The 57406-nt window shown below is 51.7% G+C and carries 58 protein-coding genes (2 of these 58 running past the window's edge); 42 read left to right on the top strand and 16 right to left on the bottom strand.

Annotated elements, in window-relative coordinates; translation table 11 throughout:
* The 4 genes from KNV97_RS07590 to KNV97_RS07605 form a co-directional block, all read left to right on the top strand.
* On the top strand, window positions 1–759 hold the 3' portion of the coding sequence (locus KNV97_RS07590; protein ID WP_218562833.1) for a helix-turn-helix transcriptional regulator. 381 nt of this gene lie to the left of the window's left edge; only the last 759 of its 1140 coding nucleotides appear in the window; the start codon falls outside the window, past its left edge; the stop codon is at window positions 757–759.
* Between the two features lie 525 nt (window positions 760–1284).
* Complete coding sequence (locus KNV97_RS07595; protein WP_218562834.1) at window positions 1285–1515, top strand: FeoA family protein; 231 nt, start codon at window positions 1285–1287, stop codon at window positions 1513–1515.
* The gene (gene feoB / locus KNV97_RS07600) at window positions 1512–3782 is read left to right on the top strand and encodes a Fe(2+) transporter permease subunit FeoB (protein ID WP_218562835.1); all 2271 of its coding nucleotides are present in this window, start codon (window positions 1512–1514) and stop codon (window positions 3780–3782) included. Before KNV97_RS07595 ends, feoB begins: the two co-directional genes overlap by 4 nt.
* Entirely contained in the window at window positions 3779–4009 is a 231-nt protein-coding gene (locus KNV97_RS07605; RefSeq protein ID WP_136482574.1) for a FeoC-like transcriptional regulator, read from the top strand. The genes feoB and KNV97_RS07605 overlap by 4 nt, the downstream gene beginning before the upstream one ends.
* 170 nt (window positions 4010–4179) lie before the next feature.
* Here the strand turns inward: KNV97_RS07605 and KNV97_RS07610 are convergent, their stop codons facing one another.
* A complete protein-coding gene (locus KNV97_RS07610; RefSeq protein ID WP_136482576.1) occupies window positions 4180–4608 on the bottom strand; it encodes an HIT family protein in 429 nt (142 codons plus the stop codon).
* Window positions 4609–4949: 341 nt separating this feature from the next.
* Entirely contained in the window at window positions 4950–6683 is a 1734-nt protein-coding gene (gene argS, locus KNV97_RS07615) for an arginine--tRNA ligase (protein ID WP_136482578.1), read from the bottom strand.
* Between the two features lie 205 nt (window positions 6684–6888).
* Here argS and KNV97_RS07620 point away from each other — a divergent pair, with 205 nt between their 5' ends.
* Entirely contained in the window at window positions 6889–7506 is a 618-nt protein-coding gene (locus KNV97_RS07620) for a VOC family protein (protein WP_136482580.1), read from the top strand.
* A gap of 1 nt (window position 7507) precedes the next feature.
* Here the strand turns inward: KNV97_RS07620 and KNV97_RS07625 are convergent, their stop codons facing one another.
* Window positions 7508–10285, bottom strand: a complete 2778-nt coding sequence (locus tag KNV97_RS07625; RefSeq protein ID WP_136482582.1) for an insulinase family protein — start codon at window positions 10283–10285, stop codon at window positions 7508–7510.
* A 215-nt stretch (window positions 10286–10500) separates the two neighbouring features.
* On the opposite strand from KNV97_RS07625, the gene sixA reads away from it, so the two are divergent.
* The 23 genes from sixA to KNV97_RS07740 all read left to right on the top strand — a co-directional run bounded on the left by sixA (window position 10501) and on the right by KNV97_RS07740 (window position 32209).
* Window positions 10501–10968 (top strand): phosphohistidine phosphatase SixA, encoded by a 468-nt coding sequence (gene sixA, locus KNV97_RS07630; RefSeq protein WP_136482584.1) that lies wholly within the window; start codon window positions 10501–10503, stop codon window positions 10966–10968.
* A 354-nt stretch (window positions 10969–11322) separates the two neighbouring features.
* The gene (gene flhA / locus KNV97_RS07635; protein ID WP_136482587.1) at window positions 11323–13416 is read left to right on the top strand and encodes a flagellar biosynthesis protein FlhA; all 2094 of its coding nucleotides are present in this window, start codon (window positions 11323–11325) and stop codon (window positions 13414–13416) included.
* Between the two features lie 78 nt (window positions 13417–13494).
* Window positions 13495–14988 (top strand): flagellar biosynthesis protein FlhF, encoded by a 1494-nt coding sequence (gene flhF / locus KNV97_RS07640; protein ID WP_136482589.1) that lies wholly within the window; start codon window positions 13495–13497, stop codon window positions 14986–14988.
* A gap of 13 nt (window positions 14989–15001) precedes the next feature.
* Window positions 15002–15889 (top strand): MinD/ParA family protein, encoded by an 888-nt coding sequence (locus tag KNV97_RS07645; protein ID WP_168796923.1) that lies wholly within the window; start codon window positions 15002–15004, stop codon window positions 15887–15889.
* A complete protein-coding gene (locus tag KNV97_RS07650) occupies window positions 15882–16616 on the top strand; it encodes an RNA polymerase sigma factor FliA (protein ID WP_136482593.1) in 735 nt (244 codons plus the stop codon). Before KNV97_RS07645 ends, KNV97_RS07650 begins: the two co-directional genes overlap by 8 nt.
* Window positions 16617–16661: 45 nt before the next feature.
* Window positions 16662–17030, top strand: coding sequence for a chemotaxis response regulator CheY (cheY, locus tag KNV97_RS07655; protein WP_168796924.1), 369 nt, complete (start codon window positions 16662–16664; stop codon window positions 17028–17030).
* A 57-nt stretch (window positions 17031–17087) separates the two neighbouring features.
* A complete protein-coding gene (locus KNV97_RS07660) occupies window positions 17088–17804 on the top strand; it encodes a protein phosphatase CheZ (RefSeq protein WP_136482597.1) in 717 nt (238 codons plus the stop codon).
* A 9-nt stretch (window positions 17805–17813) separates the two neighbouring features.
* On the top strand, window positions 17814–20087 hold the full coding sequence (locus KNV97_RS07665; protein ID WP_136482598.1) for a chemotaxis protein CheA: 2274 nt from the start codon (window positions 17814–17816) through the stop codon (window positions 20085–20087).
* A gap of 25 nt (window positions 20088–20112) precedes the next feature.
* The gene (locus KNV97_RS07670) at window positions 20113–21246 is read left to right on the top strand and encodes a protein-glutamate methylesterase/protein-glutamine glutaminase (RefSeq protein WP_136482600.1); all 1134 of its coding nucleotides are present in this window, start codon (window positions 20113–20115) and stop codon (window positions 21244–21246) included.
* 9 nt (window positions 21247–21255) lie between these two features.
* Window positions 21256–22032 carry a ParA family protein gene (locus KNV97_RS07675; protein WP_136482602.1) on the top strand — a complete coding sequence of 259 codons (777 nt, stop codon included), beginning with the start codon at window positions 21256–21258 and terminating at the stop codon, window positions 22030–22032.
* Window positions 22025–23032, top strand: a complete 1008-nt coding sequence (locus tag KNV97_RS07680; protein ID WP_218562836.1) for a chemotaxis protein CheW — start codon at window positions 22025–22027, stop codon at window positions 23030–23032. Before KNV97_RS07675 ends, KNV97_RS07680 begins: the two co-directional genes overlap by 8 nt.
* 37 nt (window positions 23033–23069) lie before the next feature.
* Complete coding sequence (locus KNV97_RS07685) at window positions 23070–23564, top strand: chemotaxis protein CheW (protein ID WP_218562837.1); 495 nt, start codon at window positions 23070–23072, stop codon at window positions 23562–23564.
* Window positions 23564–24076, top strand: coding sequence for a DUF2802 domain-containing protein (locus tag KNV97_RS07690; protein WP_136482606.1), 513 nt, complete (start codon window positions 23564–23566; stop codon window positions 24074–24076). The genes KNV97_RS07685 and KNV97_RS07690 overlap by 1 nt, the downstream gene beginning before the upstream one ends.
* A gap of 257 nt (window positions 24077–24333) precedes the next feature.
* Window positions 24334–24954, top strand: coding sequence for a cytochrome c biogenesis heme-transporting ATPase CcmA (gene ccmA, locus KNV97_RS07695; RefSeq protein WP_136482608.1), 621 nt, complete (start codon window positions 24334–24336; stop codon window positions 24952–24954).
* Complete coding sequence (gene ccmB, locus KNV97_RS07700; RefSeq protein WP_136482610.1) at window positions 24954–25622, top strand: heme exporter protein CcmB; 669 nt, start codon at window positions 24954–24956, stop codon at window positions 25620–25622. Before ccmA ends, ccmB begins: the two co-directional genes overlap by 1 nt.
* Window positions 25623–25705: 83 nt before the next feature.
* Complete coding sequence (locus tag KNV97_RS07705; protein ID WP_136482611.1) at window positions 25706–26458, top strand: heme ABC transporter permease; 753 nt, start codon at window positions 25706–25708, stop codon at window positions 26456–26458.
* A 1-nt stretch (window position 26459) separates the two neighbouring features.
* On the top strand, window positions 26460–26666 hold the full coding sequence (gene ccmD, locus KNV97_RS07710) for a heme exporter protein CcmD (protein ID WP_136482613.1): 207 nt from the start codon (window positions 26460–26462) through the stop codon (window positions 26664–26666).
* Window positions 26663–27145 carry a cytochrome c maturation protein CcmE gene (ccmE, locus tag KNV97_RS07715; protein ID WP_136482615.1) on the top strand — a complete coding sequence of 161 codons (483 nt, stop codon included), beginning with the start codon at window positions 26663–26665 and terminating at the stop codon, window positions 27143–27145. The genes ccmD and ccmE overlap by 4 nt, the downstream gene beginning before the upstream one ends.
* On the top strand, window positions 27142–29097 hold the full coding sequence (locus KNV97_RS07720) for a heme lyase CcmF/NrfE family subunit (protein ID WP_136482617.1): 1956 nt from the start codon (window positions 27142–27144) through the stop codon (window positions 29095–29097). Before ccmE ends, KNV97_RS07720 begins: the two co-directional genes overlap by 4 nt.
* Window positions 29098–29100: 3 nt before the next feature.
* The gene (locus tag KNV97_RS07725) at window positions 29101–29655 is read left to right on the top strand and encodes a DsbE family thiol:disulfide interchange protein (protein WP_136482619.1); all 555 of its coding nucleotides are present in this window, start codon (window positions 29101–29103) and stop codon (window positions 29653–29655) included.
* A complete protein-coding gene (locus KNV97_RS07730) occupies window positions 29652–30131 on the top strand; it encodes a cytochrome c-type biogenesis protein (protein WP_136482622.1) in 480 nt (159 codons plus the stop codon). Before KNV97_RS07725 ends, KNV97_RS07730 begins: the two co-directional genes overlap by 4 nt.
* Window positions 30128–31351 (top strand): c-type cytochrome biogenesis protein CcmI, encoded by a 1224-nt coding sequence (ccmI, locus tag KNV97_RS07735; protein ID WP_218562838.1) that lies wholly within the window; start codon window positions 30128–30130, stop codon window positions 31349–31351. Before KNV97_RS07730 ends, ccmI begins: the two co-directional genes overlap by 4 nt.
* A 102-nt stretch (window positions 31352–31453) precedes the next feature.
* Window positions 31454–32209 (top strand): MlaA family lipoprotein, encoded by a 756-nt coding sequence (locus tag KNV97_RS07740; protein ID WP_136482627.1) that lies wholly within the window; start codon window positions 31454–31456, stop codon window positions 32207–32209.
* An 89-nt stretch (window positions 32210–32298) separates the two neighbouring features.
* On the opposite strand, the gene KNV97_RS07745 is transcribed toward KNV97_RS07740, so the two are convergent.
* From KNV97_RS07745 to sodB, 3 genes are all read right to left on the bottom strand, one after another.
* The gene (locus tag KNV97_RS07745; RefSeq protein ID WP_136482629.1) at window positions 32299–32967 is read right to left on the bottom strand and encodes an SDR family oxidoreductase; all 669 of its coding nucleotides are present in this window, start codon (window positions 32965–32967) and stop codon (window positions 32299–32301) included.
* A 262-nt stretch (window positions 32968–33229) separates the two neighbouring features.
* Window positions 33230–33733, bottom strand: a complete 504-nt coding sequence (locus KNV97_RS07750) for a VC2046/SO_2500 family protein (protein WP_136482631.1) — start codon at window positions 33731–33733, stop codon at window positions 33230–33232.
* 153 nt (window positions 33734–33886) lie between these two features.
* A complete protein-coding gene (gene sodB / locus KNV97_RS07755) occupies window positions 33887–34471 on the bottom strand; it encodes a superoxide dismutase [Fe] (RefSeq protein ID WP_136482633.1) in 585 nt (194 codons plus the stop codon).
* A gap of 377 nt (window positions 34472–34848) precedes the next feature.
* Between sodB and KNV97_RS07760 the strand changes: the two genes are divergently transcribed.
* Together KNV97_RS07760 and KNV97_RS07765 are read left to right on the top strand one after the other, a co-directional pair.
* Entirely contained in the window at window positions 34849–35184 is a 336-nt protein-coding gene (locus tag KNV97_RS07760; RefSeq protein ID WP_136482635.1) for a Grx4 family monothiol glutaredoxin, read from the top strand.
* Window positions 35185–35283: 99 nt separating this feature from the next.
* Window positions 35284–37224, top strand: a complete 1941-nt coding sequence (locus KNV97_RS07765) for a DNA topoisomerase III (protein WP_136482637.1) — start codon at window positions 35284–35286, stop codon at window positions 37222–37224.
* 123 nt (window positions 37225–37347) lie between these two features.
* Here KNV97_RS07765 and pobA read toward each other — a convergent pair whose 3' ends face one another.
* The 10 genes from pobA to KNV97_RS07805 form a co-directional block, all read right to left on the bottom strand.
* Complete coding sequence (gene pobA, locus KNV97_RS07770; protein ID WP_136482639.1) at window positions 37348–38598, bottom strand: 4-hydroxybenzoate 3-monooxygenase; 1251 nt, start codon at window positions 38596–38598, stop codon at window positions 37348–37350.
* Window positions 38599–38615: 17 nt separating this feature from the next.
* The gene (locus KNV97_RS21935; RefSeq protein WP_256612609.1) at window positions 38616–39305 is read right to left on the bottom strand and encodes a TRAP transporter large permease subunit; all 690 of its coding nucleotides are present in this window, start codon (window positions 39303–39305) and stop codon (window positions 38616–38618) included.
* A complete protein-coding gene (locus KNV97_RS21940; RefSeq protein ID WP_256612611.1) occupies window positions 39260–39901 on the bottom strand; it encodes a TRAP transporter large permease subunit in 642 nt (213 codons plus the stop codon). The genes KNV97_RS21935 and KNV97_RS21940 overlap by 46 nt, the downstream gene beginning before the upstream one ends.
* Window positions 39901–40476, bottom strand: coding sequence for a TRAP transporter small permease (locus tag KNV97_RS07780; RefSeq protein ID WP_240798099.1), 576 nt, complete (start codon window positions 40474–40476; stop codon window positions 39901–39903). Before KNV97_RS07780 ends, KNV97_RS21940 begins: the two co-directional genes overlap by 1 nt.
* A 24-nt stretch (window positions 40477–40500) precedes the next feature.
* Window positions 40501–40968 (bottom strand): type 2 periplasmic-binding domain-containing protein, encoded by a 468-nt coding sequence (locus KNV97_RS21945; RefSeq protein ID WP_256612612.1) that lies wholly within the window; start codon window positions 40966–40968, stop codon window positions 40501–40503.
* Window positions 40922–41536 (bottom strand): type 2 periplasmic-binding domain-containing protein, encoded by a 615-nt coding sequence (locus KNV97_RS21950; RefSeq protein WP_256612613.1) that lies wholly within the window; start codon window positions 41534–41536, stop codon window positions 40922–40924. Before KNV97_RS21950 ends, KNV97_RS21945 begins: the two co-directional genes overlap by 47 nt.
* 125 nt (window positions 41537–41661) lie before the next feature.
* Window positions 41662–42663, bottom strand: coding sequence for an aldo/keto reductase (locus KNV97_RS07790; protein WP_218562839.1), 1002 nt, complete (start codon window positions 42661–42663; stop codon window positions 41662–41664).
* A 4-nt stretch (window positions 42664–42667) separates the two neighbouring features.
* Window positions 42668–43621: a Gfo/Idh/MocA family oxidoreductase gene (locus KNV97_RS07795; RefSeq protein WP_136482644.1), complete on the bottom strand. Its 954-nt coding sequence runs from the start codon at window positions 43619–43621 to the stop codon at window positions 42668–42670.
* Window positions 43622–43737: 116 nt separating this feature from the next.
* Window positions 43738–44232: an NAD(P)-binding domain-containing protein gene (locus KNV97_RS07800; RefSeq protein ID WP_218562840.1), complete on the bottom strand. Its 495-nt coding sequence runs from the start codon at window positions 44230–44232 to the stop codon at window positions 43738–43740.
* Window positions 44233–44395: 163 nt separating this feature from the next.
* Window positions 44396–45613 carry a LysR family transcriptional regulator gene (locus tag KNV97_RS07805; protein ID WP_136482647.1) on the bottom strand — a complete coding sequence of 406 codons (1218 nt, stop codon included), beginning with the start codon at window positions 45611–45613 and terminating at the stop codon, window positions 44396–44398.
* 156 nt (window positions 45614–45769) lie between these two features.
* Between KNV97_RS07805 and KNV97_RS07810 the strand changes: the two genes are divergently transcribed.
* The 12 genes from KNV97_RS07810 to KNV97_RS07865 form a co-directional block, all read left to right on the top strand.
* Complete coding sequence (locus tag KNV97_RS07810) at window positions 45770–46795, top strand: amidohydrolase family protein (protein WP_218562841.1); 1026 nt, start codon at window positions 45770–45772, stop codon at window positions 46793–46795.
* Window positions 46796–46809: 14 nt separating this feature from the next.
* Window positions 46810–47487 carry a 4-carboxy-4-hydroxy-2-oxoadipate aldolase/oxaloacetate decarboxylase gene (locus KNV97_RS07815; protein ID WP_218562842.1) on the top strand — a complete coding sequence of 226 codons (678 nt, stop codon included), beginning with the start codon at window positions 46810–46812 and terminating at the stop codon, window positions 47485–47487.
* Window positions 47480–48544 (top strand): 4-oxalomesaconate tautomerase, encoded by a 1065-nt coding sequence (locus tag KNV97_RS07820; protein ID WP_218562843.1) that lies wholly within the window; start codon window positions 47480–47482, stop codon window positions 48542–48544. The genes KNV97_RS07815 and KNV97_RS07820 overlap by 8 nt, the downstream gene beginning before the upstream one ends.
* Before the next feature lie 53 nt (window positions 48545–48597).
* Window positions 48598–49467, top strand: a complete 870-nt coding sequence (locus KNV97_RS07825) for an amidohydrolase family protein (RefSeq protein ID WP_136482654.1) — start codon at window positions 48598–48600, stop codon at window positions 49465–49467.
* A 13-nt stretch (window positions 49468–49480) separates the two neighbouring features.
* Window positions 49481–49834, top strand: a complete 354-nt coding sequence (locus KNV97_RS07830; RefSeq protein ID WP_136482656.1) for a protocatechuate 4,5-dioxygenase subunit alpha — start codon at window positions 49481–49483, stop codon at window positions 49832–49834.
* Between the two features lie 4 nt (window positions 49835–49838).
* The gene (locus KNV97_RS07835; RefSeq protein ID WP_218562844.1) at window positions 49839–50672 is read left to right on the top strand and encodes a class III extradiol dioxygenase family protein; all 834 of its coding nucleotides are present in this window, start codon (window positions 49839–49841) and stop codon (window positions 50670–50672) included.
* A gap of 42 nt (window positions 50673–50714) precedes the next feature.
* On the top strand, window positions 50715–51722 hold the full coding sequence (locus tag KNV97_RS07840; RefSeq protein WP_218562845.1) for a tripartite tricarboxylate transporter substrate binding protein: 1008 nt from the start codon (window positions 50715–50717) through the stop codon (window positions 51720–51722).
* Between the two features lie 77 nt (window positions 51723–51799).
* On the top strand, window positions 51800–52315 hold the full coding sequence (locus KNV97_RS07845; RefSeq protein ID WP_136482662.1) for a tripartite tricarboxylate transporter TctB family protein: 516 nt from the start codon (window positions 51800–51802) through the stop codon (window positions 52313–52315).
* A gap of 1 nt (window position 52316) precedes the next feature.
* Window positions 52317–53837, top strand: a complete 1521-nt coding sequence (locus KNV97_RS07850) for a tripartite tricarboxylate transporter permease (RefSeq protein WP_218562846.1) — start codon at window positions 52317–52319, stop codon at window positions 53835–53837.
* 93 nt (window positions 53838–53930) lie between these two features.
* Complete coding sequence (locus KNV97_RS07855) at window positions 53931–54755, top strand: shikimate dehydrogenase family protein (protein ID WP_218562847.1); 825 nt, start codon at window positions 53931–53933, stop codon at window positions 54753–54755.
* Between the two features lie 46 nt (window positions 54756–54801).
* Complete coding sequence (locus tag KNV97_RS07860) at window positions 54802–56643, top strand: bifunctional sugar phosphate isomerase/epimerase/4-hydroxyphenylpyruvate dioxygenase family protein (protein WP_136482668.1); 1842 nt, start codon at window positions 54802–54804, stop codon at window positions 56641–56643.
* 96 nt (window positions 56644–56739) lie between these two features.
* Window positions 56740–57406 carry the 5' portion of an AEC family transporter gene (locus KNV97_RS07865; RefSeq protein ID WP_240798117.1) on the top strand. 278 nt of this gene lie beyond the right edge of the window, so only the first 667 of its 945 coding nucleotides appear in the window; its start codon is at window positions 56740–56742; the stop codon falls past the right edge of the window.

A 57406-nucleotide genomic window follows, 5' to 3' on the forward strand; every position in this document is an offset into this window, starting at 1 on the left:
AGAGCCTGCTGGCAGGACGAGTTACAGCATGCCGGAATTAAGGTTGAACGTGATATCCGTATCTCAGATGAGATGATTGAGTTGCGCCAGTGGGGCGCGGATATCATTTTCAATGCTATTTTCTCGCATACCCTGCAGCGACTGACGCCTGGTCAGATCCTGTCAATTGAATGCCAGTCTGTTGCAGGGAAGGCGGTTATCCGTTTTTCAGACCACGGTTTATCTTGCGCTTACCTGGCGCAAGTAATGCTGTTTGATCGCGAAGGCCATCTGTTATCTCTGCCTACTCTGACCAGAGATACCGGTGGTGAGCTGATTATATGCAGTGGGGAGCAGGGCAATCTGGTCGAGCTGTCTTGGTCTTTAGCGTGCCAGGGCGCCGGTAAAATCCTTGATGATTGTGAAGGGGCGTCTACGACAGCACTCACGGCGCAAGGTGACTGGTTATCCAAACTTGAACAACTGGTCTGTGTCCATTTTTCTGAACCGGATTTTTCTACCGCCCGGGCGGCCCGTTTATTATTGTTGTCTGAACGCAGTTTACAGCGCCGTCTCAAGCAGCTTACCAACCGAACGTTCACTGAGTATCTGACCCATTACCGATTGGAACAAGCCTGTTTACAGTTGCGTAGTGGCGCCAGAGTATCCGATGTCGCATTCGAATGTGGTTTTAATGACCCGTCTTATTTCAGCCAACGTTTCAAACAGTATTATGGTCTGTCTCCTAGTCAATATATTGCCAACGGTTATCGGCTGTAAATCAACAATCATTATATGATCTTAAGATGTTTCATGTCGGGGGCAGGATGCCCGCGCGGTATAAATGGGGTTGAACGACTGAGAGAAGAAAAGCGTGACACACAAGGCTGGGCTTTGTGTGTCACGGCGCTAAGGGCGCAGCGTGTCTGATGACTGAGCAATGCCAACCTGCGATATTCTCTAGTTGCTCGGGAATGTCGACTCGGTTGATGTCACTGACTTTACCAGCTGGCATACTGCGGCCTGTAGCAGATTTACGCCAACTGCTGTGAGGAAAACGCCAGCCATATGTTTTGATATAAATCCGCGTTTTATTTTGGTGTTTTTAGGTTTTTTGTCCCCGTTTCTCCACACACAGCAGTGGCCGGTCCGGCACTTGACCATCCGGCTGCATTGAATCTGGAATCTTTGATTTCGCGCAAGCCTTAACCCCTGGCATAGCGTTATTATTGTGCTCATCAGTAATGAAAATCCTTATCATTAGCAATAGTGCTTTATCGTTCAGGCGGAGTTACGGGCGTGGCAATGAAATTATCCGATTTACAACCAGGCCAATCCGGTCAGGTCGTCGCATTGAACGGACTGTCTGTGGAAGTCAGAAAAAAACTGATGGTCATGGGCGTGCTGCCTGCGACCAGAGTGACAGTGATTCGTCATGCTCCGATGGGCGATCCTTTGCAAATCGAGGTGCGAGGTGTTTCGATTGCGGTGCGTGAGAGCATTGCGGCGGCAATAGAGGTGGAGTGCGGGCAATGAAATATCAGATTCTGACGGTCGGTAATCCAAACAGCGGTAAAACGACCTTATTTAATGGTTTGACCGGCGCCCGGCAGCAAGTCGGTAACTGGGCCGGAGTCACGGTTGAGAAGAAAACCGGCCGCTACCTGTATGCCGGTGATGAATTGCTGCTGACTGACCTGCCGGGTATTTATGCTCTGGACAGTGGCAATGATGCTAATAGCCTTGATGAGTCGATAGCATCCAGAGCGGTACTGACTCACCCGGCAGACGTCATCATTAATGTGGTGGATGTGACTTGTCTGGAACGCAGCTTATATATGACCTTGCAGCTGCGTGAGCTGGGCCGCCCTATGGTGGTGGTACTCAACAAAATGGATGCTCTGAAGCGCGAACGTCAGACCATTGATGTCAAAAAGCTGCAACAGGCGCTGGCCTGTCCGGTGTTTACCTTGTCCGCCCACAACAAACAGCAGGTGGCTCGCTTCAAAGATAAGCTGCATAACGTTTTGGTGCAGGGGATGGCGCTTGAGCCGTTGCAACTCGATTATGGTCAGCGCTTTGAATCAGCGATTGCTGCCTTACAACCAGATTTTACTGAGCAGCAGGTCTCAGCCCGGGCCCTCGCGATTCGAGCGCTGGAAAATGATTTGCTGGTGGTTAACATGCTGCAGCAGGCGCAGCGAGAACAGTTGGTGTTTGAGCAGCAGCGCAGTGAAATGGATATTGATCTGCACGTTGCTGACTGTAAATACACCTATTTACACCAGTTGTGCCAGCAGGTACGCCGCAGTGAAGGTAAGCTCAGCCACAGTTTTACCGAAAAAGCCGACCGAGTGATTCTGAACAAATGGGTCGGGGTGCCGTTCTTCTTTGTGGTGATGTACCTGATGTTTATGTTTTCCATCAACATCGGTAGTGCTTTTATCGACTTCTTTGATATTGGTGTCGGAGCATTACTGGTGGATGGTGGCCACTATCTGCTGGATGACCATCTGCCGGTTTGGCTGGTGACTCTGCTGGCGGACGGAATTGGCGGTGGTGTGCAGACGGTCGCGACCTTTATCCCGGTCATTGCCTGTCTGTACTTGTTTCTGGCCCTGCTGGAAAGCTCAGGTTATATGTCACGTGCCGCCTTTGTGCTTGATAAGGTGATGCAGAAAATTGGTCTGCCGGGTAAAGCCTTTGTGCCTCTGGTTCTTGGGTTTGGTTGTAATGTGCCGGCAATCATGGCCACTCGAACCCTGGATCAGGAGCGGGAACGCAAACTGGCTGCATCGATGGCTCCTTTCATGTCCTGTGGCGCGCGTCTGCCGGTATATGCGTTGTTTGCTGCGGCATTCTTTCCGGATCTCGGTCAAAACATCGTGTTTGGTTTGTACCTCCTGGGTATTGTGGCTGCGGTGTTCACGGGCTGGGTGCTGAAGAAAACCCTTTATCCGGGTACCAGTGACAGCTTTGTAATGGAAATGCCGGATTACGAGCTGCCGACGCTGCGCAATGTGGCGATTAAAACCTGGCACAAGCTCAAACGTTTCGTGCTTGGTGCGGGGAAGACCATTGTCATGGTGGTGGCCATTCTTAGCTTCCTTAACTCGCTCGGCCCGGATGGCTCGTTCGGCAACCAGGACAGCGGTAATTCGCTCCTGTCCAGAGCAGCCCAGATAGTGACGCCGGTATTTGCGCCGATAGGGATTGAAGCGGACAACTGGCAGGCGACCGTGGGTATTATTACTGGCATCTTCGCCAAAGAGGCGGTGGTTGGGACCCTTAATAATCTCTATACCTCATCCCAATCGGATAATGCCGACTATGATTTGCTGGCCAGCTTGCAACAGGCGGTCGGGTCCATCGCCGATAACCTGACGGGGCTGAATTTTAGTGACCCGCTGGGGATCGAAGTGGGTGACTTAACCGATAGTGCTTCGGCAGCCGCTGATCAGCAGGTGGACGCTGCATTGTTCGGAAATCTGCACAGCCATTTCAGCTCTGGTTATGCGGCGTTTTCCTACCTGATATTTATTCTGCTCTATACACCTTGTGTGGCGGCGATGGGCGCTTATGTTCGTGAGTTTGGTGGCCGTTTTGCGCGCTTTATTGCTGTGTGGACCATGGGGCTGGCCTACGCCGGGGCGATATTGTTCAATCAGGCTGCGCATCTGGCGGAGAGTCCGCTCAGCAGCAGTTTATGGATTGTCGCAGTGCTCGCTTCTGCGTTGCTGGTATTCTGGTTACTGAAACGCACGGGGCGGCGACAACAACATTTCGAGGTGACCATCGCATGATACTTAATCAGCTGAAACAGACGATTGCCGAACACGGATCCATGTCACGGAAAGAGTTAGCCCGTCGTTTTGCTCTGAGTGAGGATGGTGTGGATGCCATGCTCAGTGTCTGGATACGCAAAGGGGTGATTTCGCGCTTTATTGATACTAATTGCGCCCAGCATGTGACCCGGGTGCGCTATGCGATTAATCAGGCGCAGGCGTTGTCTGTGACCGTGACGATGTAGAACCGGAACGTCAGTGCTGCGATAACCAAAAGCCGCTTGCTTAACAGGCGGCTTTTGCGTCTTTACGGACCAAGTGTCAGCCCTGCAAGAGAATAAGCGTGATCAATAGCGGTTTCTTTTGCGATAGACTTTTTATACAGCGACAAACATTCTATACAGCAACGAACATTCTATACAGCAACGAACAGAGTGCTTAGTGACAATACGCTGCGCAGTTTGCGCAGCATCGTCTCTTGCTCAGCTTCGCTGCGCGTCTCACCCTGAGTATTTCCCCATACAGGCCCGGGCCAGGCAATGTCATCCTTAAAACGGGCAATGTGGTGAATGTGCAGCTGAGGTACCATGTTGCCCAGTGCGCCCAGATTAAGCTTATCCGGTTGAAATAAGGCTTCCAGAGCCTGATTGATCGCTTGAGATTCTAGCAGAAATTGCTGCTGTTCATGCATTGGCAGATGATGCAGTTCTTTCAGATGGGCTTTTTTTGGCACCAGAATAACCCAGGGCACGGCAGAATCTTTATGCAGCAGGGCAACACAAAGAGGAAAGTGGCCGATCACATCGGTATCTTTGGCCAGTTGAGGATGAAGTTCAAAGCTCATGATAGTTATCCGTACAAACGTGTTGGTGGTATAGGGCAGTCATCGAACCGGAAACGGGGTCAGTAATGAAGCGATCACTGCCTGTGTGACTGACAGGCAACACACTGCAACCACAGTACCAGCATTATAACCCCAAGCCGCGTTCGGACGCAGCAGCTAAACATCTTGGTTGGTGGCGGAGTTCAATGCTGTTTATCTATAAAAACACCAGTCTTATCGATAAGAATCAGTACGATGTAGATAAAAAACAGCGAACAAATAAAAAGGCTGACCTCAGGCCAGCCTTCGCAGCGGTTGTTAGTGCCACAAGCTTGTGACAACAAAGCCTGCCGGTTGCGCGTTTACATACGTTCCAGCGTATTGATGCCCAGCAGTGACAAACCTTGTTTGATGGTTTTTGCGGTCAGTGCAGCCAGCTTGAGACGGCTCTGCTTCACTGCTGCATCTTCTGCGATCAGGATTGGGCACGCTTCGTAGAAGCTCGAGAATTGACCCGCCAGTTCAAACAGGTAGCTACACAGAATGTGTGGCTGACCTTCACGTGATACCATTTGCACGGCTTCTTCAAATTGCAGCAGCTTAGCAATCAGAGCTTTCTCTTTTTCATCAGTGATTTGGATATCACCTTCGATGTTGTCCTGAGTGACGCCAGCTTTAGCAAAGATAGACGCCACACGGGTGTATGCGTATTGCATGTAAGGGGCTGTGTTACCTTCAAATGCCAGCATGTTGTCCCAGTCGAACACGTAATCTGTAGTGCGGTGCTTAGAAAGGTCAGCGTATTTCACCGCTGCCATCGCCACAGTGCTGGCAATTTCTGCTTTCTCTTCCGCGCTCAGTTCGGCGTTTTTAGACTCAATCAGTGCTTTAGCCCGCTCTTCTGCTTCATCCAGCAGATCAGCCAGACGTACTGTACCACCGGCACGGGTTTTGAACGGGCGACCGTCTTTACCCAGCATCATACCGAACGCATGGTGCTCCAGGCTTACTTCGTCCGGTACATAGCCCGCTTTGCGTACGATGGTCCAGGCTTGCATCAGGTGCTGATGCTGACGTGAGTCGATGAAGTAGAGAACGCGGTTGGCACCCAGAGTCTCGTAACGGTATTTCGCACACGCGATGTCCGTTGTGGTGTATAGGTAGCCGCCGTCACGTTTCTGGATGATCACACCCATCGGCTCGCCTTCTTTGTTTTTGTATTCGTCCAGGTAAACGACTTGGGCACCGTCATCTTCCTGCGCCAGACCTTTCTGTTTCAGATCCGCCACGATAGTTGGCAGCATGTCGTTGTACATGCTTTCCCCCATGACATCATCACGGGTCAGAGAAACGTTAAGGCGGTCGTAGTTACGCTGGTTCTGAATCATGGTCACGTCAACCAGCTTTTTCCACATATCTAGACAGAACTGATCTCCACCTTGCAGTTTCACTACGTAGTTACGCGCACGCTCAGCAAATTCTGCATCTTCGTCGTACAGCTTTTTCGATTCACGGTAGAAGCTTTCCAGGTCTGCCAGTTCCATGGACACTTCACCAGACTCTTGTTGTACGCGCTCCAGGTTGGCAATCAGCATACCGAACTGAGTACCCCAGTCACCGATGTGGTTGGCACGAATCACTTTGTGGCCGAGGAATTCAAGCGTACGAACGACAGCGTCACCGATGATGGTTGAACGCAGGTGACCGACGTGCATTTCTTTCGCAACGTTTGGTGCTGAGTAGTCGGCAACAATGGTTTGTTGCTCTTCGATGGCGACACCCAGACGCTCATCTGCCAGAGCGACATCCGCTTGTTTAGCCAGGAACTCTTCGCTCAGGAAGATGTTGATAAAGCCAGGACCGGCAATTTCGGTTTTGCTGGCGATGCCATCCAGTTCCAGAACATCCAAGACTTTCTGCGCGAATTCGCGCGGATTTGTACCCAATTTCTTTGCCACGCCCATTACGCCGTTGGCCTGGTAATCACCAAACTGTGGTTTTGCGGATTGGCGAACGGCTGCAGGGCTGCCTGCAGGTGCGCCAGCGGCTTCAAGAGCCTGAGATACTTTGTCATTAATCAGTGCTTGGATATTCACTTGCGTGTCCTTCAATTCTGGGAATTGTTTCGGTATGCATCAGCTCACTCGGCAGAAGTGAATGCATATCTTGATCTTGTTCATAAATTGGCGCACATCATAGCAATTTTATTACCGGGCTTATAGGGACAAAATTACGAAAATTTCTACTTTTCAGCTTAATCTTGGTACCATCGCCGATAAAAGATGGTTTGGGAAAGTAAAAATGCTTCAAGCGCTAATGGAATCAGGCCTTCATCCTGTTCAAATGAAAGACAAACTTGACGACTTTATCCAGAAAATTCAGCAGTTATCTGCTCTTTTGCATATAGATTTATCTGGTCATACTCTGGACCATATTGCACTGCGTATTAATGACCCGAAGTTAGCGCAAGCTGCGCATCAAGAGTGGCTTAAAAGCGGCCGACAAATCTCCTCGGCCGAGATCAACTGTCGGGCGATTATTGTGCTGGAATTTGACCAGCCTCTGGCCGCTGGCCCCTGGCATATCGCGTGTCTGGAATTGCCGTATCCGGCGCCAGGCAAAATCTATCCCGAGCAAAGTTGGGAGCATGTGGAGTTTGTTGTGCCATCGCAGGCGGTCAGCGCAGAGGCGTTTGTGGCGGATATACAGCAACAGTTTCCGGCACTGGCCGCGGGTTGGGATGGATTAGCAGAGCAAGGCGTAACAATTAAACTCTCCAGCCCAAAAGGCCAAGGGGAGAGGCTCAATAATCCGACCGTGGCGTTTAAGTGGCAGGGAGTGTGTATCAAACTGCACCCCCACACCCTGAAAACGATTGTCGAATCGGAACAGGCGCCGAATCCCGACTGCGCGTGCTGAGTTAGCCGAGGTCGTATGCTTTAGGTCGCAGCTGGAACTCTTCAATCGAGCCGATTTCTTTTCCCTGTTGCAGGGGCTTTGCGTCATGGTGAGCATTACCCTGAGTATGCATGATAAGCCGGTTAGCGGTACGCGGTTTGAGCTCATTGACCACAAAGCGGATCATATCTGAGCGCGTCAGCTTTTTGAGCTCTTCCAGTACCTGTTCACGCTGGTTGAAGGTCCAGTCTTTGTTGCCTATGGCTACCCACAAACGCTGCGCGCGGGTGCGCAGTGTTTGATCCGGAGTGGCGATTTGATTCCATAATCCGCGTTTACTGCTGTGCCACTGGTAATCGCTTAGCTCAAGCAGCACCAGGTAGAAGGCATTAAGAAACTCGTCCACCGAGCTGATTAAGTCGGCCGGAGCAGCATTCGGGGATTGAACGTAGAGTACCATCCCAGGGTGGCGGTTAAGCGGCATGTTGCCGGTGCCGACCATGTAACCCAACTGCTGTTTGGTACGAATTTCGTGGAAGAAAGTCGCCGACATCAGATGATTGGCCAGTGAATAGAGGGCAATACTGCGCGGTTCGGTATCACGCGACTGATAATAAACCGCCACAGCGGAATCATCCTGATCGCAAATCACTTCTCGTTGGAAGGTACCGTTACGGCCAAGCATCACCAGAGGCCGGAGCGATTCCTCGTAGCTTTGATTCTGCATCCGCAGCGCATTTTTCAGCACTTCTGCCATGCTGTGGGCATCTTGTTCCTGCCAGTCGCCGTAAACAAACATTTCAATGTGCAGTTCGGCCAGGATGTTTTCGACAAACTTAGCCAGTTCACCCACTTCAATGGTTTCCAAGGCCTCGACCAACTGCTGGTAAGGCGGATTGTTGGGCTGCAGCAGACCGGTCATGGCATTGAACAGTTGCGACAGCGGACGGTCATGCGCGGCGTTACGCCAGTTGCGTAATAAATGTTGTTTGACGGTGGCAAAACGGGGCTGGCTGAATTCGCGCCGGGCAAATTTGTCGAGGATCATTTTCATCAGCTCAGGTTGCTTCTGGCTGAATCCGGATAAGGTCAGAGTCACACCGCCCTGATGGGCATACATGTTGTAGCCCATACCGGCAATTTCCGCCTGATAGGTCTCTTTGGCCAGCGTGTCTAGAAACATCTCCACGCACAGGCGTGTAATAACGATATTGCGCGTGGTCGCCACGGAGTGGGGGCTGTCGATGGCAATATAAATCACCCCTTTAGGGACGCGGAACTCAGCATCCTGCAAGTGCCAGAGACGAAAGCCGGGTAAGTCCTGCAGGATATGGGGCAGGTGGCGAGTGCCGAGCAGTGGTTTGGGATCCAGCTGCTCACATATGAACGGGTTTTTGCCTGGCAGGCGTAGTGCCAGTTCAGTGGCCGGGCTGGCAAAACGGCTCAGTTCATCATCACTGAACGGACGGACACTGTAAGGAGTAAAATACCATTCGGCCTGCTTATCGAACTCCCCATCCTGAGCAATCAGGGTGGCGCGTAAATTATCCGGCACCAGATACTGCAGCAACTCCTGCAACAGCACTTCATCGTAGGCCTGCATCATGTAGTCGCCGTAGATGGTGTCTTCTGCCCGGTAGTGCTGCATGTTGATGACCAGGTGGCTGGCAATATCGAGCGGACGCGAGTTTTCCTGAAAACGAAATGCCGATTCCAGTACGGCCCGCTTTTCCATATAACGCCATTCATCCAGCCCGTGGTCCCGGATCTCGGTTATCGTGGTAAACAGCGCCCGGATGATGTCGTCGACATGGTCAAGGCCAAGTGGCGTCAGGGTACAACTGATGGAAAATTCGCGATAATTACTGCCGCTGGCGCCGCCGCCCGCGGAGAGGGAGGTGACCCAGCCTTTGTCTTTCAGAGCCAGCAATAAACTGCCTTCACCTTCATAGCCAATCAGATGGGCAAAGTAGGACAGCGGTTTGCGCTGATAATACGCATCGGTACTTGGCATTGGGAAACTGAGCAGTAACTTGCGGATTTCTTTCATCGGCTCGACCTGAATCAGCAGACCGGTTTGCGCGCGGGTAACGAAAGGTTCATCGACCTGCTTGTCAGCCAGATTGTTATTTACAATAGCGCTGAACTTGTCGCGGACCCACTCTTCCTGCTCATCAAGTGTATGCGGACCAATCACCACCAGAGTCATTAAATCGGCCGAATAATGTTGCTGATGAAAGGCAATGATCTCATCGCGGATCGAGCTGCCCGCGCGGTCACCGAGTGTATCCAGGTTACCCACGGAAAATTTGGCAAATGGATGAGCCTGATTGATCGTTTCCTTCTGCACCTGGTATAAGCGACGAGAATCATCGCTCAGTTTGAGCTTATATTCTGAGTCAACCGCGTGGCGCTCTTTGTCGAGTGCTTCCGCGTTAAACAGGGGGGCGGTGAAAAACTGACTGAAACGATCCAGCGCTTTTTCAAATACGTTTGGGGCAATATCAAAGAAGAAACACGTATGTTCTGTACCGGTCCAGGCGTTATTGCTGCCGCCGTGCTGGCTAATAACGCTTTGAAACTCGCCCACTTTAGGGTATTTTCGCGTGCCTAAAAACAGCATGTGCTCTAAATAATGAGCCAGACCCTGGCGATCAGCCGGGTCGTCAAAGTGGCCGACTTTAACGGCTAATGCGGCAGCGGACTTCTGGGCACTTTCATCGTGGATCAACAGCACACGCAACGCGTTGGAAAGAGTCAGGTGTCGGTAGCTATTTGAATCATTTGGGCTTATGTGCACAGATATTCTCCGCTGGGGCTTTGTGTAATTATGGCGTTGAAACACGGCGGCGCAAATGCAAGCCGGTGTTTTTTTTGCAGAATGTCATTGTAGTCCCAATAGCGCGTTTTTAATAGACTGTTACCGCGGTCTAAGTCTTTACACCGCGTGCTGTTATAATCGGCGGCGAGCAGCAATGACTGCCGTGTGTCTTTGAGCAAAGTAGGTTATACACAATGAAGATTTTTATCATGCGTCACGGCGAAGCTCATCATTACGCAGCCAGTGATGCAGAGCGAGCCCTGACAGACCGAGGTCGCAGTGAGTCTGTCGCGGTTGCGCGGGTGTGTCTCGAGCAACAGCAAATGGGTCATCTGGATAAGGTGCTGGTCAGCCCTTATTTACGCGCTCAGCAGACCTGGCAGGAAGTGTCGCGTTACTTTGCTGCACGACAAATTGAGATTTGTGACGATATTACGCCCTATGGGCAGGCCAGCGATGTATTTGAGTATATTTCCGCTCTGGTTGATGTAGAGCCGATAGAGAGCCTGCTGTTGGTTTCCCACCTGCCTTTGGTCGGCTATCTGGCGGCAGAATTTGTGGCTGATATGGTACCGCCGATGTTCCCGACTTCGGGCATGATGTGTATCGATTTTGATCCGCATACCCGTCAGGGTAAAGTGGCGTGGAACGTACACCCTTAATCCGGTTTCAAACGCCAAGACAGTATCAGCCGCCGAGACATTTTTAGCTGCTGAGAAAGCAACACCGACGGCGCTAGCGCTTGCTATACCAACTGAGAAAAAGCTGCAGATCGCGGCTTTTTTATCTCTTTTGATGTTTGTTTTTTGCCAATGTTGCGCAAGCCGTGCTCATTATGCCACTGAGCTGACTGACAATATCCTGTCACCCAAACCGAATCTCACCATCCCCCGACTCGTTGCCAAGTTTTTGACAGTAATGGCTGGACTAAAACTTGCATCCTCAAGCCAATTCAGCACCATTGTGGCGACGCGCAGTCGCGCCGATTGACTCAATTACTTAATGCTTACAGGCCTATGAAGTTTACTCTGCCATTTGCGGACAAATTACCCAATATTCCCCAACGCAGCATGCCGGCGATTGGCGCGCCTGTCATGGTGCTGGCTACGCTGGCAATGGTGGTATTGCCGATACCGGCGTTTCTGCTCGACTTGTTTTTTACCTTCAACATCGCCTTGTCGATGGTGGTGCTGCTGGTCACGGTCTATACCCGCAGACCGCTCGATTTCGCCGCTTTTCCGACTGTGCTTCTGATCGCAACCCTGTTGCGTCTGGCTCTGAACGTGGCATCGACCCGGGTAGTGCTGCTGTATGGTCATGAAGGGGGCGATGCGGCCGGTAATGTGATCGAGGCGTTCGGTAACGTGGTGATTGGCGGTAACTATGCCGTGGGTCTGGTGGTGTTCCTGATTCTGATGATCATCAACTTTATGGTGGTGACCAAAGGTGCCGGCCGTATTTCGGAAGTAAGCGCTCGCTTTACGCTCGATGCTTTGCCTGGTAAGCAGATGGCGATTGATGCTGATCTGAACGCCGGCCTGATTGATCAGGAACAGGCTCGTGTGCGCCGTTTTGAAGTGACCAAAGAAGCCGATTTTTACGGCTCAATGGATGGTGCGTCCAAGTTCGTGAAAGGTGACGCCATCGCCGGTATCCTGATTCTGTTCATTAACATCATCGGTGGCCTGTCGATTGGTATGATTCAGTATGACCTCGGTTTTGGTGATGCGATTCAGATTTATACCCTGCTGACGATTGGTGACGGTCTGGTGGCACAGATCCCGTCGCTGCTGCTGTCGATCGGTGCCGCGATCATGGTAACGCGTCAAAATACCGATGAGGACATGGGACAACAGGTGGTGTTCCAGTTGTTCGATAACCCGAAAGCCCTGATGATCACCGCTGCGATACTGGGTGTGATGGGGGTTGTGCCCGGTATGCCTCATTTCGCTTTTTTGCTACTGGCAAGCCTGGCTGGCGGTGGTGCTTATCTTATTCAACGTAAGCAGAAACAAGCATCGGATGAAGCCAAGTTACCGGCCAAAATCGAAGGTGAAGCCGCACCACCCAAAGAGCTGTCCTGGGATGACGTACAGCCGGTTGATATTATCGGCCTTGAAGTGGGCTACCGTCTGATTCCTCTGGTTGACCGTGATCAGGGCGGAGAGCTGCTGGAGCGGGTGAAAGGGGTGCGCAAGAAACTGTCGCAGGACTTTGGCTTCCTGATTCCGCCGGTACATATCCGCGACAACCTGGAACTGACGCCGAACAGTTACCGCATTACTCTGATGGGTGTCGCGGTAGGTGAGGCGGAAATCCGTCCGGACCAGGAGCTGGCCATCAACCCAGGTCAGGTGTATGGCATGATCGACGGTGAGCAGACCTACGATCCGGCCTTTGGCCTGGAAGCCGTGTGGATTCGCGAAGATCAGCGCGAGCATGCGCAGGCTCTGGGCTACACTGTCGTTGATTCCTCAACGGTGCTGGCCACTCATCTCAGCCAGCTACTGACCAACAACGCCGCGCAGCTTATCGGGCATGAAGAAGTGCAGAACCTGCTGGAAATGCTGGGCCGCACCGCACCGCGTCTGGTGGAAGGTTTTGTCCCGGATCAAATCAGTCTCGGTGTTGTTGTCAAGGTGTTGCAGAATCTGCTGCATGAAGCGATTCCGATTCGTGATATCCGCACCATAGTCCAGACGCTGTCCGAATACTCCAGTAAGAGTCAAGAACCCGACATATTGACCGCCGCTGTCCGCATCGCTCTGAAACGACTAATCGTTCAGGAAATCAATGGCATAGAACCAGAGTTACCCGTTATCACCCTGATACCAGAGCTGGAACAAATATTGCATCAAACCATGCAGGCTTCAGGTGGTGAATCCGCCGGTATTGAACCGGGTCTGGCAGAACGCCTGCAGATGTCTCTGAGTCAGGCGACTCAGGAGCAAGAGCTTAAAGGTGAGCCGGCGGTACTGCTGACCTCAGGTGTGCTGCGTTCTACGCTGGCGAAGTTTGTGAAGAATACGATTCCGAACCTGAGAGTGCTGTCGTATCAGGAAATTCCTGACGAGAAACAAATTCGAATTGTGCAGGCGGTCGGTAACTAAGTTCAGACATTCCCTCCATCCGGAATGGATGTCTGTTTAAAGGTTGCAGACTCATCACATTGATAATGGATAGCCGCTTTGAAAATTAAACGATTTTTTGCCAAAGACATGAGGACCGCTCTGCTGCAAGTGAAAGAAGAACTTGGCGCAGACGCAGTGATCATGTCGAACAAAAAAGTCGCAGGAGGCGTCGAAATCGTCGCGGCTGTAGATGGGGAAACAGCGTCTGCTGCAGCCCCAGCAGCGGCCAAATCGTACGGCTCTCAGCCAAGACATATCGGCACTCAGGCATCGCCTAAGCTGCAACAGGCAGCAACACGCCGTGAGCTGGAAGAAGACCGGGTCAGTCTGAAAAAAGGTCCGGGCTCAGACAGCTCAATGACCAAGCGCTTTGCCAATATGCTCAGACAGTACAGCCAGGGCGGTGAGGTTCAGGATGAAGAACCTACGTATCGCGCTGAAAACGAAGATTCGCTGTCAGCATTACTTAAGCGTCAGTCTGGCTCACGTTCCTCCGAAAGCAGCGCTCAGATCAAAAGCGACTCACCGCTTGCCAGACTGCTGGGAGAAGAGCGTGCTGAACCGGCTTCCCGTCCGCGTCTCGATCCTTCCCGCTATGAACGGGAGCGCCAGAAAGAGAGCTCACTGAGCGCTGAAGAGCTGGAAGGTATGCGTGAAGAGATGAACTCGATCCGTCGCCTGCTCGAGCATCAGGTCTCTGGTCTGATGTGGCAGGAAGTGGAGCGACGTGAACCGCTGCGCGCCATGCTGATAAAGCGTCTGGAACGGATGGGCGTGTCACTGGATCTGGCGGATCAACTGGCGTGCTATATTCCGGAAGACACCCAGCCACAGAAAGCGTGGAAAGCGCTGCTGGGCCTGGTGTCGGATCAGGTTCCGGTGGTTAAGCAAGATATTCTCAAGCGTGGTGGTGTGGTGGCCCTGCTCGGACCGACCGGGGTCGGTAAAACCACGACTGTCGCTAAACTGGCGGCCCGGGCTGCGATGGAGTTCGGCTCCGACAATGTCGCCCTGGTCACCACTGACACTTACCGTATCGGTGCCCACGAACAATTGTCTATTTACGGACGAATTATGGGTTGCCCGGTAAGAGTCGCTAAAGATTCCAAAGAGTTAGCCGATGTAATATACCAACTGCGTAATCGTCGTCTGATTCTGGTTGATACCGCGGGTATGGGACAGCGTGATGTACGTTTGTCGGAGCAGCTCGACACCCTGATGCAGGAGAGTGGCGAAGTCATCCACAGTTACCTGGTATTACCCGCAACTGCACAACGCAAAGTGTTGCAGGAAACCATTGAGCACTTTAGAAGAATTCCTCTTTCGGGGTGCATTATGACTAAGCTTGATGAGTGTTTGAGCTTAGGTGAATTTGTCAGTGTTGTTGTTCAGAATTCGCTGCCAGTGGCTTATATCGCCAATGGTCAGCGTGTACCCGAAGACATAGTGATTGCCCAGCCCAAATACATGGTGGCGAAGGCGAATGAGTTACTAGAAAAGTCGACAGAGAATGAACCTCACTACTGGAACAGTGATGCAGAGAGATTCTAGGCGGCAGACAGATATGACAAACAAAATGATATATGACCAAGCAAGCGGCTTACGTCGTTTAACCCAACCTTCCGTAACCAAAGTCATCGCGGTGACTGGCGGCAAAGGTGGTGTGGGCAAATCAAACGTGACTCTGGGCATGGCCATTTGTATGGCGCGTCAGGGTAAAAAAGTCATGGTGCTGGATGCTGACCTGGGACTGGCGAATATCGATGTCATGCTGGGGATTCGTCCGAAACGAAACCTCGGTCATGTACTGGCGGGTGAATGTGAGCTTAAAGATGCGATCGTGGAAGGTCCGCATGGCATCAAGATCATTCCGGCTACATCGGGTACCCAGTCAATGACGGAGCTCTCGCATGCTCAGCACGTAGGCCTGATTCGTGCATTCGGCTCGCTGGAAGATGAAATGGACATCCTGCTGGTGGATACCGCAGCCGGTATTTCTGACATGGTGGTGAGCTTTTCTCGTGCGGCGCAAGATGTGGTTGTTGTGGTCTGCGACGAACCGACTTCTATCACCGATGCTTATGCACTGATCAAACTTTTGAGTCGTGAACACCAGGTTCAGCGATTTAAGATTGTCGCCAACATGGTTAGAAGCTATCGTGAAGGCAGGGAATTGTTCGCCAAGTTGACTTTGGTCACGGAGCGTTTCTTAAATGTCAGTATGGAACTCGTCGCCTGTATTCCTCTGGACGATAATGTTCGTCAGGCGGTGAAACGGCAGAGAATCGTGGTAGATGCGTTTCCGCGTTCCCCTGCCGCATTGGCGATTAGCTCTTTGGCCAATAAGGCGTTAACATGGCCGATTCCGAAAACGCCAAGCGGGCATCTGGAGTTCTTTGTGGAACGATTGCTCAACCGGACCGAAATTGTAGGGGAATCATTTGGTGAATAAAGCGCTTACTTATAATCAGTTCGGAACCGTGAACAGCCAGACTCTGTTTCTGGAAAAGTATTCCGTACTGGTTAAGCGTATAGCTCATCACTTAATCGGGCGCCTGCCTCCCAGTGTACTTATTGAAGATTTAATCCAGGCCGGCATGATCGGCTTGCTTGAAGCGCAAAAGAACTACGACGGAAGTAAGGGTGCAAGTTTTGAAACCTATGCCGGGATACGGATTCGGGGTGCGATGCTCGACGATATCCGGCGTGGGGACTGGGTGCCACGCTCAGTACATAAACACAATCGGGAAATCAGCCAGGCGATTGCGGTGTTGGAGGGGGAGCTCAATCGCGACCCAACCGATTCAGAAGTTGCTAAACACATGGGAATGTCATTAGATCAATACCATAGTGTACTAACCGATATAAACTGTTCCAGAATTGTCGGAATTGAAGACTTGGGTGTGACTGATGACGCCATCTCACCGGTCGATGATGCAGAAGATAACACTCCGTTCAAAGGAGTGGCTGATGATGCATTCCGGGAAGCCCTGGTCGCATCGATAAAATCGCTGCCCGAGCGTGAAGCTTTAGTACTTTCGCTCTATTATGATGAAGAGCTAAACTTGAAAGAAATTGGTGAGGTACTGGGGGTGAGTGAGTCCCGAGTGAGCCAGATACTAAGCCAATCAATGCAACGTCTGCGAACCAAATTGAGTTCATGGACACAGAACGACTAACTATCACTGATTTCGAACTCAGTGGAGGCAATTTTGAATAAAAACATGAAAATCCTTATTGTTGACGACTTTTCAACAATGCGCCGTATCGTAAAGAACCTGCTTCGTGACCTGGGTTTCAACAATACTCAGGAAGCGGATGACGGACTGACGGCATTGCCTATGCTTAAAAAAGGTGATTTTGATTTCGTGGTAACTGACTGGAACATGCCGGGTATGCAAGGTATCGACCTGCTCAGAAACATTCGTGCCGATGCCGAACTGAAGCATCTTCCTGTTCTGATGATCACTGCTGAAGCGAAACGTGAGCAGATCATCGAAGCGGCTCAGGCTGGCGTTAACGGCTACATCGTGAAGCCTTTCACCGCTGCAACGTTAAAAGAAAAATTAGAAAAAATCTTCGAGCGTCTATAAAAACTGTCGCATAGACAAAAGTTTGCTCTATTCAACGCGTGGAAGGCTAACGACACAATGATTTCATTAGAACAAGCCAGAGAACTCGTTCATTTGCTTGAAGAAGGTCAGCAAGATCAGGCTAACCTTCTGCTTAAGCGTATTTATGAGTCAGAAAGCAACCCAATGTTCAAGGAGATTGGCGCCTTAACACGTGATCTTCACGATTCTCTCAAGCAGTTTCACGTCGATGAACGAATGAGTGAAATTGCCAATGATGAGATTCCTGATGCACGCGATCGCTTGCATTACGTGATCGAAAAAACCGAAGTGGCCGCCAACAAAACCATGGATGCCGTTGATCGCTGCATGCCGATTGCAGACAGTCTGCATGAAAGTCTGCTTCAGGTTCGTCCGCAATGGAACCAACTGATGCATGGTAAAATCGAGCTGAGTGAGTTCAAAGCGCTGTGTCATCGAATTGACGGTTTGCTGTCTCAGGTAGAAGGTGACAGCAGCGAGTTGCGCGGTCAACTTACCGAAATACTTATGGCTCAGGATTTCCAGGATCTGACCGGGCAGATCATTCGCCGCGTGATTACTCTCGTCAACGAGGTAGAGCAGCGTCTGGTCGAGATTCTGACTGTGTTCGGCAGTGAACAAATAGAACAACAAGAGAAAAGTAAGAAAGCATTAACTGAGCCTGAGGGACCGATTATGAACCCTCATGAACGCAGTGACGCGGTTTCATCTCAAGACGAAGTAGATGACCTGCTATCGAGTCTTGGATTTTAGGGGTAACGTATGAGCTACGATTTAGACGAAGATATTCTTCAGGACTTTCTGGTTGAGGCTGGCGAAATTCTCGATTTGCTGTCCGAACAGTTGGTTGAACTTGAGAATAATCCGGAAGACCGCGATCTTTTAAACGCAATTTTCCGCGGTTTTCATACCGTCAAAGGTGGTGCGGGTTTCTTAGCGCTGACGGAACTGGTTGAGACCTGCCATGGCGCAGAAAACGTGTTCGATATTTTGCGTAACGGACAGCGCTCTGTAACAGCCGGTCTGATGGATACAATGCTTCGTGCATTGGATACCGTCAATGAACAGTTTCGTGCGGTACAAGATCGTGAACCACTGGTAGCTGCTGACCCTGAGCTGCTGGAAGAGCTCCATCATTTATGCAAACCGGAGTCGCAGGACGAAGACATCTCAGCGCAAGCCGAGGTGGCTGAAGTCAGTGTTGAAGAAGAGCCGGTCGCGGAAGATGAGCCTGTGATGGACGATGCTGTGGCCGAGCCTGCTACCCGTAGTGCGCTGGCTGCCGATTCGATCGATGACATTACTCAGGATGAATTTGAAAAGTTGCTGGATGAGCTGCATGGCAAAGGTGCTGCTCCAGGCGCTAAAGCGGCCGCACCTGCCGCCGTAAGTCCTGCCCCGACTGCAGCGTCGACCAACAGCCAAGCGGACGGTGATATCACAGATGACGAGTTCGAACGTCTTCTCGATGAGCTGCATGGTAAAGGTGGCGCACCTGGCAAAGAGAGTGAGTCTGCGGCTGCACCTACTGCGAAAGCGCCGGCCTCTTCGGCTTCGTCTTCTGACAGCGACCTGATGAGCGACGAAGAGTTTGAAAAGCTGCTTGATGAACTGCATGGTGCAGGCAAAGGCCCGTCTATCGAAGAGCTCGACATGGCGACGCGCCCAGCCAGTGAAAACCTGCAGCCTGCGGCGAAAGCGCCAACGGCCAAGCCTGCCGCTGCGCCAGCTGCAAAAGCTTCGCAAGCGCAAACACCGAAGGCGGCGCCGGCCGCTGCCGCGCCAGCGCCTAAAGTGATTGAAGAACCGGCAGAGAAACGTGAAGTTGCTGCGGGCGGCGCTGCTAAGAAAACGCAGGCAGAAGCCACCGTTCGTGTTGATACGTCGACACTGGATACCATTATGAACATGGTCGGTGAACTGGTTCTGGTTCGTAACCGTCTACTCAGCCTGGGTCTGAACAGTAATGACGAAGATTTGTCGAAAGCCGTCTCTAACCTGGATGTGGTGACCGCCGATCTGCAAGGCGCGGTGATGAAAACGCGCATGCAGCCGATCAAGAAAGTGTTCGGTCGTTTCCCGCGCGTGGTACGTGATTTGGCTCGCAGCCTGAAAAAAGACATCGTGCTGGAGATGCGCGGTGAAGAGACCGACCTGGATAAAAACCTGGTTGAGGCGCTGGCGGATCCGCTGATCCACTTGGTGCGTAACTCGGTTGACCACGGGATTGAAATGCCGGAAGACCGGGTAAAAGCGGGTAAGCCGCGCACCGGTAAAGTGATTCTGTCTGCATCGCAGGAAGGCGACCATATTGAACTGTCTATCGTCGACGACGGCGGCGGTATGGACCCGAATAAACTGCGTAGTATTGCCGTTAAACGCGGCATGATGGATGAGGATGCCGCTTCGCGTCTCACCAGCAAAGAGTGCTTCAATCTGATTTTCATGCCTGGTTTCTCCAGTAAAGAGAAGATCTCCGATATTTCGGGACGTGGCGTCGGTATGGACGTGGTGAAAACGGCGATTAATACCCTGAACGGTATGATTGATATCGATTCGGAAATGGGTAAAGGAACCAAGATCACCATTAAAGTGCCTCTGACGTTGGCTATTCTGCCAACCCTGATGGTGGGTGTGGCCGGTTATCCGTTTGCATTGCCGCTGGCAAGTGTCAGTGAAATCTTCCACCTCGATTTAAGTCGTACTAACGTGGTTGATGGTCAATTGACCATTATCGTCCGTGATAAGTCTATCCCGCTGTTTTATTTGCAAAACTGGTTGGCTCCGCAAGCCGGCAGAGTCGAAGCTCGTAAAGGCCATGGCCATGTGGTTATTGTCCAGTTGGGCAATCAGCGTGTCGGTTTTGTGGTTGATACTCTGATTGGCCAGGAAGAGGTGGTGATTAAACCACTTGATAAACTGCTGCAGGGGACACCGGGCATGGCTGGCGCGACGATCACCAGTGATGGCCATATCGCACTGATTCTTGATGTGCCGGATTTGTTGAAGCAGTACGCGGCTGCATCACGAATCTGATTGACCTTAAACAATAAGGATAACTATGGCGATTAGAGTATTAGTTGTTGATGATTCGAGTTTTTTCAGACGTCGTGTTAGCGAAATCATCAACTCTGAGCCGCGCTTGGAAGTGATTGATGTAGCGACAAACGGGCGTGAAGCGGTGGAGAAAGTCCAGCGCCTTAAGCCGGACGTGATCACCATGGATGTCGAGATGCCGGTGATGGACGGCATTACGGCTGTGCGTGAGATCATGGCCAGTACACCGACCCCGATTTTGATGTTTTCATCGCTGACGCATGATGGCGCTAAGGCGACCCTGGATGCGCTGGATTCCGGCGCGCTGGATTTCTTACCGAAAAAGTTTGAAGACATAGCCCGTAACCGTGATGAAGCGGTGACATTGCTGCAGCAACGGGTACTGCAGATTGCGAGCAAAAAGGCGTTCATGCGCCGTCCGGTGGTTGCCCGGTCCGAGCCAGTGACGCCGGCGGCGACCAGTCCGACGGCATCGCCACTACAGCGCAGTAGCCTGTCGACGGGCAATCTGAGTCACAGTCGACCTGTTTCTGTATCGGCACGCTTTAAGGCAACGGGTAAAAAATATCAGTTGACCGCCATTGGTACCTCAACCGGTGGTCCGGTTGCACTGCAGAAGATTTTGACTAAATTGCCTGTCAATTATCCGCACCCGATAGTTTTGATTCAGCACATGCCGGCAACCTTCACCGCCGCTTTTGCCAGCCGCCTCAATTCTCTGTGTAAAATTCAGGTAAAAGAAGCGGAAGACGGTGATGTACTGCGTCCTGGTGTGGCTTATCTTGCGCCAGGCGGTAAACAGATGATGGTGGAAGGACGTCCCGGTGCAGCTAAGCTGCGGATTCTTGATGGCGGAGACCGGATGAATTACAAGCCTTGTGTTGATGTTACCTTTGGCTCGGCATCGAAAGTTTTCAGCGATAAAGTGCTGTCGATGGTGCTGACCGGTATGGGGGCCGATGGCCGTGAAGGCGCACGTATGCTTAAGAACGCAGGCGCGACCATCTGGGCACAGGACGAAGAAAGTTGTGTTGTCTACGGTATGCCGCAAGCGGTCGCCAAAGCCGGTATTTCATCCGAAGATTTACCGTTAGACCGTATCGCTGAGCGAATGCTGGTCGAAGTTGGTCTGGCCTGAGGATTGCGCATGATCGTTTGGAGTGTAGCAAACCAGAAAGGCGGAGTGGGGAAAACCACCACGACCATTACACTGGCAGGTTTGTTAAGTAAACAGGGCAAGCGCGTGTTATTGGTGGATACCGATCCGCACGCATCCCTGACCACGTATCTTGGTTATGATTCCGATGGTGTGCCCGCCAGCCTGTTTGACCTGTTTCAGTTGCGTGAGTATACCGAACAGAGCGTTGAACCGCTGATCCTGAAAACCGATGTGGAAGGGATAGATATTATTCCGGCTCATATGTCTTTGGCTACTTTGGACCGGGTAATGGGTAACCGCAGCGGCATGGGGCTGATTCTGAAACGGGCGTTGCTGGCCCTTCGTCAGCGCTACGATTATGTGCTGATTGACTGCCCTCCGATCCTGGGGGTCATGATGGTCAACGCTTTGGCTGCCAGCGATCGTATTTTGATCCCGGTGCAGACCGAGTTTCTGGCGATGAAAGGTCTGGAGCGCATGGTGCGCACACTGGCGATTATGCAAAAGTCGCGCAGTCGCTCGTTTAAAGTCACCATAGTGCCGACCATGTATGACAAGCGCACCCGGGCATCATTGCAGACGCTTAACCAGTTGAAAAAAGATTACCCGGATCAGGTCTGGACATCAGCGGTACCGATTGATACCAAGTTTCGTGATGCCAGCCTGAAACGTTTACCAGCTTCGCACTTTGCCGAAGGCAGCCGCGGAGTATTTGCCTATAAGCAGTTATTGTTGTTCTTAGAGAGGCTCGCCATCGATGAGTAATCCTTTGCTGTCGAGTGAACAGGCTTTAGACGATTATTTCAATGCTTTGCTTGATGAAGAGCTGGGCGATGACGAGCTGCTTCCAGAGCCAGAACGAGCACCAGAGTTAAAACCTGCGCCGCAGATAGCTGCTGCGGCGCAACAGAATTTCTTTGAGCAAGAGCTGGACGAAATCGAGTTACCCAACCTGAATGACGTCCAGCGTTTACTCAGTCAACTGGAAAACAGTAATCCGGTTGCTGAACTTGATCTCGAACAGGTCATGGAACAGAACACGCTTGATATCGCAGTGCATGAGGTGGTGGCGACACCGGCTGACGTGGACGAAATTCAGGAATGGGATCTTGAACCGGAACTGCACAGCGAAGCAGAGCTGCCAGATAGCATTGCTTTACAAGAGTTACAGGATTTGGCTGAGCCGGACATCAGCGTCACTGAGCCCATCGCAGAGGTGGCACAGCCACAGGCTGAAGTGACAGCAGACCCGACGCCAGAGCCCGCAACTCAAGCGGGTGGCGGATCTCTTGGTCACTGGGACAGCCCGGTACGCAATGAAAATTTTCAGGTGCTCTATTTTGATGTCAATGGTGTGACCTTTGCGGTTCCGCTCGATGAACTGGGCGGGATTCATCAGAAAGGCAGCCTGAACCACTTGATCGGACGACCGGTCTGGTACCTGGGGTTACAGACCAATCGTGATACTCAGCTGGATGTGGTTGATACCGCAAAGTGGGTCATGGCAGAAAAACTGCGAGACGACAGTCATAAAGAACATTATCAGTACATTGTGATGCTTGGTGAAAGCCACTGGGGATTAGCATGTACTAAACTCTTAGGCACGGAATTGCTTAACAGTGACAAAGTTCGCTGGCGGGAACAGGTGGGTAAACGCCCCTGGCTTGCCGGAATGGTGAAAGAAAAAATGTGCGCCTTGATCCATGTTGAGGCATTGATCGCTATGCTAAACGCTGGTCTTGATGTAAAAGCACTGGATAAATAATACATATTTGTCGGGAACGACTATAAGAGGAAAAGGTATGTCTCAAACTAACGAAGTTGAAGTGCGAAAAGAACACTCTAACGACGAAGTGCTGCAGTGGGTGACGTTCCAGCTAGAAGAAGAAACCTATGGCATCAATGTAATGCAGGTGCGTGAAGTTCTGCGTTATACCGAAATTGCTCCGGTTCCCGGTGCTCCGGATTACGTGCTGGGTATCATCAACCTGCGTGGTAATGTTGTCACCGTTATCGATACTCGCTCCCGATTTGGTTTGATGCAAGGTGAGACGACAGATAACACCCGTATCATTGTGATTGAATCAGAGCGCCAGGTGATTGGTATTCTGGTTGATAGCGTGGCGGAAGTGGTATACCTGCGTTCATCTGAAATTGACACCACACCAAGTGTCGGCACAGACGAAAGTTCTAAGTTCATTCAGGGTGTCAGCAACCGTGATGGTAAGCTGCTGATTCTGGTGGATCTGAACAAGCTGCTTAGCGATGAAGAATGGGATGAAATGGCTCATCTGTAATGAGTGATTGGGTCAGCTTAACGCCGTCCGTACTTGCTGCTGGCGGCGCTATTCTATTCGTTCTGCTCTTGCTCGCATTGCTGATGGTACGTCGCTCTCAACGGCGTCATTCCGATATGCTGCGCCAGCAAATCCGCCATCTTGATAAAGAACTGCAAAAAGCCAATAAACAAGCGTTGGAAGTGCGTTCGGTGATGGTAGGGCTGGGTCAGCAGGTTTCCGAGCAACAAGATATTATTTTACATCTGAGTGAACGGTTAAAAGAGCTCGAAAATGCCGATACCGACGGGCGGATGTACAGCCGCGCCTCGAAAATGGTCAAGTTGGGCGCAGATATTAACGAGCTGATCGAAGAGTGTGAACTGCCCAAGGCCGAAGCGGAGTTGATGCTGTCATTGCAGAAAAAAATGTCAGGTCGTGAGGCTATTCCGCCGTTAAGCAGTGATCCGGAACAGCGCTCGTCTGCCGGTAATCAGCAGCGTAGCGCGCGTAAACCGGTCCGGCGCAACTGATATCTGCTGCTGATTTGAGCATAATAATTCAGCTTATCAATAGGCTCGGGCGCAAACTTAATAAGGAAGCATAAGGCTTCCTTTTTTATTGGGCTATGACAGGGTATGCGCTTAATACCTTAGGGTTAGTTGGTGTAAGAAGCTGTTAAAATTTAACAGTTTCTTACCTAGTTTCGTGATTCGAAATACCCTTGGTCTATTTAGTCTCTTTCTGGGTGTGGTAATATAGACGCCCCAAAATAGTGATACAGAAGCCCATGCTGGATGTAAAAAGCCTCACCGCAATTCGTGATGATAGAGCGCTGTTTGAAGGATTGTCTTTTACCATTCAATCCGGTGAACTGGTGCAGATCGAAGGACGTAACGGTACGGGTAAGACGACATTACTGCGCATCATCACCGGCCTTGGTGATCGTGATGAAGGTACTATCCATTGGAACCAAGTCAATATCGAAGCGGATCGTGACAGTTATCATCAGGACTTACTGTTTCTTGGTCATCAGACCGGGATTAAACGTGAGTTAACCGCATTGGAAAATTTGCGTTTTTATCAGTCAGTCCACGCCGGGTCGGCAGTAGGTGAAGATCTCTATCAGGCGCTGACCCAGGTAGGGCTGGCGGGACGAGAAGATGTGCCGGTGGCACATCTTTCTGCCGGACAGCAGCGACGGGTTGCGTTGGCGAGACTATGGCTCAGCCGGAAAAAACTGTGGATTCTGGATGAACCCTTGACTGCGATTGACAAGCAAGGTGCCAAAGTGTTGGAAGCGTTGTTTCTTAAACACGCTGAGCAAGGCGGTATCGTGGTTCTGACCACTCACCAGGATATGTTTGCCGATAATCCCAAGCTGCGTAAAATTAAACTGGGGGATGCCTGATGTTCTCAACTATGGGCACGGTGATCCGGCGTGAACTGCTGATTGCGTTTAGGCGTCAGGCGGATATTTTTAATCCGCTGTGGTTTTTTATCATAGTGATCACCCTGTTTCCGCTGAGCATAGGTCCTGAGCCCGGGCTGTTATCACGTATTGCACCGGGTATTGTCTGGGTGGCGGCGCTGCTGTCTGCTCTGCTCTCGCTCGAGCGTCTGTTTCGTGATGATTTTCAGGATGGTTCACTGGAGCAGATGATGCTGATGCCGGTTCCGTTACCTGTGGTCGTCATTTCTAAAGTATTGGCGCACTGGTTGTTAACCGGTGTCCCGCTTATTCTGATTAGTCCGCTGCTGGCGATTTTGCTGTCTCTGGATTTGGATACCTGGCTGGCCGTGGTATTGACGTTGCTGTTGGGGACTCCAACCCTCAGCTTTATTGGTGCTATAGGCGTGGCGCTGACCGTCGGGCTGCAAAAAGGTGGGGTGCTGCTGAGCCTGCTGGTGCTGCCGCTGTATATTCCAATTTTAATTTTTGCCACTTCAGCGATCGATGCTGCTTCGCTGGGGATGGCGTTTAACGGACAATTGGCCATTATGGCTGCCATGTTTATGGGGGCACTGACCCTGACCCCATTTGCGATCAGTGCAGCACTCAGAGTGAGCGTCAATTGACAGATTGCGGACTGCTGTATCCGTGACATACTGGCAAACCGGACAAGACAGATTCGGTGTCGGAAGCAAAGTGAGAAAGAACAATGTGGAAATGGCTCCATCCCTATGCCAAACCAGAAGCTGCTTACCGTTTATGCGGTAAATTGCAGCCGTGGTTTGTGATTTTAGCGCTGTTATGTCTGGCTGCCGGTACCGTTTGGGGACTGGCTTTTGCGCCGGCTGACTACCAGCAGGGCGATAGTTTTCGAATTATTTATATTCATGTTCCCGCGGCGATCTGGTCGATGGGGGTGTATATGTCGATGGCGATTGCGGCCTTTATCGGCCTGGTTTGGCAGGTGAAATTGTCCGACATGGCCGCTTCAGCGATGGCGCCTATTGGTGCGGTATATACCTTTATCGCGCTGATCACTGGTGCGGTGTGGGGCAAGCCGATGTGGGGCGCCTGGTGGGTATGGGACGCTCGTCTGACGTCCGAACTGATTCTACTGTTCCTCTATCTGGGTGTCATCGCCTTGTATCATGCGTTTGATGACCAGAAAACGGCCGCAAAAGCCGCCGGTATTCTGGCTATTGTCGGGGTCATCAACCTGCCCATTATTCACTTTTCTGTCGAGTGGTGGAATACCCTGCATCAGGGGGCCACTATCACCAAATTTGCCAAGCCATCCATTTCCAACGACATGTTGTGGCCGTTGCTGTTAAATATTTTTGGGTTTGCTTTCTTGTTCGCTGCTCTGGCGATGATTCGTACCCGGAACGAGATCATCAGTAAAGAGAGTCACCGTCCATGGGTGATCCAGCTGGCAACCAGCAAAATGCTCGGGGGGCAATGAGATGTATTTTGACTCAATCGGTGACTTTTTTGCCATGGGAGGCTACGCAGGTTATGTGTGGAGCGCCTTTGGTATCACTTTTGTTTCATTGTTAATTTTGTGGGTGGCGAGTGTTCGTCGCAGCCGGACGCTGCTTAAGCAGGTCGAGGCCAAAATCGCGCGTCAGGCTCGGATTGATGCGGCAAAAAATATGGAGAACACACTATGAACCCAAGACGAAAAAAGCGCCTCGGTATTGTGCTGGCCATTCTGATTGGTCTCGGTGCGACGATTGGTTTGATTTTGTACGCACTGAACCAGAATATGGACCTGTTTTATACTCCGACTGAGCTGGTAAACGGTAAAAGCGGGAAGAAACCGGAAGTCGGCCAGCGACTGCGTATTGGTGGTATGGTACAGAAAGGTTCGGTGAAACGCGATTCTGACTCGTTAAAAGTCAGCTTTTTGCTGCGTGATACCGGGCCGACCGTGACCATTCTTTACGACGGCATTCTGCCGGACCTGTTCCGTGAAGGGCAGGGTATTGTTGCTCAGGGGGTGCTGAAAGACGCCACTACCGTTGAAGCATTCGAAGTTCTGGCTAAGCACGATGAAGAGTATATGCCGCCGGAAATTGCTGAAGCGATGCAGAAAAACCATTCTCCGATGAATTATTCTGAGCAACAGATACAAGGGAGTGCGCAATGATTGCAGAGATAGGACATTTTGCCCTAATCCTGGCACTGGCGCTGGCGTTACTGCTCAGTATATTGCCTTTGATCGGCGCTGCCAAAAACAACGCGACTCTGATGAATGCGGCGCGCCCTCTGTCGCTGGGCATGTTCACTATGCTGGCGTTGTCGTTCGGCATCCTGATGTGGGCCTTCTACAGCAACGATTTTACCGTGCAGTATGTGGCCAGTAATTCCAACAGTCAGCTGCCTTGGTATTACCGTCTGACTGCTGTCTGGGGTGCCCACGAGGGCTCGTTGCTGCTGTGGGTGCTGATTCAGGCTGGCTGGACTCTGGCTGTGGCCACCCTTAGTCGCGGCATGCCGCAAGAGTCGGTTGCACGGGTACTGTCCGTGATGGGTATGATCAGCGTCGGTTTCCTGCTGTTTATCATCGTGACATCGAACCCGTTCACTCGCACTCTGCCATACTTCCCGATCGATGGCCGCGACCTCAATCCGCTGCTGCAGGACCCGGGGCTGATTATCCATCCGCCTATGTTGTATATGGGCTATGTCGGTTTCTCGGTGGCGTTTTCTTTTGCGATTGCATCATTGATGACCGGACGTCTGGACACGGCATGGGCGCGCTGGTCGCGTCCGTGGACGACGGCGGCTTGGCTGTTCCTGACTGTCGGCATTGTACTGGGTTCATGGTGGGCTTATTACGAACTGGGCTGGGGCGGCTGGTGGTTCTGGGATCCGGTCGAAAACGCATCCTTTATGCCTTGGCTGGCTGGTACCGCTTTAATTCACTCACTGGCGGTGACCGAAAAGCGCGGCACGTTTAAGGCCTGGACCGTGTTACTGGCGATTTCAGCGTTCTCACTGAGTCTGCTCGGTACGTTTCTGGTGCGCTCAGGAATTCTGGTTTCGGTGCACGCATTTGCGTCCGACCCGGCGCGCGGCATCTTTATCCTGGCCTTTCTGGTGATTGTGATTGGCGGCTCGCTGCTGCTGTTTGCGCTCAAAGGCGCATCAGTACGGGTGCGAGGCAACTTTGAGCTGGTATCGCGAGAGAATGCCCTGCTGGCCAATAACGTATTACTGATCGCGGCCCTGGTGGTGGTTCTGGTTGGTACTCTGCTGCCGTTGGTGCATAAACAGCTTGGGCTGGGCTCGGTTTCTATCGGCGCGCCATTCTTTAACTCGCTGTTTGCCTGGTTGATGGTGCCGTTCGCGTTTCTGCTCGGTATTGGTCCGCTGATTCGCTGGAAGCGTGACAACCTGAGTAAACTTATCAAACCTATGGTGATTTCCGGCCTGATCTCCCTGCTGCTTGGGGCGATAGTCGTTGACACGACCATGCTGCATTTCAGTGCCATGGCCTATATGGGCTGGGTAATGGCGTTATGGATTGTGTGCCTGCACGCGGTGGAGCTGTATGAACGTGCGACTCATCGTCACGGCTTCCTGACCGGTCTGGGTAAATTGCAACGCAGCCACTGGGCGATGATGTTGGCCCACCTGGGGCTGGCGGTGACGATTATCGGTATCGCGATGGTGCAGAACTACAGCATTGAACGTGATGTGCGCCTGGCGCCTGGTGAACGTTTCCAGCTGCATGATTACGAGTTCTACTTTAAAGGGCTGCGTGATAAAGATGGCCCTAACTACGATGGTTATATTGCCGATTTTGAGGTCACTCAGCAAGGTAAGTACCTCAACACCATGCACGCAGAGAAGCGTTTCTATCGTACGGCGCGCTCTATGATGACCGAAGCGGCGATTGATCGCGGCCTGACGCGCGACCTGTATATCGCGATGGGCGAACGTCTGGATGACAATCATTCCTGGGCGGTACGCATTTACTACAAACCGTTTGTTCGCTGGATTTGGGCGGGTGGTCTTTTGATGGCGATTGGCGGATTGCTGGCCATTAGTGATAAGCGCTACCGTTTCAGAAAGACATCGGCACAGGAGGCATAAGGCATGAATAAGAAGATTCTGTTTATTCCGCTGCTGGCATTTCTGATTCTGGCAGCCGTGTTTGCCACTCAATTGTTCAGAAACTCGGAAGGGGATGATCCGACCAAGCTTGAGTCAGTGTTGGTAGGGAAGAAGGTGCCAACTTTCCGTCTCGAGGATCTGGCTGAGCCCGGCAAACTGTATGATCAGTCGATATTTAAAGGCGAGCCGCTGCTGCTCAATGTCTGGGCAACCTGGTGTCCGACGTGTTATGCCGAGCACCAGTACCTTAACCAGTTATCTGGTCAGGGGGTGAAAATTATCGGTATGAACTACAAAGATCAGCGCGATAAAGCGGTAAAATGGCTCAACAATCTGGGTAATCCATACCTGATCAGTCTGTTTGATGGTAATGGTATGTTGGGTTTGGATCTGGGTGTGTACGGCGCGCCGGAGACATTTCTGATTGATGCTAACGGGGTGATTCGTTACCGCCATGTCGGCGATGTCAATCCTCGCAACTGGCAGGATACCCTGGCGCCGCTTTATCAGAAACTGTTGCAGGAGGCGAAACAATGAAACGTTGGATCCTCGCGATACTGACAAGCCTGATTGTTTCTGCCTCAGCTTTGGCGGCAATCGAAGTGTATGATTTTGACAGCCCGGAGCAGGAGAGCCAGTTTCAGGAACTGAGTAATACACTGCGTTGCCCGAAATGTCAGAACAATACCATTGCAGACTCGAATGCTGCTTTGGCTCAGGACCTGCGTCATAAAGTGTACGAAATGACTAAGCAAGGGCAGTCCAAGCAGGAAATTATCGACTACATGACCGCCCGTTATGGTGATTTTATCACTTATAACCCGCCATTTACCGCCAGTACCGCTATTTTGTGGCTTGGTCCTCTGGCCGTGCTGGCTATCGGTTTTAGCGTAATTGTCGTGCGCAGTCGCAGTAAAACGACCACTGGCCAAGGGCAGCAATGGGACAGTGCTAAAGAAGCGCGCCTTAAGGCGTTGCTGGAAGAAGCTGAAAACGGAGATAAGCACAAATGACTTTATTCTGGATTGCGACGCTTATCCTGGTAACGATTGCCTGTGTGTTTATCGCCATACCGCTTATCCAGCGCAAAGCGAATAATGACACTGTCCTGCGTGACGAGCTGAACAAAGCATTTTACAAGGACCGCCTCAGTGAACTGGAAGAAGAGACCCAGGAAGGTCTGGTTGGCGATCAGAGCGAACTTATTGCCGATTTGAAGCAGTCTCTGCTGGACGATATCCCCGAACAAGGCAAGGCCGTTGAAGCTCGTCAGATGTCGACACTGGCAGTGCTGATACCTTCCGTGCTGGTGGTGGTGCTGAGTTATGGTCTGTATGCCAAGTTTGGTTATTACGATAAAGTCGAGCAGTGGCAAAATATCAGTGCTAATTTACCGGATCTGACCCGTAAGCTGATGGCTCCTGCCGGACAGGGCGTGCAACTGACTGACCAGGAGATGCAGGACCTGACCTTGTCGCTGCGCACTCGGCTATACTATCAACCAGAGGATTCGACCGGTTGGTTGCTACTCGGCCGGATAGGGCTGGCGAACCGGGATATGCAGACGGCGGTTGGTGCAATGAAACATGCTTATGCCCTTGAACCGACGGATGGCGATATCCAACTGGGGTATGCCCAGGCCCTGATGCTGTCTGATGATGAAATGGATCAGAACCAGGCGCGTACGATGTTAGAACGCCTTGCCAGCCGTGATTATGTGGATTTACGGGTCTATTCATTGCTGGCTTTTGATGCCTTTGAACGAGCGGAATATCAGGCGGCTATCGATTATTGGCGTCGTATGCAGCAGATGATAGGTCCGAATGACGCGCGTTACCAGATGCTGACACGCAGTATTGCCAGTGCAGAGCGCAGCCTGGGACAAGGTTCTGATGCCGCTGCGGATTCGGTGCAGGTGACGATATCGCTCGGCGGTAATGTCAGTTTGCCGGCTGACGCAGTGTTGATTGTATCGGTACACACCGCCGATGGCGCCCCGATGCCAGTAGCGGCTGCCCGTTATCCGCTGAGTCAGTTTCCGCGTACTGTGGTGCTTGATGACAGCAACAGCATGATTCAGGGGCGTAAGCTGTCTGATCTTGATTCGCTGATGGTGCGGGTCCGGGTTGACCGTGATGGTAACGTAGCAACAAAACAGGGCGACTGGTTTGGCGAGAGTGAGGCGGTTAATTTAGGTCAACCGGTTGAAGTTGTGATTGATAAGCAGTATTAATTACCCACCTGTATACCCATGTGCTACTTTTTGGGTATAGTTGCTTGATTTGATGTATTAAAGGCCGATGACATCATCGGCTTTTAGCTATGGACTATGATGATGCTGAGCCGTTTAACACGGATTTTTTCCCTATCCGTATTGATGATTCTGGTCGGGTGCAGTTCAGCGCCCGATGATGCCGCTAACGCGGACTCCGACGTAAATGATCCACTGGAAGGATTTAACCGTGCCATGTGGACGGTGAACTACGATTATCTTGACCCGTACGTGGTACGTCCGGTATCGCTGGCGTATGTTGATTATGTACCTTCACCGGTGCGCACTGGCCTGTCCAACTTTCTCTCCAACCTTGATGAGCCAGCCAGCATGATCAACAACCTGTTGATGGGTAATGGTAAAAAAGCGCTCGATCATTTTAACCGCTTCTGGCTCAACTCCACGTTTGGTCTGCTGGGCCTGATTGATATCGCGTCTGAGGCCGGGATCAGTAAGCATGAAGAGAAGGCGTTCAGTGATGCGGTCGGACATTACGGTGTCGGTAACGGCCCTTATGTGATGGCGCCGGGTTATGGTCCGTTGACCGTGCGGGAAACCACCGATCTGGTTGACAGCACTTATGCCCCGTTATCTTATCTCAATATCTGGGCCAGTATCGGTAAATGGGCGATTCAAGGCATGGAAAACCGTGCTGCGCTGGTGTCGCAGGAAGCGATGCTGGACAATTCTCCGGATCCTTATGCGCTGACACGCGAGGTTTATCTGCAGCGCCGTGACTTCAAAGCCGAAATCGAACAACCTGAATATAATCCGGAAGAAGAAGAGTATCTCGACGACTACCTCGACGAAGGTTTCTGATTTGCCCCTTTCCGTGTCGGCCTGCAGCACGATCTTGGCGGCTATTGCCTCGGATCAAGCTCACTGGTTTGCTGGTCTCGTACAAAGGCTCAGGCTGACATCACCCGGCCACTGAAATACTCATTGGCGACAATGTATTCCGTATTGCGAATCAGCTCATCATTGACCTCAGCCCAGTGGGCGGTTTCGTCGTTGGCTGAAATCATCGGCACCACGCCGCCTACCCGGATATTAAACGGAGTCAGATCTCTGGCCCAGCTCTGGGTAAAGCCGGATACCATCGAGGTCGCGTTTTCAATCCCCGGCATATCCTGGGGGGAGTTGTAGGACAGCACATTGACGATGACGCCTTTGGTGTTATGTTTGCGCATTCTTTCCGAACAGACTTGACCAAACGTGAACATCGACGCCGCCATCAAGGCCAGTTTCTCGATAAAACGCTCGGTTGGTTGGTGGTCGGTTAACGCAGGAAGCGCAGCGTTGGGCCAGTTGTTGATCAGCACATCCGGTACGGTTTGATAATGCCGTTCAATGTCATCCAGCATGGCCTGAATACTGGGTAAGCCATAATCGCTTAACGGATAGGCCCGAATATGTCCGCTGATGTCCTGACAACGCTTACGAGTCTCTTCCAGCCCGGCACTATCGGTATCACACAGCACTACGCTTGCGCCAAGTCGGGCAAAATGCAGCGCCAGTGTACCGCCAAGCAGTGAGCTTGCTGAAGTAATCAACACCAGTGAACTTCCAATATTCATCTTGAGCCTGCCTTTGAATGTTATTATCGATTTGGCGGTGGAACAGGTTGTTTCAGGATGGCCGAAGAGATGCAGCAGCGATGTGAATAAAGTCAAAGAACCCGGGGTGGCGGCTTAATCATGATCAAATGTTTGCACTTATTCACACTCCGTGTCGGTAGCGGCGTAACGAATTACATCCGGCGCCAGGACGGGATCGCAGCATGGTGCGTCAAAAGGGGATGAAATCTGCAATAAGGTGATCGTATCGGGCACAAGGTAATTAAACCTGGGCGTGAATCTGATCCTGACGCCAGGCGGTATTGAGTTGCGGGTAGAGATCCGCCGGGATAAGGCTTGGCGCCGTTTTCTGTGCCAGATGACGCCGTTCGTGACCAGATAGGTTGAGGTAAACGTCTTCAGGAAGATCCTGAGTATCTTCAGGCAGATAGGTCAGTACTTCCGGCTGCAGATAATGGGCAAGTTTGGCACTGGCCAGGCCGCCGTGATGGAACATGTCCGCCTGACGGGCTGAAATAGCGTATGAACTCTGATCATTACGCAGTGCCTGGGGGTTCTGCAGGGCAAAGCGTTTACGTAGAATATCATCGCTGGTCAGCGGTTGTTCAACCTGCTCGACTGGTGTGTTGTCACGCACATCAGCTGAAAACATCGCAAGCAGCAGAGAAAAGTCGGCGCGACGTCCTTGCTCGACGGCATGGCTGATGCCACGGCCGAACTGCAGTTCGTTAATAATACCGGCTTTGTCTAAGGTGTGTACTTGCATGCTGCTCTCCGCTTGATGCCCTATGTAGCGGCAGCGGTCAGCAAAGCTTTAGACAAATTTTTGCTTAAAAACCAATATATTTCGTGATTAAAGCCCACAAAAAAGCCCGCAAAAGCGGGCTTTAAGCAAGATTACTGGATCAGTAAGCTGCGATTACTTCGCTAGGTTCGCTGCTACGAATTCCCAGTTAACCAGAGCCCAGAAACCGTTCATGTAGTCTGGACGCACGTTGCGGTAATCGATGTAGTAAGCGTGTTCCCACAGGTCAACAGTCAGCAGCGGAGTCGTACCCGCTTCAGTGATTGGAGTGCCTGCGTTAGACGTGTTTTCGATAGCCAGAGAGCCGTCCGCTTTCTTAACCAGCCAAGTCCAAGAAGAACCGAAGTTGTTGATTGCTGCTTCAGTGAACTTCGCTTTGAACTCTTCGAAAGAACCAAATGCAGCGTTGATAGCATCAGCTACTGCGCCAGTTGGTTCGCCGCCGCCGTTTGGAGACAGGCAGTGCCAGTAGAAAGTGTGGTTCCAGATCTGAGCTGCGTTGTTGAACACGCCGCCAGTAGACGTTTTGATGATCTCTTCCAGAGTTTTACCTTCAAACTCAGTACCTGGGATCAGACCGTTCAGCTTAACCACGTAAGTGTTGTGGTGTTTACCGTGGTGGTAGTCCAGAGTTTCTGCAGAGATGTGTGGTTCCAGTGCATCTTTTGCGTAAGGAAGAGCTGGTAGTTCAAATGCCATTACTCGATTCTCCATATATTTGAAAGAGTTATCTCTTTCGGATTGCTTCCAGTGTTTTTATTTTCGTCGATACGACTGACTTGCGATCTATTTTAGCAAGTTTTTACTTTATTAAAAGCCCAATCTTGAGAAAAATCGTTAATCCAGCCACGCAGGTCAATTGATCAAGTAGTCGATCATTCAACAGTGTAAATGGATCCAGAGCGTAAACCGACTCTTGGCAAAGTAGGCGCCTTCTGCGATAAAGGCAAGTCAGAAAGTTAATTTTACCGTTTGTACAAAGCTGCGCCAGAAACCATAATGATAATGGGCTTTTTATTCTCTATTAATGATTTAGAATGTGGCTCATCAAAATTAAACTCCATTAAGAGGAAGCAATGGAAACCATCGATAAAATCAAACAGCAAATTTCAGAGAACGCGATCCTTCTGTACATGAAAGGTTCACCTAAGCTACCTAGCTGTGGTTTCTCTTCTCAGGCATCTCAGGCTCTGATGGCTTGTGGTGAAAAATTTGCTTACGTTGATATCCTGCAAAATCCTGACATCCGCGCTGAACTGCCAGTTTACGCTCAATGGCCAACTTTCCCGCAGCTGTGGGTTGAAGGCGAGCTGATTGGTGGTTGTGACATCATCATTGAGATGTTCCAGAAGGGCGAACTTCAGCCACTGATCAAAGAAGCTGCCGCACGCGCAGCGAGCAGCGAAGACTGATATTCGTCGAAAACACTGTATAAAACTACAGTTTTTCTTGATTTCCTAAGGCCACATTCGATAATGTGGCCTTAATTTTTTCTAGTCGTCCGTCAGGTTATGAGCCGTTTATTTATTGCAGAAAAACCCAGCTTAGGCAGAGCGATTGCCGACGCATTACCCAAACCGCATAAAAAGGATCAAGGTTTTATTCGCTGCGCCAACGGTGATGTGGTGACCTGGTGTATTGGCCATCTGCTCGAACAGGTCGAGCCTGATGCTTATGATGAACGCTACAAGAAGTGGAATCTGGCTGATCTGCCCATCGTGCCCGAGCAGTGGCAACTGAGAGCGAGAAAATCAGCCAGTAAGCAATTGAGTGTGGTGCGTAAACTGCTGAAAGACGCCAGTCAGATCGTTCATGCCGGCGACCCGGACCGTGAAGGACAGTTGCTGGTGGATGAGGTGATTGATTACTGCAAAGTCAGCAAAGGCAAAAAAGAGACGATGGAGCGTCTGCTGATCAGCGACTTGAACTTACCGGCAGTAAAAAGAGCGCTGTCATCGATGCGCAGTAACCGCGAGTTTATTCCGTTGTCGGTTTCGGCATTAGCACGTTCACGCGCCGACTGGTTGTACGGGATGAATATGTCCCGTGCCTATACCCTGCTCGGCCAGAAGGCGGGTTATCAGGGCGTGTTGTCGGTCGGTCGGGTGCAAACGCCGGTGTTAGGGCTGGTGGTGCGGCGTGATGAAGAAATTGAGCAGTTTGTGCCGAAAGATTACTTTACCCTGGATGCGTTGATCCCTTACCAAGACAGCAGTGGGGCGTTTGATATCCGTGCGCGCTGGCAGCCGAGTGAAGCGTGCAAACCCTGGCAGGATGAAGAAGGGCGGGTGCTCAACCGTAAGCTGGTGGAAAATGTGGCCGGGCGGATTGCCGGCCAGCCAGCCAAGGTGCTTGAATCCGAGCAGAATCAGACCAAACAGTCAGCGCCGTTGCCTTATTCCTTATCCGCGCTGCAGATTGATGCGGCGAAACGGTTTAATCTCAGTGCCCAGCAGGTACTGGACATCTGTCAGGCGTTGTACGAGAAACATAAGCTGATTACTTATCCGCGTTCCGATTGTCGTTACCTGCCCAAAGAGCATTTTGCCCAGGCAGGAGCGGTGACGGCGGCAATTGCACACAATGCCAGTGAACTGACCAGTGCGGTGAGTGGTGCCGATTTAAGCCGCAAATCCAAAGCTTGGAATGATGCCAAGGTGGATGCCCACCACGCGATTATTCCCACGCCGAAGCAGGCATCCGTCAATGCGTTGTCGGCTCAGGAAATGAAAGTCTACCAACTGATTGCCCGTCAGTATCTGATTCAGTTCTATCCGCCTGCGCTTTACGCCGAAGCGAAACTGGTGTTCGATATTGCCGGTGGCACCTTTATTGCCAAAGGGCGCCAGTTGCTCTCCGCCGGTTGGAAAGCCCTGACCGGACACAAAGATGAGCAGGATGAAGGCGTCGATACCGTTCCGCCGTTGCCGGTTGGCACTGTGCTGACCTGTCGTGAAGGGGAAATTAAGGATCGTAAAACCGAGCCGCCGCGTTATTTTACCGAAGCGTCTCTGCTGCAGGCCATGACCGGGATCGCTCGCTTTGTGGCCGATAAAGAGCTGAAGAAAATTCTGCGTGATACCGATGGGCTCGGGACAGAGGCGACCCGGGCCGGGATCCTTGATACCTTATTCAAGCGTCAGCTACTCAAACGCGAAGGTAAGTTGATTAAAAGCTCTGCGGCCGGACGCGGTCTGATTCATGCCTTACCGCAAGAATCAACCTATCCGGATATGACGGCCCACTGGGAGCACCAGTTGCAGGCTATGGCTGAACGCGGCCAGGCTTATCAGCCGTTTATGCAGGCATTGCAGCAACAAATTGAAACGCTGATGCAGCAGGTGAAAACCGGCCCGGTTCCGGACTCACTGCGCGCGTTACCTGCGGTTGAAAAGCCGACGTTTAAACGTAAACGACGCAGCTTTAAAACGAAGCCGAAAGGCCAGGCGTAACAAGGTAGCGGGCAAATAAGAAAGGCCCACCCGGAGGGAGATCCGGACAGGCCCTGAGTTATTGTGTGCCGTGCGGCTCACAGAGTCGGTTGCGGCTGTGCTGTTCGGCTTAGTCGTCGCTGTCTAGCTGTTGACCTGGACGGCGTGTGGCTTTACCTCGCTTTCAACCGATTTAATCTGCTCGTAAGGCAGGCCGACGTACTGCTCGGCAATCAGCTTCATGCCAGATTCACTGTGCAGATAGAATTCCAGTTCAGAATCGGCCATCTTTTCCACAAATGAACGTTTATCCTCATGTTCTTCACCAAAGTGATGCAGCATGCTGGTCATCCACCAGGAGAAGCGTTCCGCATTCCACACGCGACGCAGACAAACATCCGAATATTGTTCCACCACCTGACGTGGCTGGCCTGCATAGTAAGCACTCAGCACCTGATACAGGGCAGCCACATCTGAGGCGGCCAGATTCAGCCCTTTGGCGCCCGTTGGCGGCACGATGTGCGCCGCATCACCGACCAGGAACAGATTGTTGTGCTGCATCGGCTCACAAACGAACGAGCGCAGCGGGGCGATGCTCTTTTCAATACTGGGCCCGGTTTGCAGCTTGGCGGCTTCTTCGGCCGGCAAGCGCAGTTTCAGCTCCTGCCAGAAGCGTTCATCGCTCCACTCTTCGACCTTTTCACTGTTTGCTACCTGAAGATAATAACGGGAACGGGTTTCCGAGCGCTGGCTGGCCAGGGCAAAGCCGCGTGAGTGTTTGCAGTAAATCAGCTCATCACACACTGGGGGAGTGTCGGCAAGCAAACCCAGCCAGCCAAACGGATAAATCCGTTCATATTCAGTACGGATGTCTTGCGGAATACTCGGACGTGACACACCATGATAACCGTCGCAGCCAGCGATAAAATCACATTCTATCTGGTACGGTTCGCCGTCCATTTCAAAGCAGACACGGGCTTTGCTTTGAGGCGAATTGTGGATCTGGTTCACTGGCGCGCTATAAAAACTGGTTTGGGCCGACGCTTGCCGGGCCTGCATCAGATCGCGGGTCACTTCGGTCTGGCCGTAGCAGGTGACGACTTTGCCGTCCGTCAGTTTTGTTAGATTAACGTGAGTCTTCTTGCCTTCTACACTGATGTAAATACCGTGATGCACTAGGCCTTCTTGCTCGAGACGTTGCTCGCAGCCTGCTTGCTGCAGTAGCTCAACGAAGCCCTGCTCAAGAATGCCGGCACGGATCCGATCCTGCACATGTTGTGCAGAGCTGCGTTCGATAATGATGTTATCGATGCCTTGCTTGTGCAGCAGTTGGCCCAGTAATAGTCCGGAAGGTCCGGAGCCAATAATGGCCACCTTGGTTTGCAACGTTTTCATGGTGTGCTCCTTGCTCGTTATAGTAAGGCTAGCGCCAGTGACGGAAAGGCGATCAACAGGCCCAGCCGGACAACATCCGACAGGATGAAAGGTATGACGCCTTTGAAGATATCGGTGACATTGAGCTCTTTATCCAAGGACTTGATGACAAATACGTTCATGCCGACCGGCGGAGTAATCAGGCCGACTTCGACGGTAATCACCGCCACGATACCAAACCAGATAGGGTCGAAACCGGCCGCCTGAATCAACGGAAACACCACGGGAACCGTGAGCAGCAGCATAGCGATGCTGTCCATGACGCAGCCCATCAGAATAAACAACATCAGTACGGCAAATAGCACCATGTAAGGCGACATGTTGAGGCTTTGCACATAGTCGACCAGAGAATAAGAAATGCGCGACACAGACAGGAAGAAACCGAAGATTTCAGCGCCGATGATCATAAAGAAAATCATCGCAGAGATAGATAAGGTTTCGTTAATCGCTTCAACAAACATGGCCCAGGTCATACCGCGCATCAGCGCAATCGCCAGGGTGAGTGCGGCGCCGATGGCCGCTGCTTCAGTCGGGGTAAAGAACCCGGCGTAAATCCCGGCGATGATAAAGGCAAAGATGGCAGTGAACGGTAGCAGTCCTTTCAGACCGGCCAGTTTTTGCATCAGGGTGGTTTTTCCCCTGGCGTGGCCAGATGAGGGAACAGCCATACGGTGACCGCAACGGCCAGGCAGTAAAACGCCAATCCAAGCAGGCCAGGAATGACTCCCGCGATAAACATATCACCGACCGACTGTTCGGTGATCAGGGCGTACAGCAGCAGAGCAATTGAAGGTGGGATCATAATGCCCAGCGTACCGCCGGCTGCCAGAGTACCTGTCGCCAGTGAGACCGAATAGCCATTGCGTTTCATTTCTGGCAGTGCCACACGCGACATACTGGCCGCGGTCGCCAGCGATGAACCGGAAATGGCCGAAAAGATGCCGCAGGATGTCACCGCAGCCAGCGCCATTCCGCCACGCCAGGAGCCGAACAGGGTCTTAGCACCGTTGAACAGCTCTTGTGACATCCGTGCTTTGGAAGCGAATACGCCCATTAAAATGAACATCGGAATCGGACTGAAGCTGTAGTTGGATAGGGCATCAAACGGGGCACTGTCTAAAATGGCCACCGCGGGCTGAAACGCAACGATCGAGGCAAAGCCGACAAAACCGGTGACTGCCATTGATAACGCAATCGGGGCGCGAAACGCTATCATGATCAACATGATGGCGATGCAGATAAAACCAATCATAGGCGCGTCCATTACATCACCTCTTTATGCTGTTGATTCGAGTGGGGAAGCGACGTTGCATGCGCTTCAGTGGTTGTGTCCTGGTTGCGATGATGAGAGCGGATCAGTTCCCAGATCAGCAGCAGGCAGCGCAGGGTCAGCATGGCGGTCGCGAACACCACTATGCGATAAACCCATGGCATTGGGATCATGAGATCCTGGGTGGTTTCACCACTCAGGATGGCGCTCTCAATGGCATCGTAAAAACGGTAGGTCATACCGGCGCCAAGCAGAGCAAAACCAAGCAGGTAGAAGGATTCGAGATAGATTTTTGCCCGCTCGGACATGCGATCGGTAAACAGATCGACCACTACCTGAGCATCACCGACCGACTGAGGCAGGGTAAATAAAATGGTAAACAACAGGCCGTATTTGATCAGCTCAACACCGCCGATAAAGGTCAGCGCAATCGCACCGTCACTGAGGCCATACAGGGTACGGGTCAGGACATCAATCAATGTCACCAGCATCATGCTTATCAGCAGTACACCGCTCAGCACGTGCATGGCTTTTGCTATCTGATTGATAAAATTTCTGCATGCAGTCATAACATTACTCCCGATAGACATCGCTTAAACCGGATTCGTGCAGCTGCCGGCAGACAACGCCAGGGCACGCTGATAAACCGCTTTGGCTGGTAAGCCTTTGGCTTCGAGATCATCCAGGTACTGCTGAGTAACACTATCCAGTACCGGTTTCCACTCGCTGTTGAAGTGATCAGGGCTGATGGTGGTGATCTGCTGGCCTTTTTGTTTGGCCTCGGCCATGCCCTGGCTATCGAGTGCATCGAACGTTTCACCCGCTTTTAATGACCACGACATGCCGGAGTTTTTATCAATCACGGCTTTCAGTTCCGGTGCCAGGCGGTTGTAGACGTTTTTATTCATGGTCACAACGAAAGCGAGCGAATACAGGCCACCCAGATCGGTGTGGTTATTCGCCTGTTCATTGATTTTAAATACTTTTGCCCCTTCCCAAGGCAGGGCGACCCCGTCAATCACGCCACGTTGCAGTGACTGGTAAGAGTCCGGTGCCGGCATGCCGACCGGTAGGGCATTGAGTTTTTTCCAGTAAACCGGCGACGACTGAAGTCGGACGACGGATACGCAGGTTGGCCAGATCTTGTGGTGTTTCGACTTTTTTGTCTTTGGTATGCAGCAGGCCCGGACCATGGGTAAACATGAACAGCGGTCGGGTATCTTTGTATTCGGATGCGATCAGACCTTCGGTGTAAAGATGTTCAATCACACAAGATCCCTGCACGGCGCTTTTGACTACGCCGGGCAACTCGACGATCTGGGTAAGCGGAAAGCGGTTGGCGGTATAGCCTTGCACCGTAGCGGTCATATCAAGAATCTGGTGACTGACGGCGTCGTATTGCGCCGGAGCTTTGGCCAGAGTGGAACTGGCGTAGATATCGACGTTGATCCGGCCATTGGAGTCCTGTTCGACCTGGTCAGCCCAAGCCTGGAACAGATCAGTGTGTATTGCCGACACCGCTGGCCAGAAATGACCAAAGCGCAGGTTCACGTCCGCAGCCTGAGCTGATGCAGCCGCGAGTAAAGTGCCGATTGTGCAGGCAGTCAGGGTGGTTATCTTTTTCATCATTCGCATCCATACTCATGTTTATTTTCACGTTATCGCCAGGCGGTCTGCTCGCCAGCTACAGGCTGAAAACAGGGGCCGGGAGGGCAGATATCCCGGCGCTGCGTCCATGCAGCTGTTGGCGGTTATTAAAATTCTTCGGTATCAATCTCCGTCTGGGTGGCGGCGTTATAGCGCGGTCCGGCCACCCGGTTGTGGTTGATGAGATCATCCAGCGCGGCAACCATGTCAGCACTGAGGATCACTTCACTGGCAGCGATGTTTTGCGCCAGATGGTCAAGGTTGGTGGTGCCCGGAATGGAAACCAGCTCGACCTGCTGACTGTTGAGCCAGGCCAGAGCTAACTGCGCCAGGTTGATATCCAGTTTTCCTTCTGCATGCCAGACATCGAGTTGTTGTTGCAGACCGTCAATCAGGCTCAGATTACGGGCGAAGTTGCGCTCGGCGAAGCGCGGCATCGCACGGCGGATATCTTTGTCGGCCAGAGCCTGACTGTCGCGCAGGGTTCCGGTCAGCATGCCGCGTCCCAGCGGACTGAATGCCACCAGGGTGACATTTAGCTCGCGGCACGCGTCAAGCAGAGCGATTTCCGGATTACGGGTCCAGAGTGAATATTCACTCTGGACCGCGCCAATAGGATGCACCGCATGCGCTTTACGCAATGTGGTGGCAGAGACTTCGGACAAACCGATTTCACGAATTTTGCCTTCTTCGACCAGACGGCTCAGTTCACCGACCGTTTCTTCTATCGGGATGGTTTTATCCCAGCGATGCAGGTAGTAGAGATCAATCACATCGGTATTGAGGCGGCGCAGACTGTCTTCACACTGACGGCGGATCAAAGCCGGGTCACCACTGATCTGTTTGGTTCCCTGTGGGTCGATATACATACCGCATTTACTGGCCAGCAAAAATTCATCCCGTCGGTGCATGACGGCCTGGCCCAGTAGAGTCTCGTTGGCACCTGCGCCGTATAAGGTTGCGGTGTCGAGATGGTCATAGCCCAAGTCCAGCGCCTGGTTAAGCAGGGCTGAAGCTTCTCGAGCTGGTGTCGCCGGTCCGTAAGCATGTGAGAGGTTCATGCAGCCTAACCCGACGGCACGACTGGTCAGTTGTCCGATCTTTTTCATATCGTTACCCGTTGTTTTCCAGTAACTGCTCCAGCTTGTGCAGCGTTTCCATCGCGCTCAGACATTGCAGTACTGATGAGTTAGGCTCACGTCCCTCGCGGATGGCAGCGATAAATTCACGATCAATCAGCTCAATGCCGTTGTTGGAAACGGTCACGCCGGACAGATCGATTGGGTTGTCGTAGCCGTCGAACAGGTCATCGTAGCGGGCGATGTAGGTGCCTTCTTCACAGATGTAGCGGAAGAAGGTGCCGAAAGGCCCATCGTTGTTGAATGAGAGTGACAGGGTACAGATAGCGCCGGATGGCACTTTCAGACCGATACTCATGTCCATCGCAATACCGAGTTGCGGGTGAACCGGTCCCTGCATCGCTTGTAGCTGGCTGGCAGTCTGACCAGTCTGGTATTGGAACAGATCCACGGTATGGCAGGCGTGGTGCCACAGAAGGTGGTCGGTCCAGCTGCGCGCTTCACCTTTGGCGTTGGTGTTGGTGCGACGGAAGAAGTACGTCTGCACGTCCATTTGCTGGATATGCAGATCACCGGCAGCAATTTTGTTGTGAATCCACTGATGGCTTGGGTTAAAGCGGCGGGTGTGACCGGCAACCGCGACCAGTCCGGTCTGTTTCTGAACTTCAACCAGACGGCGGGCATCTTCGATGTTGTCGGCCATCGGGATTTCAACCAGGACATGTTTACCCGCTTCCAGACACTCAATTGCCTGGCTGGCGTGCATGTGGGTCGGAGTCGCCAGAATGACGGCATCGACAGTATCCAGCGCCAGTACTTCACTCAGGCTGTCGCTGATGACGGCGCCCGGGTATTGCTCACCCAGCGCGGTCATTTTTTCGACTTCACTTCCAACCAGCGCGGAAACCTGGACGTCATCAATTTGACTTAAGGCTTCCAGGTGTTTAGTTCCAAAAGCGCCAGAGGCACCAACGACACAAATATTCATAACGTTTCCTTTCTGTTTCCGGAGTGGTTCGCCCACTGAGTGGTTATATTGTTAAGTGGTTATATTGTTAAGTTGCGATTTTTTTGAGAGGTGCTCTTTTTGCAACAATACTTTCGCTAACTGGCGTGGTTGAGATCCAGGTGAGCCGTTCTGATATCTAAAGATTTAAATATCTCCAGTAGTCTGGTGTGCTGCGTGCTGCGAATCACAAGGTGGTCATGATGGATATCAATCTCACCGTCTATAAAGGCCGCTTGTTGGCTCTCGACCTCTTGTTGTAAACGGGCCTTATCGACGCTGCCGCTGCGCAGATCGGCGACCATCTGCCCCGGTTTGAGCTGAGGTACAAGCTCTTCCAGCCAGGGGGTGAGGTCACGCTCAGCATCACTGAGTAGGATCAGATGCGCGCTGTTAATGGCATCCGCCACTGAAAAACAGCCTTGCACCCCGCTGCTGATAAAGCGCTCCAGCTGCGTTTTACAGCTGTCATCATGTAAGGTGTTCGGGTCAAAAGCAGTAATGACACGCTCGGCCTGGTTAACCCCGAGTCTGAGCATGTTCTGCGCGGTAAGTCCGAAACCAATCAGCGCCAGTCGCGAAATTTTTGCCATGCACATTCCTTAAACGTTCAGGTAGCAAATATGTTGATGGAGTGTATTGAAGTTGTTTTATTGATGGCTAACTTAGCAAACGGAATGGTATCGGGATAATTGAAATTTAGTATTGGCTATTCAAATTTTGAATAGCCAATTTTGGATGGCCTATATCATTTTCTTATAGGTTGATCAGTGAAAGACCAATGCGGCGTATAGTTTCAACAAAAGCTTCCTGCGTCGTGGTGCCGCGCCAACTTTTACGCACTGTGATGCCGATCGCACGCTTTTGTTGTTCGGTGTCGTAATCGATCATTTCAAATGCGCCTTCGCTCAACTCTCTGTGCACCTGGTGTTTGGGCAGCATGGTCAGTTTGTCACTGCCCACCACGATTTCACGCACCAGCATCTGTGAGCTGGCTTCAACAATCTGTTGTGGCAGTGGGTGATCTTTACTGAGAAACAGCTGCTCGAACATGTGGCGTCCGGGAGTGTTCTTACGTGAAATAACCCAGCCATAGTGACATAAATCGTCCAGAGTCACTTTTGCCATTTTCCCCAGCGGATGACCTTGGCGGGCCAGGATGACGTTAGAGGTAAAAAACAGTGTTTCCTGATGCACATCGTAGGAAGGCACCGGAAAGCGCAGTGCGCCGACAATCACGTCCAGCTCGCCACGCCGTAAGTGTTCGAGTAAATCCTCATATAACCCATCGAGGACGCTGACATTAAAATCCGGACAGTTCTGAGTAAACTCATTGATTGCACTAGGTAAAATACAGGTTCTTGCCAGTGGAAGGCTACCAATGATGATACTGCCGGCGCTGACATTATTCTTGGCATCGATTTCGGCAATGCCCTGATTGATTTCATTGAAGGCCAGTTTTACCGCCCGGCTCAGGGCCTGGGCCGCTTTGGTTGGGCTGACTCCCAGGCTGGTTTTTTCAAACAAAACGGTGCCCAGATACTCTTCGAGATCTTTACACGCTCTATATAGAGAGGACTGGGATACACCAATATTACGTCCGGCCGCGGAGTAATTTTGCGCTTCGGATACGGCGACTAAAGCGCGCAGCTGTGTGGTGGTCAGAGCAAATAAACTTGGTGTGGCGGCAGCGCCGGCGGATTTATCCAGGCGGTAACTTTTCTTGATCGCCTGGGTCAGCATCTCCAGGGCCCGTTCGATCCGGAAGCTGAATAGTTCCCCTTCCGCAGTCAGGTTCATCCCGTCAGTCTTGCGTTCAAACAGCGAAGTTTTGAGCGACTTCTCAATTTTGGCTATAGCCTGAGTGATGGCTGGCTGGGATAAAAAAATGCTTTCCGATGCTTTGCTGATACTGCCGTTTTTGACCACGGCCACAAATGCGACCAAGTGGCGCAGGTTGGGTATCTTTTCCATTTTATGCGTAATCTTTCTATCTCGTTTTTTACCACTATATCAAAAACCAATACCGTTAGTGTAAATTGAAATAGCCAAAACGTAACGCAAATGTAAATACTGTGATCCACGCATTGAGTAAGTCCAATTGCTTAGTGACAAGGGAGCAGACTAAGTATGATTATTGATTGTCATGGCCATTACACGACAACGCCGCCACAAGTCGGTGATTATCGTGAATCACAAAAAGCCGCATTAAAACAAGACCCAGCCTATCGTGGCGAGAAAGGGACGATCCACATCAGCGATGATGAAATCCGCGAAAGCATTGATAATAACCAGTTGCGTCTGCAACAAGAGCGCGGAACCGACCTGACGATTTTTTCCCCGCGTGCCAGCTGGATGGGACACCATATTGGCAACGAGTACACCAGCCGTTACTGGACCGAGCATCAGAATGACCTGATTCGCCGCGTGTGTGACCTGTATCCGAATAACTTTGCGCCGGTAGCCCAGCTACCCCAATCACCGGGGATTACGCCGAGCAAATCCATTCCTGAACTGGTGCGTTGTGTCGAAGAGATGGGTTTTATCGGCTGTAACCTCAACCCGGATACCACAGGTGGCTTCTGGCAGGACGCTTCGCTGGGCGATCGCAGTTTTTACCCTCTTTACGAAAAACTGGTCGAGCTGGATGTTCCGGCGATGATCCATGTCAGTGCCGCATGTAACCACTGTTTCCATACCACCAGCTCTCACTATCTGGGGGCTGATACCACAGCGTTCAGTCAGTTGCTGATGTCTGATGTGTTTAAAGATTTTCCTGAGCTGAAGATCATCATTCCGCATGGCGGCGGTGCCGTGCCTTATCACTGGGGACGTTTCCGTGGTATCGCTCAGGATATGGGCTTGCCACCGCTGGAAGAGTCAGTCCTCAACAACATCTATTTCGATACCTGTGTTTACCACCAGAAAGGTATCGACCTGCTGCTTGATCTGCTGCCGGCCAAAAACATCTTGTTTGCATCGGAAATGATCGGCGCAGTAAGAGGCATCGACCCGGAAACCGGCCACTATTTCGATGACACCAAACGCTATATCGATGCCAACACCAAGCTGTCGGAGCAGGAAAAATCGATGATTTTTGAAGGCAATGCCCGTCGGGTATTCAGCCGTCTTGATGGCATTCTTAACCAGGCTTAATTCAGGAGAGTAAAATGAGTAACCACGTAGTAGTACAGAACATTGAACGCGTCGCTCCTGACATTGTGCAAGGTCTGGCGCAGTGTGGTGTGGCCACCGTGCATGAGGCGCAGGGCCGTAAAGGTTTGCTGGCGGATTATATGCGTCCTATTTACAGCGATGTGGCGGTAGCGGGCTCTGCCCTGACCATTTCGGGTGCGGCTGGTGACAACTGGATGATGCATGTCGCGATGGAACAGGCTCAGGCTGGCGATATTCTGGTGTTTGCGCCAACCTCGCCGTCAAATCACGGCTTTTTTGGTGACCTGCTTGCGACATCTGCCCAGTCGCGCGGTGTGGTCGGATTAATTATTGATGGTGGCGTACGTGATGTGCGCACGCTGAAAGAGATGAATTTCCCGGTCTGGTCTAAGCATATTTTTGCTCAGGGCACCATCAAGTCCACCCTGGGTTCCGTCAATGTACCAGTGGTTTGTGCTGATGAAGTGGTCAACCCGGGCGATGTGATTGTTGCCGATGATGATGGCGTGTGTGTGGTGCGCCGCGAAGAGGCGGAGTGGGTGCTTAATGAAGCTCGTGCCCGTGAAGCGCGCGAAGAAGCTAAACGGGTGCGCCTCGCCAATGGTGAACTGGGCCTGGACATCTATGAGATGCGTGAGCGTCTGGAACAAGAAGGCCTGAAATATGTCTGAGCAGCCTTTCTCAGCACCATGCATGTGGATGCGTGGCGGCACATCGAAAGGGGGCTACTTCCTGGCATCGGATCTGCCGGCCGATCCAACCGAGCGTGATGCGTTTCTGCTGGAGGTGATGGGCTCTCCGGATGTGAAACAGGTTGATGGAATGGGCGGGGCCAGCCCGCTGACTTCGAAAGTGGCGGTAGTGAAACCGTCTGAGCGTCTCGGTGTGGATGTCGATTATCTGTTTTTGCAGGTGTTTGTTGATCAGCCTTTGGTCGCCGATAAACAGAACTGCGGCAACATTCTCGCCGGTGTCGGTCCCTTTGCGATTGAGCATGGGTTGGTTGATGCCGATGAATTGGTGACCGAAGTCACTGTGTTTATGGAAAACACCGGTCAAATCGCAATTTGTCGTGTGCCGACACCACAAGGTCAGGTAACTTACCGTGGGGTGTCCTGTATAGATGGTGTGCCAGGTACGGCCAGCGCGATTGAAATTGAGTTTCAGGACACGGCAGGTTCCAGCAGCGGGGCCTTGCTGCCAACCGGGAACGAGGTGGATGAAATCAACGGGCTTCATGTCACTTTGATTGATAACGGCATGCCGGTGGTGGTGATTGCAGCAGACGAACTTGGATTGTCAGGCTCAGAAAGCCCGCAAGATCTGGAAAACAATCAGGAACTGCGGCTGCAACTCGAGCAACTGCGTCTGAAAGCCGGACCGATGATGAATTTGGGAGATGTCACTGAACTCTCGGTGCCGAAATTGAGTATTGTCAGCGCACCACAACAGGGCACGATCAATACCCGCACTTTCATTCCTCATCGCTGCCATGATGCCATTGGTGTGCTGGGGGCGGTGAGTGTGGCGACAGCCTGTCTGTTGCCACACTCACCGGCTAGCCAGGTGGCCCGATTGGAGAAAGCGCAGCGTATGACCCTCAGCGTTGAGCACCCAACCGGTGAATTAAGTGTTGTGGTCAGTTTAGACCAACAGGATAACGTAAAAAGCGCTGCGATTTTGCGTACGGCACGCAAGCTGTTCGACGGCGTAGTATTTGGTCGCTAAGACGACCGAAACGTGAAACATAACTAGAAGATTACAATAACAAGGACGATAAGATGGATAAAGATTACTTACCTTTTCATCCCGACCCGAGCAAGCCTACTTACGTCGCACCCGCTGGTGCGGTGGATGCCCACTGCCACGTTTTTGGTCCGGCAGAGCAGTTTCCTTACTCGCCCAAGCGTAAATATACCCCGTGTGATGCGTCGAAACATCAGCTGTTCGCACTGCGTGACCACCTCGGCTTTGCCCGTAATGTGATAGTGCAGGCGTCGTGTCATGGCACGGATAACGCAGCGTTGCTGGATGCCCTGCAAACCGCGGGTGACTTAGCACGTGGCGTGGCGGTAGTCTCACCGGACATTAGCGAGCAAGAGCTGCAGCAGATGCACGATCTGGGCGTGCGAGGTGTGCGTTTTAACTTCGTAAAACGTCTGGTCGATGCGACACCAAAAGAAGTGTTCCTCAATATCGCGCACAAGATTCGTCCTTTGGGCTGGCATATTGTGGTCTATTTCGAAGCGCAGGATTTTGACGATATCGCCCCGTTCCTGCTCGAACTCGATACCCAGATCGTTATCGATCATATGGGCCGTCCCGACGTTGCTCTCGGCGTCGACCATCCTGACTTCCAAAAATTTGCCCAGTTACTGGCTGATAATCCACAAATCTGGACCAAGGTCAGCTGTCCGGAGCGCCTGACTCAGACTGCACCGGATTACAGCGACGTGGTGCCGTTTGCCAAACATCTGGTGGAACGTTTTCCTAATCAGGTGCTATGGGGCACTGACTGGCCGCATCCGAATATGAAATCGCATGTGCCTGATGACGGTCACCTGGTTGATGTGATTCCCCTTATCGCGCCGACAGCGGAGTTGCAACAGACACTGTTGGTCGATAATCCGATGAAACTGTACTGGCAATAAAGGAGAAGCAAGGATGGCTTACGCAAAAAATGAAGTGCCTATTTTGGGTACCACGTTTTTCGACGGCAACATGGCACGCAAAGGTTATGGCCTGAACAAAATGTGTTTCTCCCTCAACGATTCCTCAGCGCGCGACGCGTTTTTTGCTGATGAGATGGCTTATTGCGATCGTTTTAACCTGAGCGAAGAGCAGAAGCAGGCGGTACGCGATCGCGATGTGCTGCGCATGATTGAGCTGGGCGGCAACATCTATTATCTGGCGAAATTTGCCGGCGCACTGGGGATGAACATGCAGGATATCGGTGCATTGCAAACCGGCATGTCACTGGAAGCGTTTAAACAGAAACTGGTCGATGCAGGGAGATAAGCAGATGGCACAAATTTTAGGCGGCATTACCACGTCACACATTCCGGCGATTGGTAAAGCGATTGATCAGGGTCTGGAGCAGACCCCGTACTGGAAACCATTCTTTGATGCTTACCCACCGGTGCGTGAATGGCTGAGCGAAAAGCAACCGGATGTGGCGATTATTTTCTACAACGACCATGGCCTGGAATTTTTTATTGACCGTAAACCGACGTTTGCGATTGGTGTGGCAGAAGAGTACCACAATGCCGATGAAGGCTGGGGTATAAAACCGATTCCGACCATTCAGGGCGAATCTGAGCTGGCGTGGCACATTTGTAATGAGCTGGTAGACAACGAATTTGACATCACGATTTGCCAGGAAATGAAAGTCGACCACGGCCTGACCATTCCGATGCAGCTGATGTGGCCGGGCTTTAAATACGATCATATCAAAGTGATCCCGGTGTGTATCAATATCGAACAGCATCCGATGCCATCACCAAAACGTTGTTATGACCTGGGCAAAGCGATCGGTGATGCAGTACGAAGTTTTGATCAGGATCTCAAGGTGGTTGTGCTGGGCACCGGTGGTCTGTCCCATCAGCTGGATGGCGAACGCGCCGGATTCATCAATAAAGAGTTTGATCTCTACTGTATGGATAAAATTGTCAGCGAACCGCAAGCGTTAACCAAACTGTCTGTGCGCGATTTGGTTGAACAGGCTGGCTCTCAGGGACCGGAACTCAGTATGTGGCTCGGCATGCGCGGTGTACTGAATCCGCAACTGACGGTGCTGCACAGTAACTACCACGTGCCGATCTCTAATACCGGTGCCGGATTACTCCTACTTGAATAATTTCCCCTACGACGTGAAATAACATAATAACAGGACCAGAACATGAAACAGACTTACCTCAAACGCCTGGCTGTGGGCATGATGATGATGAGTTCATCGCTGGCGATGGCGGCCGATTATCCGAGTAAAAACATCCAGGGCATCATTCAGTGGGGTGCGGGCGGTGCCACTGACAGCATCATGCGTTCCGTCACACCGGGGGCGGAAAAGCAACTGGGTACCGATATCATCCTCACCAACCGCAGCGGCGGTGCGGGTGCGATTGCGACCAAATACGTTAATGCCCGCGGTGCTGACGGTTACACTCTGCTGATGGGGGCGGAGCCGACCCAGATGGCTAAGGTTATGGGGCTGGGCAAACTCGATTACAGCGACATGGTGCCAATTTCGGTGCTGGCGCAGGGGATTTCAATCATCGTGGCGCGCAATGACGCCCCATACGATAACCTGCACGAGTTTATCGAATATGCGAAAGCCCATCCGAAAGAGATCAAACTGGGTTCAACCGGACCGGGGGGGTTACCTTCAGTTTTGCTGGCGATTCTGAAAAGCGCTGAACCGTTTGAAGTGACTGAGATCCCGTATAACGGTGACGGTCCGGGTATGACCGCCATTCTGGGTAACGCGATTGATGTGATGCCGACCGCATACGGCCCGGCCAAAGAGTATCTTCGCGCCGGTCAGATGAAAGTGATTGGTCTGATGGACAAAGAGCCGAATGCACACTTCCCGGATGTTAAACCGGTAACGGATTACTATCCGCAACTGGCCTCACAGCTGCCGTATAACTCCTTCTTTGGTATTTTCGTCAAAAAAGGTACACCGGATGATGTGGTGAGCAAATTGTCCGCGGCATTTAACCATTCCGCCAGCAGCGATGAGTTCAAAAACCTGATGGAGCAGCGCGGTTTTAACTATCTTGGTCTGTCTGGCAAGGAAGCGGGTGACTATGTCGAGCGTTTTCGCTCGGTAGCATCCTGGATTGCTTACGATTCCGGCATTGCCAAATTCTCTCCGGAAAAATTTAACATCAAAAAAGTCAGTCAATAATGAGGTAGCGAATACAGGCATGCGCGGCGTGCCTGTATTCGTGCACCCATAATAATATGTGAGTGAGGAGATTGACCATGGAGGTTAAATCCAGAAAACCGGGAGAATTGGTATTCAGTGTACTGATGGTATTGCTGAGTGCCGGCTTGTTGTATCAGGCATTTTTCATTTCCGACTCCCATGCGTTGAGTTCACCTGGCGCGTTTCCGATGAGTGCAGCGGCGATCATGCTGGTGTTCTCATTGATTACCGTGAAGGACACACTGAAAAAAGCACCGGTGAAATCGGCGCTGCGCGCTTTTCTGCAGCAGATTGTGCCGACCAATGTGGTGATCATGCTGGTACTGATTGGCCTGTTTGCTTTTTGTCTGGAAAGCATCGGCTTTGTGATTACCACGTTTGTTTTTCTGACCGTTACCCTGCTGCTGTTGCATCAGCGTAACCTGGTTAAAGCGGTCACCATTGCGCTGCTGGCACTGGTGGTGATTTATATTATTTTCCGTCTGGTGTTTTTGGTTATCCTGCCAGAAGGGGTGATTCCAGAAGGTGATGTGCTGTCTTATCTCTCTTCATTATTTAGCGGAGGCGCCTGAGATGTTGGAATCTATCAACTATTTTCTGATGTCATGGACATCAATGAACCTGTTTTTACTGACCGCTCTGGGGACCTTTCTCGGGATCTACATCGGCGCGATTCCCGGTTTGTCAGTCACTATGGCTGTATCGATCCTGATTTCGTTTACTTTCCCCTGGGATCTGAATAACGCTTTGTGTCTGATGGTCGGTGTTTACATGGGCGGCGTATATGGCGGCTCACGAACCGCCATTCTGTTGAATATTCCGGGCTCGCCATCGGCGATTGCCACCGCAATCGATGGTTATCCGCTGGCTGAAAAAGGCGAAGCCGGGCGTGCAATCGGCCTGACCACGATCATGTCGGTTGTGGGTGGCTTTGTCGGGATTCTGGTCCTGTCGTTTGCCGCGCCGGTCGTGAGTACATTTGCGATTCAGTTCCAGCCACGTGACTATCTGATGATAGGTATGCTTGGCATCATGCTGATTAGCTCATTATCCGAAGGCAGTTTTGCCAAAGGGATGTTTACCGGCGCGATCGGTATCCTGATCGGTACGGTCGGCCTCGATCCGCTAACAGCGGAAGAGCGTTTTACTTTTGGGGTGGTCGAACTGTGGGATGGTATCAACCCGATTGCCGTCATGATCGGTATGTTTGGTCTGTCTGAAGTGCTCAGTCAGTTGCACAATATCGACAAAGCAGTCATTAAACAGAAGCTGACTAAAATCATTCCGGGTTGGATGGATGTACGCCGTTACCTGCCACTGAGTATTAAATCTTCCTTGATGGGCGTTGTGGTTGGCGCGCTGCCGGGCACCGGCGGTGATATCGCGTCTTTGATGGCTTACGACTATGCCAAACGCAGCACGAAAAATCCGGAAGTGCCGTTCGGCCAGGGCGCAAAAGAGGGCCTGGTGGCACCGGAAGCGGCCAATAATGCGGCGGTAGGCGGTGCCTACATTCCGATGTTGACGCTGGGTATTCCCGGCGATGCGGTTACCGCGGTGTTTATCGGTGCGCTGTTCATCCACGGCCTTAATCCGGGCCCGCTGCTGCTGGCCGAAAATCCGAGCATTTTCTGGTTTACCGTCGGCAGCCTGACGTTGGCCAACCTGTGCGTACTGGTGTTTGGTCTGACCGGAATCAAGGTGTTCAGTAAAATGGTCAGCTGTCCGAAAGGGATCCTGATGCCACTTATTGTCGTGCTGTCAGTGGTGGGTGCTTACGCGATCAATAACTCGATCACCGATGTGTGGTGGATGATGGCGTTTGGTGTGCTGGGCTATTTTATGCGCCAATACAACTACCCGATAGCACCGGTTATTTTGGGTGTGATCCTGAGCGATCTGATGGATCAGAACTGGCGTCGGGCGATGTTGTCCGAGCAGGACAATATTTTGTCCTTTATCCAGGGCATTTTTACCAGTCCGATCTCAACCGTGCTGGCGGTAGTGATCGCCCTGATCTATCTGTCACAGACCCCGGTCTGGAAAAAGATTAAGCACAACTGCGCGCAGCGCAAAACGTTCGCGAAACAATAACAAGAGATAACAGAGACAGACTTCAGCACAGCCTTGTCGGGCTGTGCTGCGGTGTGCTGCTGCCTGTTGTCCGCAAAATGAGAGGAAATCCCGATGAAACTTGGACTTATTGGTCAACATATTCAAAAAAGTAAATCTCCTCAACTTCATGAATTGCTGGGTAAAAAGCTCGATATTGCTACCAGCTACGATCTGTTTGACTGCAAACTCGATAACGAGCAGGCCTTGTACGAATTACTCAAGGATCTCAAACAGCGTGGCTATCGCGGTGTTAACGTCACCCACCCTTATAAAGTGTGGGCCTGGAACATCGTGGCGAATACATTTAACACCAGTGCCGGGCTGGGTGCCCTTAATACGCTGATCATTGACGGCGAAGAACTGAGTGGCACCAATACCGATTGCAGCGGTTTTGTGCGTGCCTATCAAAAAGAGTGTTCAGACCTCAAACCGGGCAAAGTGCTGATGAAAGGCGCTGGTGGTGTCGGGCGTGCGATCGCCTTTGGCCTGGGTATGCTCGAGGTGGAACACCTGTACATCTTTGATGAAAACACAGTCAGCCTGCAGGCGCTGGTCAGCGATTTGCAGCAGGCCGGTGTCGCGTGCAGCGCGCTTACCGCTGATGCAGTGACGGAATGTGCACTCAATTGTGATGGTCTGGTCAATGCTACACCGGTTGGTCACTACACCACGCCGGGCGCCTCGTTCAGTGCTGAGCAGGTGCAGGGCCAGCGCTGGGTTTTTGACGCAGTGTATACACCGGTCGCAACCGAATTTATTTGTCTGGCCCGCGCGGCAAATATGAGCGTCATCAGCGGCTTTGAGCTGTTTATCCACCAGGGAGTCGATGCCTACCAGTGGTTTTCCCAGCGCGCGGTCGACAGTCAGCTGCTCAGCGGCGAAATCAGTGTGGAGTAACTTTGCCGCGGTTAACGCGTGGTAAAGCACAAACAAGGACAAGAGTATGAAAACAGGTATTGCAACCGTCAGTATCTCCGGATCGCTGGTCGACAAACTGCATGCGGCAGCCAACGCCGGCTTTGACGGTGTGGAAATTTTTGAAAACGATTTAACCCAGTCCGATCTGTCACCGCGTCAGGTACGCCAGTTGGCAGAAAGTCTTGGTTTGGAAATTATTGCCTTACAGCCGTTTCGTAATTTTGAAGCGATGCCGGAGGCGATACGCAAACAGAACTTTTATCAAGCCCGCAAGAAGTTTGAACTGATGCATGAATTGGGTACGTCACGTCTGATGGTGTGCTCGAACGTGTCTCCGCATGTGATTGATGACCCGGCGCGCGCAGCGGCCGATTTGCATCAACTGGCAGAGCTGGCTGCGCAGGAAAACTTCCAGATCGGCTACGAAGCGCTGGCCTGGGGACGTTACGTGCATGACTACGATCAGGCGTGGGATATCGTTAAGCAGGCAGACCACGGCAATCTCGGTATCGTGCTTGATACCTTTCATATGTATGCGCGGAATAATACCCTCGATACCATGCGTAATGAGATCACGGCCGATAAAATCGCTCTGGTTCAACTAGCGGATGCCCCAAGCCTGCAGATGGATGTACTTAACTTCAGCCGCCATTTCCGCTGCTTTCCAGGGCAGGGCGATATGCCAATCATCGAATTTATGCAGTGCCTGAAAGAGAAGGGTTATCGTGACTATATCTCCCATGAGATCTTTAACGATGAGTTTCGTGCTTCGCTGGCGAGCGAAAAAGCGACCGACGGTATGCGTTCGCTGATTTGGCTTGGTGAACAGCTCAAAGAGCCGGAAGTGCCGGAGCCGACCATAGATTCACTGGCCTTTATCGAATTTGCCATTGAGGGTGAAGATGGCCAGAAGCTAGTCAATCTGTTGCAGCAGCTTGGTTTTGCCATCACCCATCGCCACCGTTCTAAAAAAGTGGATCTGATGCGTCAGGGTAAGATTAATCTGGTGCTGAATTATGAGCCACAAAGTCAGGCGCACCATTATTTTCTTTCCCACGGTGTGTCGGTATGCGCACTCGGTTTTGGCACCAGCAGCGTGGCACAAATGATTAAGCGCACTAAGCATTATGATTGTGCCCGCTTTAATAATCAGGCCGGCCCGGGTGAGTTGAACATTCCGGCGATTAAGGGCGTCGGTGATCAACTGATCTACTTTGTCGACAGCCAGTCGGTACCGGAATTCTATGATATCGACTTTGTTCCGGTCAGCGATCCCAACCATGCCCATGCGGGGGCCGGGCTGCGAGAGTTTGATCACGTCGGACAGACGGTGCTCGACACCGACATGTTGTCGGCCACCTTCTTCTTTAAAGCCCTGTTCGGCTTTGACATCGAACCAAGTCAGGATATGACGGATATTAATGGACTTGTGACCAGTCGTGTGGCCAAGAGTCCGGCCGGCAATATCCGCATGCCATTTAATACCTCGTCGGCGCGTAACTCTTCCGCGCAGCGTTTTGTCAATCAGGCACAGGGTGCGGGTGTGCAACAAATTGCCTTTAATTGTGACGATATTTTTGCGACAGTACAGCAAGTATCCCGTGATTGTATCCTGCCTATCCCGGCTAACTACTATCGTGATCTGGAAGCGCGCTTCCAGCTTGATACCGAGTTGCTGGCCCTGATGCAGGAGTACCACATTCTGTATGACCAGAATGAGGAAGGGCACTTCTTCCATTTCTATACCACAGAGCACTTTGGTGTGTTCTTTGAAGTGGTGCAGCGGGTCAATTATCAGGGGTACGGTGAACCGAACGCTCATATCCGCCTCGCTGCACAGGCTCGGCAGCAGCGCATTGGCAACTAAGCCGTGACATCTGCCAGCCGCCGATGAAGGAGAAAGGGTGATGCCGCTGGGTATCACCCTTTTTGTTGTTGAATTATAAGGAAGTTTATCTTGAACGTGTTATCCGTCGTGTTTCCCATCTTTCTGATTATTTTTCTTGGCTACCTGTGTGTGCGGCGCGGATTAATCTCCGCCGGCGCGGTGGCGGAAATGGGGCGTTATGTTATGTATCTGGCATTACCGGCGGTGATCATCAAAACCCTGATGGAGCTGCCGCTGAGCGAACTGTTTAATCCCCGTTATCTGCTGGCTTACCTGCTGACGTCCTTATCGGTGATGGTGGCTGGTTTCTATCTGTTGCGACGTGGCATGCAACAGGGCGGACTCGATAGCGCGCTGATGATGGCCGGTATGGTGGTACCCAATAGTGCATTTATCGGCTATCCGGTAATGTTACAGCTGATGGACTCGCCGCCGGTGAGTGGTTTTGCCATGGCATTGATCATCGAAAATCTGTGTGTGTTGCCTATCTGTTTTATTTTAATGGACTTTCATGCAACCAGTAGTCAAAGCGGTTTACGCTCACGGATAATGGGTGTTTTAAAGCGTACCAGTAAGAATCCGCTGCTGATTTCGATTGTGCTGGGTGTAGTGGGTAATATCCTGGCCGTACCGCTTCCGGATGTTATCAATCAGACGCTGACCTTGCTGGCACCGTCTGCGGTATCAGTGGCGCTGTTTGTGATTGGTGGTTCACTGGCAACGATCGCGATTAAAGAGACCC

It is taken from the genome of Vibrio ostreae (genome assembly GCF_019226825.1).
Lineage (GTDB): Bacteria > Pseudomonadota > Gammaproteobacteria > Enterobacterales > Vibrionaceae > Vibrio > Vibrio ostreae.

Bases quoted from the DNA above. Each gene is read 5' to 3' on its own strand.
- KNV97_RS07595 (WP_218562834.1), top strand. From the start codon at position 1,285: ATGAAATTATCCGATTTACAACCAGGCCAATCCGGTCAGGTCGTCGCA.
- feoB (WP_218562835.1), top strand. From the start codon at position 1,512: ATGAAATATCAGATTCTGACGGTCGGTAATCCAAACAGCGGTAAAACG.
- KNV97_RS07605 (WP_136482574.1), top strand. From the start codon at position 3,779: ATGATACTTAATCAGCTGAAACAGACGATTGCCGAACACGGATCCATG.
- KNV97_RS07610 (WP_136482576.1), bottom strand. From the start codon at position 4,608: ATGAGCTTTGAACTTCATCCTCAACTGGCCAAAGATACCGATGTGATC.
- KNV97_RS07620 (WP_136482580.1), top strand. From the start codon at position 6,889: ATGCTTCAAGCGCTAATGGAATCAGGCCTTCATCCTGTTCAAATGAAA.
- sixA (WP_136482584.1), top strand. From the start codon at position 10,501: ATGAAGATTTTTATCATGCGTCACGGCGAAGCTCATCATTACGCAGCC.
- flhA (WP_136482587.1), top strand. From the start codon at position 11,323: ATGAAGTTTACTCTGCCATTTGCGGACAAATTACCCAATATTCCCCAA.
- KNV97_RS07645 (WP_168796923.1), top strand. From the start codon at position 15,002: ATGACAAACAAAATGATATATGACCAAGCAAGCGGCTTACGTCGTTTA.
- cheY (WP_168796924.1), top strand. From the start codon at position 16,662: ATGAAAATCCTTATTGTTGACGACTTTTCAACAATGCGCCGTATCGTA.
- KNV97_RS07660 (WP_136482597.1), top strand. From the start codon at position 17,088: ATGATTTCATTAGAACAAGCCAGAGAACTCGTTCATTTGCTTGAAGAA.
- KNV97_RS07665 (WP_136482598.1), top strand. From the start codon at position 17,814: ATGAGCTACGATTTAGACGAAGATATTCTTCAGGACTTTCTGGTTGAG.
- KNV97_RS07670 (WP_136482600.1), top strand. From the start codon at position 20,113: ATGGCGATTAGAGTATTAGTTGTTGATGATTCGAGTTTTTTCAGACGT.
- KNV97_RS07675 (WP_136482602.1), top strand. From the start codon at position 21,256: ATGATCGTTTGGAGTGTAGCAAACCAGAAAGGCGGAGTGGGGAAAACC.
- KNV97_RS07680 (WP_218562836.1), top strand. From the start codon at position 22,025: ATGAGTAATCCTTTGCTGTCGAGTGAACAGGCTTTAGACGATTATTTC.
- KNV97_RS07685 (WP_218562837.1), top strand. From the start codon at position 23,070: ATGTCTCAAACTAACGAAGTTGAAGTGCGAAAAGAACACTCTAACGAC.
- KNV97_RS07690 (WP_136482606.1), top strand. From the start codon at position 23,564: ATGAGTGATTGGGTCAGCTTAACGCCGTCCGTACTTGCTGCTGGCGGC.
- ccmA (WP_136482608.1), top strand. From the start codon at position 24,334: ATGCTGGATGTAAAAAGCCTCACCGCAATTCGTGATGATAGAGCGCTG.
- ccmB (WP_136482610.1), top strand. From the start codon at position 24,954: ATGTTCTCAACTATGGGCACGGTGATCCGGCGTGAACTGCTGATTGCG.
- KNV97_RS07705 (WP_136482611.1), top strand. From the start codon at position 25,706: ATGTGGAAATGGCTCCATCCCTATGCCAAACCAGAAGCTGCTTACCGT.
- ccmD (WP_136482613.1), top strand. From the start codon at position 26,460: ATGTATTTTGACTCAATCGGTGACTTTTTTGCCATGGGAGGCTACGCA.
- ccmE (WP_136482615.1), top strand. From the start codon at position 26,663: ATGAACCCAAGACGAAAAAAGCGCCTCGGTATTGTGCTGGCCATTCTG.
- KNV97_RS07720 (WP_136482617.1), top strand. From the start codon at position 27,142: ATGATTGCAGAGATAGGACATTTTGCCCTAATCCTGGCACTGGCGCTG.
- KNV97_RS07725 (WP_136482619.1), top strand. From the start codon at position 29,101: ATGAATAAGAAGATTCTGTTTATTCCGCTGCTGGCATTTCTGATTCTG.
- KNV97_RS07730 (WP_136482622.1), top strand. From the start codon at position 29,652: ATGAAACGTTGGATCCTCGCGATACTGACAAGCCTGATTGTTTCTGCC.
- ccmI (WP_218562838.1), top strand. From the start codon at position 30,128: ATGACTTTATTCTGGATTGCGACGCTTATCCTGGTAACGATTGCCTGT.
- KNV97_RS07740 (WP_136482627.1), top strand. From the start codon at position 31,454: ATGCTGAGCCGTTTAACACGGATTTTTTCCCTATCCGTATTGATGATT.
- KNV97_RS07745 (WP_136482629.1), bottom strand. From the start codon at position 32,967: ATGAATATTGGAAGTTCACTGGTGTTGATTACTTCAGCAAGCTCACTG.
- KNV97_RS07750 (WP_136482631.1), bottom strand. From the start codon at position 33,733: ATGCAAGTACACACCTTAGACAAAGCCGGTATTATTAACGAACTGCAG.
- sodB (WP_136482633.1), bottom strand. From the start codon at position 34,471: ATGGCATTTGAACTACCAGCTCTTCCTTACGCAAAAGATGCACTGGAA.
- KNV97_RS07760 (WP_136482635.1), top strand. From the start codon at position 34,849: ATGGAAACCATCGATAAAATCAAACAGCAAATTTCAGAGAACGCGATC.
- KNV97_RS07765 (WP_136482637.1), top strand. From the start codon at position 35,284: ATGAGCCGTTTATTTATTGCAGAAAAACCCAGCTTAGGCAGAGCGATT.
- pobA (WP_136482639.1), bottom strand. From the start codon at position 38,598: ATGAAAACGTTGCAAACCAAGGTGGCCATTATTGGCTCCGGACCTTCC.
- KNV97_RS21935 (WP_256612609.1), bottom strand. From the start codon at position 39,305: ATGGCTGTTCCCTCATCTGGCCACGCCAGGGGAAAAACCACCCTGATG.
- KNV97_RS21940 (WP_256612611.1), bottom strand. From the start codon at position 39,901: ATGGACGCGCCTATGATTGGTTTTATCTGCATCGCCATCATGTTGATC.
- KNV97_RS07780 (WP_240798099.1), bottom strand. From the start codon at position 40,476: ATGACTGCATGCAGAAATTTTATCAATCAGATAGCAAAAGCCATGCAC.
- KNV97_RS21945 (WP_256612612.1), bottom strand. From the start codon at position 40,968: ATGCCGGCACCGGACTCTTACCAGTCACTGCAACGTGGCGTGATTGAC.
- KNV97_RS21950 (WP_256612613.1), bottom strand. From the start codon at position 41,536: ATGATGAAAAAGATAACCACCCTGACTGCCTGCACAATCGGCACTTTA.
- KNV97_RS07790 (WP_218562839.1), bottom strand. From the start codon at position 42,663: ATGAAAAAGATCGGACAACTGACCAGTCGTGCCGTCGGGTTAGGCTGC.
- KNV97_RS07795 (WP_136482644.1), bottom strand. From the start codon at position 43,621: ATGAATATTTGTGTCGTTGGTGCCTCTGGCGCTTTTGGAACTAAACAC.
- KNV97_RS07800 (WP_218562840.1), bottom strand. From the start codon at position 44,232: ATGGCAAAAATTTCGCGACTGGCGCTGATTGGTTTCGGACTTACCGCG.
- KNV97_RS07805 (WP_136482647.1), bottom strand. From the start codon at position 45,613: ATGGAAAAGATACCCAACCTGCGCCACTTGGTCGCATTTGTGGCCGTG.
- KNV97_RS07810 (WP_218562841.1), top strand. From the start codon at position 45,770: ATGATTATTGATTGTCATGGCCATTACACGACAACGCCGCCACAAGTC.
- KNV97_RS07815 (WP_218562842.1), top strand. From the start codon at position 46,810: ATGAGTAACCACGTAGTAGTACAGAACATTGAACGCGTCGCTCCTGAC.
- KNV97_RS07820 (WP_218562843.1), top strand. From the start codon at position 47,480: ATGTCTGAGCAGCCTTTCTCAGCACCATGCATGTGGATGCGTGGCGGC.
- KNV97_RS07825 (WP_136482654.1), top strand. From the start codon at position 48,598: ATGGATAAAGATTACTTACCTTTTCATCCCGACCCGAGCAAGCCTACT.
- KNV97_RS07830 (WP_136482656.1), top strand. From the start codon at position 49,481: ATGGCTTACGCAAAAAATGAAGTGCCTATTTTGGGTACCACGTTTTTC.
- KNV97_RS07835 (WP_218562844.1), top strand. From the start codon at position 49,839: ATGGCACAAATTTTAGGCGGCATTACCACGTCACACATTCCGGCGATT.
- KNV97_RS07840 (WP_218562845.1), top strand. From the start codon at position 50,715: ATGAAACAGACTTACCTCAAACGCCTGGCTGTGGGCATGATGATGATG.
- KNV97_RS07845 (WP_136482662.1), top strand. From the start codon at position 51,800: ATGGAGGTTAAATCCAGAAAACCGGGAGAATTGGTATTCAGTGTACTG.
- KNV97_RS07850 (WP_218562846.1), top strand. From the start codon at position 52,317: ATGTTGGAATCTATCAACTATTTTCTGATGTCATGGACATCAATGAAC.
- KNV97_RS07855 (WP_218562847.1), top strand. From the start codon at position 53,931: ATGAAACTTGGACTTATTGGTCAACATATTCAAAAAAGTAAATCTCCT.
- KNV97_RS07860 (WP_136482668.1), top strand. From the start codon at position 54,802: ATGAAAACAGGTATTGCAACCGTCAGTATCTCCGGATCGCTGGTCGAC.